Raw genomic sequence first — 56,929 nt, 5'->3', positions numbered from 1 at the left:
GAGCAGGGCAATTTTTTTCGTCAGTTCGGCAGCATGATTTTCACTGTCCGACAGTAACGTCCTCAGTTGTGCGGCTTCTTCACCTTCACCAACATGCGTAACCGTTAATTCTGCTATTCGTTTGTTTGCGCTTGTTAGCTGTTTCGTCACGGTCTGCAATTTTGTTTGCAGGTCAGCCAATTGTTTCTCGTTATCAGTGAACTGTTGCTGCTGCGCTGCAAGTGCCTTAGCACTGGCATCCTGAGTAGAGGCGTACTGTTTCGTTAGCTCGGCGATCTTCTTTTCCTGCTCAGCTTTCAGAGCCGACAGCTGGGCATTCATCGTATCCATTTGCGCCTGCGAGGTCTGCAAGCGATACCCTGCACTTTTGTGCATGGGTTTAAGTTTTGGCTTAGGCGAAGCGACGATCTCAGCATCAGGAAGTGAAATCGGCTTATCAAGCAGTAACGATGGTATTTCGCTGGACTGAGACGTGATCGTATCAAGCGATTTTACCGCTTCAGAAGTGTCGCTTGCTTGGGTTTGCTGAGCCACGATGCAGCTCAGCAAAATGGGAAGTGAGAAAACAAGCGGCTTCGTCTTGAATATTTTCATTGAGAGCCATCCACCCGACTTATCAACGCCTGTCGAACCGTTTGCTCTATGTCGCTACATATTTTTTGCGTTTTAAACTTATAAAACGCATCCATTGTATCTTTAGTTTGCGCAGTAATATCATCACGGACAGCGGTATAAACCGATGCACTTGATATTAACTCATTAAAGGCCGCTTTTTTCTGAGCATAAAGACGCTGGTTAATTTTCGATAACGCGACTAATTCACGCTGACAGGTCGAGGCTGACCCTTCAGCGGAGGCTGTTGATTGCGAAGATGTCATCTTTGATTCTGGCATGGATGAGCCTGGCGTAATCGCAGGAGCAGTATAGGTTGCCTCTGGTTCAGACATCGTCTGAGTATCCCCGGGCTTAGTTTGTTGGCAACCGCCGGTCGTCAACAATGTCGATATAAAAATCAGAGAAAAGAAACACTTTCCTGCACAATTGCGGAATTTATCAGTAACGATCACGAACTTATCCTTTAAATATCCACTATGGTCACGTCAAGAAATTAACGCATCATGCCAGATGGAATAATGAACAAAGCATTATATCCTCATTAAATTCTTAAAAACAATCTCTGGAATTATTATCACATAACTAAATTGTCTATATTTAGACAATAAAACAAGAGACATATTCATGCGTGTTATGAATGAAACAAAACAGCATATTAGCAGAAAGAAAAAAACAAAATCACACCTAAACAAAATCAGAATCTTGCTCGTCATTTAGATTGCCATTTCAGTGCTATATTTCCATGATTTACTTGGATGACCGTTATGCCCACTATCATTACCCACGCAGCCGTACCGATATGCCTCGGCTTAGGTCTTGGCACCAAAACGATCCCTCCACGCCTGCTGTTTGCAGGCGTTATCCTGGCTATGCTGCCTGATGCCGACGTTCTGGCCTTTAAGTTCGGTGTCGCCTACGGCAATATTTTCGGCCATCGGGGGTTTACTCACTCCCTGCTGTTTGCGTTTGTCGTGCCCTTGCTCTGCGTACTGATTGGGCGGCGAAGGTTCCGCGCGGGATTGATCCGCTGCTGGCTTTTTTTGACCGTTTCATTGCTGTCGCACAGCCTGTTAGATTCCGTCACTACGGGCGGGAAAGGTGTTGGCTGGCTGTGGCCGTGGTCGGACGAACGGTTCTTCGCCCCCTGGCAGGTGATTAAGGTCGCGCCATTTGCTCTGTCACGTTACACCACGCCCTACGGACATCAGGTGATCATGTCGGAGCTACTGTGGGTTTGGTTGCCGGGCGTGGTATTGATGGGATTACTGTGGTGGCGACGCCGCTGAGAACAGGCGGTATGCCACGCTAACCCTCGCCAGTGGGGAGAGTTAGCGCGGTGGGGAAATTACTTACGACGCCAGGTGGTTCCCTGCGGGCCATCTTCCAGAATGATACCCATTTCTGTCAGGCGATTACGCGCCGCGTCTGCTGCAGCCCAGTCTTTCGCCTGACGCGCTTCCAGACGCGCCTTGATCAGCGCCTCAATCTCCGCAACCTCACCGTCATCCGCCTGCGCGCTGCTTTGCAGGAATACTTCTGGTTCCTGCTCAAGCAGGCCCAGCACGGCTGAGAGTTTACGCAGATGAGAGGCCAGCGCGTTCGCCGCCGTCATGTCTTCAGATTTCAGGCGATTCACTTCGCGTGCCATATCAAACAGCACGGAATAGGCTTCCGGAGTGTTGAAATCGTCGTTCATCACCTCAATAAAGCGCGCTTCGAAAGCTTCGCCACCGGCTGGTGCCACAGATTTATCGGTGCCACGCAGCGCGGTATACAGGCGCTCCAGCGCAGAACGAGCCTGCTTCAGGTTCTCTTCGCTGTAGTTGAGCTGGCTGCGGTAGTGGCCGGACATCAGGAAGTAGCGCACGGTTTCCGCATCGTAATATTTCAGCACGTCGCGCACGGTAAAGAAGTTGCCCAGTGATTTGGACATCTTCTCGCGATCAACCATCACCATGCCGGAGTGCATCCAGTAGTTAACGTACTCGCCGCCGTGCGCGCAGGTGGACTGGGCAATTTCGTTTTCGTGGTGCGGGAACATCAGATCTGAACCGCCGCCGTGAATATCGAAATGCTTGCCAAGCTGTTTGCAGTTCATCGCGGAGCACTCGATATGCCAGCCTGGACGCCCTTCGCCCCACGGGGATGGCCAGCTCGGCTCACCGACTTTGGACATTTTCCACAGTACGAAGTCCATCGGGTTACGCTTCACGTCAACGACGTCAACGCGCGCACCGGCCTGCAGCTGGTCCAAATCCTGGCGGGAAAGTTGGCCATAGGACGGGTCGGTCGGCACGGAGAACATCACGTCGCCATTCTCCGCGACATAAGCGTGACCGCGCGCGATCAGCTTTTCGGTGATCTCAATGATTTCGTGAATATGGTGAGTGGCTCGCGGCTCGCTGTCCGGGCGCAGAATATTCAGGGCATCAAAATCTTTGTGCATTTCAACGATCATGCGATCCACCAGCGCGACGAAGCTTTCGCCATTTTCATTAGCGCGCTTGATGATTTTGTCATCTATATCGGTGATGTTACGCACATACTTGAGGGTATATCCCAGGAAACGCAGATATCGGGACACCACATCAAAAGAGACGAAAGTCCGCCCGTGACCGATATGACAGAGATCGTAAACAGTGATACCACACACGTACATGCCGACTTCCCCGGCATGGATAGGTTTAAATTCCTCTTTTTGGCGCGTCAGAGTATTAAAGATTTTTAACATCGAAGGTTCCGTGTAGACGTGTGTGGATAATAAAGTCTGTATGATACCCATAATTCAGACCGGAATCAGCACACAATGCAAGATGATCCCGTCTTACGGTTATGCTATAACACCCCTCTATCTGTGACCCTCACAGGGGTCGACGCACTACAATACCGGAACAGGATGCAAAAATGGTTACTTTCCACACTAATCATGGCGATATCGTAATCAAAACGTTTGACGATAAAGCGCCTGAAACAGTCAAAAACTTCCTGGACTACTGCCGCGAAGGTTTCTACAACAACACCATTTTCCACCGCGTGATCAATGGTTTTATGATTCAGGGCGGCGGTTTTGAACCTGGCATGAACCAGAAAGAGACCAAAGCGGCGATCAAAAACGAAGCGAACAATGGTCTGAAAAACACCCGTGGCACGCTGGCGATGGCGCGTACTCAGGCGCCACACTCTGCAACGGCTCAGTTCTTCATCAACGTAGCGGACAACGACTTCCTGAACTTCTCTGGCGAAAGCATGCAGGGCTGGGGCTACTGCGTATTCGCAGAAGTGGTTGAAGGCATGGACGTTGTTGAGAAAATCAAAGGTGTTTCTACTGGCCGCAGCGGTATGCACCAGGACGTTCCTAAAGAAGACGTTATCATTACCAGCGTGACCGTCAGCGAGTAATTGGTGGCGACACTCTTTATTGCAGATCTGCATCTGCAAACAGAAGAACCGGCGATCACCGCCGGTTTTCTGCGTTTTTTACAGGGCGAAGCGCGAACTGCCGACGCGCTCTACATTCTGGGCGACCTGTTTGAAGCCTGGATTGGCGACGACGATCCCAACCCTCTGCACCATGAAATAGCCGCCGCCATCAAAGCGCTGGTTGATTCCGGCGTCCCCTGCTTCTTCATCCACGGCAATCGCGATTTTCTGATTGGCAAACGCTTCGCCCGTGAAAGCGGCATGACGCTGCTGCCGGAAGAACAGGCTCTCGATCTCTACGGTCGCAGCGTACTCATCATGCATGGCGATACACTCTGCACCGACGATACCGGCTATCTGGCGTTTCGTGCCAAAGTTCATACGCCGTGGATCCAGACGCTCTTCCTCGCCCTACCGCTGTTTATCCGCAATCGCATCGCTGCCAAAATGCGCGCAGGCAGTAAAGCCGCCAACAGCAGCAAATCAATGACCATCATGGATGTGAACCCGCAGGCGGTTATCAACGTGATGGAAAAACACCGCGTACAATGGCTGATTCACGGTCATACTCATCGCCCGGACGTACACACTCTGACGGCCAACGGCGAGCCCGCGCAGCGCGTGGTATTAGGCGCCTGGCATACGGAAGGTTCGATGGTAAAAGTGACGCCGGATAACGTTGAGTTAATCGCCTTCCCGTTTTAATTTTTCTCACGAGTTTGCCCTTTCCACAGCCACGCAACCGTTTTCCTTGCCGTTTTTACATGCTATTCTCTGTGCCCTCAAAGCAGTGTGTTTCGCACCACAGGAGTTTTAAGACGCATGTCTTCCCGCAATAATCCGGCGCGTGTCGCCATCGTGATGGGGTCCAAAAGCGACTGGGCTACCATGCAGTTTGCCGCCGAAATCTTTGAAATCCTGGATGTTCCTCACCATGTTGAAGTGGTCTCCGCACATCGCACACCCGATAAGCTCTTTAGCTTCGCCGAAGGCGCAGAAGACAATGGCTATCAGGTGATCATTGCCGGTGCGGGCGGTGCAGCACATTTGCCCGGAATGATTGCCGCTAAAACGCTGGTGCCGGTGCTCGGTGTACCGGTACAAAGCGCAGCATTAAGCGGTGTCGACAGCCTGTACTCCATCGTTCAGATGCCGCGCGGTATTCCGGTCGGTACGCTGGCGATTGGCAAAGCGGGCGCCGCGAACGCCGCGCTGCTGGCGGCACAAATTCTGGCAACACACGATAAAGAACTGCATCAGCGTCTTATCGACTGGCGTAACGCCCAGACCGACGAGGTGTTGGAGAATCCGGATCCGCGAGGTGCGGCATGAAGCAAGTTTGCGTTCTCGGTAACGGTCAGCTGGGTCGTATGTTGCGCCAGGCGGGTGAACCGCTGGGCATCACCGTCTGGCCCGTTGGTCTGGATGCCGAGCCGGAAGCGGTGCCCTTTCAGCAAAGTGTTATCACCGCCGAAATCGAACGCTGGCCGGAAACCGCCTTAACCCGCGAGCTGGCCCGTCATAACGCCTTCGTCAATCGCGACATCTTTCCGGTTATTGCCGATCGCCTGACGCAAAAACAGCTGTTCGACAAACTCAATCTCGCCACCGCGCCGTGGCAACTGCTTGCGGATAAAGGCGAATGGCCAGCGGTATTCGACAGGCTCGGTTCTTTAGCGATCGTGAAGCGTCGCACCGGCGGCTACGATGGTCGCGGCCAGTGGCGTTTACGCGCGGATGAAACCGCAGAGCTACCGGACGACTGTTACGGTGAATGCATCGTTGAGCAGGGAATCAACTTTAGCGGTGAAGTCTCGCTGGTTGGCGCACGCGCCCATGACGGCAGCACCGTGTTTTATCCGCTGACCCATAATCTGCATCAGGATGGCATTCTGCGCACCAGCGTGGCCTTCCCGCAGGCTCATGCCGGACAACAGGCGCAGGCCGAAGAGATGCTTTCTGCCATCATGCAGGAGCTGGGCTACGTGGGCGTCATGGCGATGGAGTGCTTTATCACGCCAGCCGGTCTGCTGATTAACGAACTCGCTCCGCGCGTGCATAACAGCGGCCACTGGACGCAAAACGGCGCCTCTATCAGCCAGTTTGAGCTACATCTGCGCGCCATTACCGATCTGCCGCTGCCGCAGCCGGTAGTCAATTGCCCGTCCGTGATGATCAATCTTATCGGAACCGATCTGAACTATGACTGGCTTAAACTGCCGCTGGTCCATCTTCACTGGTACGATAAAGAGGTACGCGAAGGGCGCAAAGTCGGTCATCTGAATCTCAACGATGATGATACCGGACGCCTGGTTGCCACTCTCGAAGCGATCATTCCTCTGTTACCGCCAGAGTACGCCAGCGGTATCTCCTGGGCACAATCGAAGCTCAACTAAGCATTAGATGCCGGGGAGTTGATCTTTTCCTTCCCCGGTATCTTTCAACACGCGTAAAATCCCCGCCTATTGCTGTTTTGTTTCCTTCAGGACTTCTCATGAACGATGGAACGGACTATCGCGCGATCCTTGCCGCCGATACCCCTTTAATCGACGTTCGCGCGCCGATCGAATTCACCCAGGGCGCTATGCCTGCTGCGCTTAATCTGCCGCTGATGACCGACGATGAACGCGCCGCCGTGGGCACGAGCTATAAACGCCAGGGGCCAGAAGCCGCGCTGGCGTTAGGCCATAGTCTGGTCAGCGGCGACACGCGTGCAGAGCGGATTAACGCCTGGCGCGACGCCTGTCTGGCAAACTCTGACGGCTATCTCTGCTGCGCGCGCGGCGGGCAGCGCTCGCACATTGCTCAGGCGTGGTTAAAAGCCGCCGGGATCGATTACCCATTAATTGCGGGTGGCTACAAAGCGTTGCGCCAGGCAGCCATTCAGGCAACGTATGAGCAAGTACAAAAGCCGATGGTGCTGATTGGCGGCTGCACCGGCAGCGGGAAAACGCTGCTGGTTAAACAACACCCGTCGGGCATCGACCTTGAAGGGCTGGCGCGTCATCGCGGCTCATCGTTTGGCCGCACGCTTAACGCCCAGCTGTCGCAGGCCAGTTTTGAAAATCAGCTGGCCGTCGCGCTGCTTAAAAAGGACGCTCCACGCTGGGTGCTGGAAGACGAAGGCCGGATGATTGGCTCTAACCATCTGCCGGAGTGTCTGCGCGAGCGGATGGCGGAATCGCCTATCGTGGTGGTGGACGATCCTTTTGATATTCGTCTTGAACGCCTGCGCGAGGAGTATTTCGCGCACATGTGGCAGGATTTTTCAGCCGCATTCGGCGAAGAAAAAGGCTGGCAGGAGTACACCGACTATCTGCATCACGGCCTGTTCGCCATCCGCCGTCGTCTGGGGTTACAGCGGTTTGCAGAGTTCAGCGCATTACTGGATTCCGCACTCATCGAGCAGCAGCGCACAGGCAGTACCGAGGCGCACTATTCCTGGCTTGCGCCACTGCTCAATGACTATTACGACCCGATGTACCGATATCAGCTGGAGAAAAAAGCCGACAAGATTATCTATCGGGGCGCGTTTAACGAAGTGGCCGCCTGGCTGGCGGCCTGATATTTAGCGGCGGTCGCGCTTATCGGCGCGTTTCGCCAGCCAGTCGCCCAGCACCTGAACAATCTGCACCAGTACGATCAGCGCGATCACGGTGACAACCATCACCTGCGTTTCGTAACGGTAATAACCGTAGCGGATCGCCAGATCCCCGACCCCACCGCCGCCAACGATCCCCGCCATCGCCGAGTAGCCGATCAGGCTCACCAGCGTGATGGTTAACCCGCGCAGCAAACCCGCGCTCGCTTCGGGCAATAATACCGTACAGATGATGCGCATGGGGCTGGCACCAAAAGCTTCTGCCGCTTCGATAATCCCTTTGTCAACTTCTCGCAGCGCGCTGTCCACCAGACGGGCATAAAATGCAATCGCCGCCACGGACAGTGGAACGGAGGCCGCAACAGGCCCGATAGTATTGCCGAGCAGCAGCTGGGTCAGCGGCAACAGCAGTACCAGCAGGATCACAAACGGCACCGAGCGAATGATGTTCACCAGCACGGAGCTCACCAGATAGACAAAGCGGTTTTGCCAGAACAGATGACGGTCAGTAACAAAAATCAAAAAGCCGAGCGGTAAACCGCCGACAATCGCCAGCACCGTTGAAATGCTTAACATCTGGAAGGTTTCGTTAAATGCAAGGCCCAGATCGGCCACTAAATCATCCACGGATCACCTCCACCTGTGCCGTACGCTGGCGAATATGTTCAACCGCTAATTCAACGACCGAGGGGTCATCGGCAGTCAATTGCACGACCAGAATGCCCAGCGCTCGCTCGCCGATATACTCAATTTTTCCGTGCAGAATATTGACCGCCACACCAAATTTGATCGCCACATCCGATAACACAGGCTGCTCGGCGGAATCGCCGATAAACAGGATTTTGAGCAGTTGTCCCGGCAAGTGTTGCTGCAGGCGCTCCGGCAAAGTCAGGTTCAGCATATGGGAGACCAGCTGCTGCGTGAACGGATGCTGCGGGTGAGCAAACACATCAAACACCTCGCCCAGCTCCACCACTTCGCCGCCGGACATCACCGCCACGCGATCGCAAATAGATTTGATCACGTTCATCTCATGGGTGATCAGTACGATCGTGATCCCCATCTGCTCATTGATCTTCTTCAGCAGCGCCAGGATGGTGGCTGATGTTTCCAGATCCAGCGCCGACGTCGGTTCATCGCAGAGTAAAACATCAGGATGGTTGGCAATGGCACGGGCGATGCCCACGCGCTGTTTCTGCCCGCCGCTGAGCTGAACCGGATAGCGACCGGCTTTATCGCTCAACCCCACCAGCGCGAGGATCTCCGCCACGCGCGGCGCGATTTTACTGCGTTCCCAGCCCGCCGCTTTAAGGCTGAACGCCACGTTTTGCGCCACGGTACGGGTATGCATCAGATTGAAATGCTGGAAAATCATGCCAATACGCTGGCGTGCTTGACGAAGATTCACCCCGTCGAGGGCGGAAATCTCCACGCCGTTGACGTTCACGCTCCCGACGCTCGGGCGTTGCAGTGCGTTAAGCGTGCGCAGCAAGGTACTTTTGCCAGCGCCGCTGGTACCGACAATGCCAAAAATCTCACCCGCCGCAATCGTCAGACTCACATCTGAAACCGCGCGAGTTGAAGGTCCGCGTCCTGTCCGGAAATCAACGCACACCTTATCTAACTTAATCATGACTACCTCAGAAATGCGAAAAGGGCAGACCTGTCTGCCCCGTCGATCGTGTACGCCATTACGGTTTTGCAGCTGTCATCCAGTCTGGTTTCTGGAACGCGGTATACACATTTTTTGGATCGTCGATCACCGCGCGATAGACCGGTGACTGCACGACGGCCACAATATCTTTGGCAAACGGTTTATCCGCATCTTCTGTACGTACCGCGATGATATTTTTCAGATTTTCGTCAAGATGTTCCTGGGCCAGGGCGCTGGAGAGATCCAGCCCGGCGGCAATGGCAAAATTACCATTCACCAGCGAGGCCGTCACACTGTCCAGCGTACGCGGCAGCTGGGCTGCTTCCAGCGGTTTAAACACCAGCCCTTTCGGATTGCTGGCGATGTCACGCTCGGAGGCTTTCGTCGGGTCGATGTTATCTTTGATAGTGATCAGATTCAGCGATTGCAGGAAACGCAGGCCGCGCGCCAGATTCGTTGGATCGTTCGACAGTGTCACGATATCGCCCTTTTTCAGCTCATCCAGGCTTTTTACCTGGCGCGAATAAAAGCCCATTCCGGCAGTCGGCACGGTGAGCAATTTCGTCAGTTTAAGCCCTTTATCGGCGGTGAATTTGCTGAAGTAGAGCGAGTGCTGGAACAGGTTGGCGTCAATGCTGCCGTTAGACAGGGCCATATTGGGTTGTACGTAGTCGCTGAATTCACGCACCACCACTTTATACCCTTTCTCCTTCAGTGAAGGGGCGATCGCCTGCTTAACCATATCGCCATACGGACCCGGCGCAACGCCAAACACAATGGTGTGCGGATCGCTGTTAGCGTGAGCAGCCTGCAAACCGCAGACCAACAATAACGCACCGGCTGCGGCGCGAAGCGTGTGACGAAATCCCATAACATCTCCATTTCAAAGCGGTGTGGCTGTGTAGTGCGTCGTACGATGCGACGCAGATAATCTTTAACATGACACAGATCACAAGCCGCTGTCCTTGAAATTATTTCATGATGTTGCTGAATATGTCTTTGAATGTACTGAAGATGGGTTATGCCGATTCTGGCTATGGATAGTCCGGGAAGGAGAATAACCGGGCGACAGAACGCCACCCGGTGAGACGACTCAGAAGTCGTAACGCAGACGCACCAGGTTCATATCACCCAGATTGTCGGTGCTGGAGGTAAACACGTGTTCGTAATCAACACGGAAACCGTAATCCAGCTGGAAGCTCACACCCACGCCATTGTCGGTGCGCTGGTAGTTACGACCATTCACATATTCAATGCGATCGCCCATAACATAAGGCTGAACGGATTTCAGCGCATACTGGCCGACCGGGATTTTATAGCCTGCGAAGTACTCAATGCCCCATGCATCACCGGCAAAGTAATCGTTAACAGACACTTTTTTGGTGGTCATGAAGTTCTGATACCAGCCGCCGCCTGCGGAGAAGGTCCAGTTGTCCGGAGTCCAGCTCAGCGCCGTACCGAGGATATTCTGATCGTAGGATTTGCTGTCGCCATTGTCCGGATCGCGCATATCCGCACGGGTGTAGTTCCATGCCGTGCCCCAGGTCAGGTCGGTGGTCAGGTGATAATCCAGACCGAGTGAACCGCCGCCTTTACGCTTATAACGCAGGCCGTTACCCGGCAGGTATTCACCGTCTTCGAACAGCCAGGATGCGTAGATATCGGCATCGCCCACCGTTTTCTTATATTTCAGCATCTTGCGTGAACGATAAGAGCCATCGTAGTCGCCGTTGATGCCGTTACCAGGGGCCTGGCCGATCATGTCGTAGTCCCAGATATCGGTCTTCGCGCCCACCACATCGTAATAGACACTGTTCTGTTGACCGAAGGTCAGCGTACCCCAGGTGTCGCTTTTCAGGCCGGTGTAAAGCATACGACGAGAGGTATCGTTCGCGCCTTCTGCGTGGTGATTATCCCAGTCGAACAGCGCCGGAATATTCACGCCCAGCTCGTAATAACTCACCCAGCTGATGTCATCAAACAGATAGTAATCCGCGGCGAAACGGAAACGCGTCCCGCCGTCGAAGCCGTTACGCTTATAGCTATTTTTACCATCGTCGCCGGTCATATTCTGGAACTGCGGACGGATACTGCCGCCAACGGTAAAGTTAAGACGGCTCAGGGGGTTGCCCGCCTGCGGATCTTGCTTGAGTACGGTGATTTCCGCTTGTGCTGCGAAAGACGCCAATGCCACTGCCGCGCCGATCGTTGTCGCCAGCGCTGTTTTTTTTATGGTCATTATTATTCCTTGATAGACACGCTGCTAATTATTTAGCAAACGAATAATATCCGGAATTAAACGGCTCGTGTGGTTGGGTTTTTAATGTTTTGTGCTGCTAAATGTGAGGGTATTACCAATTTGTGCTACTAAATGATTACGCGCCAGTATATAAACCGGCGCGTAATCATCACGTAATGGAATTAACTGGCAAACTGACGGAATAGCGCTTTGCCTTTTAACAGCCGCGTGCCAAGCCAGCCGCCGCACAAGGACAGTAGCACAGCGCCGGAGACAGGCAGGATCAGCCACAGCCGCCAGTCCGGCTCCCACGGGAAGTCAAATACCCGCGTTTGCAGCACGGCCAGCGCGGTTTCAGCGCCAATGGCCGCCACCAGTCCCGACACCAGCCCCAGCAGCGCAAACTCACACCATAGCGTAGTGCGCAGCAGGGATTTACTCGCGCCGAGCGTGCGGTACACCACCAGCTCCTGATGGCGCTGTCGCATTCCCACCTGCACCTGGGCCAGTAACAGCAATACGCCACAGGCGGTGACCAGCACCACCATCACCTCCAGCGCGCGGCTGACCTGCTCCAGCACCTGGCCGACCTGTTTCAGGATCGCGCCAATATCCAGCAGGCTCACCGTCGGGAACTCACGGTTCAACTGCGTCAGCATGCCGTTGCCGTTTTCCCAGCGGAAACTGGTGAGCCAGCTTTGCGGCTGCCCGTCCAGCGCGCCGGTCGGGAAGATAAAGAAGAAGTTCGGACGCAGGCTTTCCCAGTCGACTTTGCGCAGACTGGTCACTTTAGCGCTGAAGTCCTGGGTATCGCCGGTGAAGGTCACCGTATCGCCTAAACCGACTTTCAGCCGCGCTGCCAGCCCCTCTTCCATCGACACCTCACCCGCTTTTGGCGGCCAGCTGCCGGCGGTGATCGGGTTATGATCCGGCCGTTTCTCCTGCCAGGTTAAATTCAGCTCACGGTTGAGTGATTCGTCCTGGTTTCCCTCCGTCGACTTGCCGTTAATTTGCGTCAGTCGCGCCCGCACGATCGGATAGAACGATTCGGGCACAATCTGATGCTCAGAGAGGAAGCCCTTCAGCGGCGTGACCTGTTCCGGCGCAATGTTGATCAGGAAATAGTTCGGGCTTTCCGCTGGAAGCTGCTGCTGCCAACGGTCGAGCAAATCGCCGCGCAACACCAGCAGCATCGCCAGCAGCATAAAGGAGAGTGAAAAAGCCGACAGCTGACTCAGCGTCGACCACGGCTGGCGCAGCAGGCGATTCACCGCCAGGCGCACGGGCAGCGATTTCAGCGTCAGTCCTTTCAGCACGTTCAGCAGCATCCAGCCCAGCACGCCGCACAGCAGCGCCAGCACGACGGCTCCGGCCAGCACCGCCCACAGCAACATGCTGCCGCCCATCAGCCAGGCGAGCAACATCACGACCACCGCCACCACAACCGGCAGATAGAATTTCAGCGGCCAGACGCTGGCGACCACATCCCTGCGCAGCACCCGCAGCGGCTGCGTGGCCAGCAGCAGGCGATAGGGACGCAGCCCCACCAGCAGCGAAATCACCACCATCGCCCCCATGGCCCACAGCCATGGCCACAGGCTCGCGGGCGGAAGCGCCGCCGGGAGTACTGGTTTGAGCAACACCATCAGCACTTTTTCGAACAGCAGCCCAATCGCCCCGCCGGTAATGGCAGACAGCGCCAGCACCATCAACCACTGCCCGACGATCAGCTTGCGCAGCTGCGCGCGGCCCGCGCCGAGGGTTTTCAGGATCGCCACCAGATCGTAGCGACTGCGGCAATAGTGCCCCATCGCCACCGCTACGGCGGCAACCGCCAGCAGCATGGTCAGCAGCGCTGAAAGCAGTAAAAACTGCTGCGAACGCTCCAGCGATTTACCCAACGCGCCGTCGTCCTGTTCCATGCCGATCCAGCGATGTTCCGGTTTCAGCTGCGGTTTCAGCCACTGTTCGTAGGCCTCCAGCTGGGCTGGCGTTCCGCCAAATTTATACCGCCAGGTGACGCGGCTGCCCGGCTGAACGGCTGCGGTTTTTTCGACGTCCGCCGTGTTCATCAGCAGACGCGGCGCCATCTGGAACGGGTTAAAGCCGGAATCCGGCTCCTGGACCACTTCGCCGGCGATTTTCAGCGTGGCGTCGCCCACGTCGATGCTGTCGCCGGTTTTCAGATTCAGCAGCGCCATCAGCCGCGGCGCCAGTAGCACTGAGCCGGCCGTGGGTTTTAAACCGGGAGGGCTGGTTTGCAATTCGCCGTACATCGGATAGATATCGTCTACCGCCTTCACGCTTGCCAGCTGGGGCGTGTCAGCGGCAAAGGTCATGGTCTGGAAACTCAGCTGTTTCCCGACCTTGAGCCCCTGTTGACGCGCCTCGTCGATCCACGCCTGCGGCACATCGCGTGAGCTGGTCAGGGTACGGTCGCCCGCCATAAACTCGCGGCTTTGCTGACTTAAGCCCTTTTCCATTCGATCGCTGACGCTGCCGAGCGCCAGCACACAGGCCACCGCCAGACTCAGCGCCAGCCAGACAATCAACAGCGAGGGCGAGCGCCATTCGCGCCAGAACCAGCGTGCGATCATGCTTCCTCCTGCAATAACCCGTTCACCAGACGCAGACGGCGGTCGCAGCGTGCCGCCAGCTGCGGATCGTGGGTCACCAGAATCAGCGTTGTGCCATGTTCGCGGTTCAGCGTAAACAGCAGATCCGCGATTTTATCCCCCGTTTGACGATCCAGATTTCCGGTGGGTTCATCGGCAAAAAGTACGTCCGGGCGGCCATTGAACGCCCGCGCCAACGCCACGCGCTGCTGTTCGCCGCCGGAGAGCTGCGCCGGAAGATGATCGAGACGTTTCCCCAGCCCGAGCTGTTCCAGCAGCGCCTTCGCGCCGTGGCGACTTTGACTGGCGTTCTCGCCGCGCAGCAGGCCGGGCAACTCGACGTTTTCCAGCGCATTCAGGGTAGGAATGAGCATAAAAGACTGGAAGACAAAACCGATGTGTTTCGCGCGAAGCGCCGCGCGAGCCTCTTCATCCAGCTGATGCAGCGGCTGCCCGACGAGATTAACTTCGCCGCTGGTGCCGTCATCCAGCCCGGCCAGAATCGCCAGCAGCGTGGACTTACCGGAACCGGATTCACCAATCAGCGCAATGGTTTCAGCGCGTTTGACAACGAGTTCAACTCCGGTGAGGATGGACAGCTCGTGCTCCCCCTGACCGACGGACTTCTTAAGATGATGAACTGCAACAATGTTTTCCGCTGGCATTTGCCCTTCCTGTTTCTGATTCTGATGACCTTCCGCGCCGCTGCTGCGGACACGTTATTAGTTCTGGGTGACAGCCTGAGCGCGGGCTATCGGATGGCGGCCACTGCCGCCTGGCCTGCGCTGCTCAACGATAAATGGCAGACAAAAACGCCGGTACTGAATGCCAGCATCAGCGGCGATACCTCCCAGCAGGGACTTGCCCGTCTGCCTGCCCTGCTTAAACAACATCAACCGCGCTGGGTGCTGGTCGAACTGGGCGGTAACGACGGTCTGCGGGGATTCCAGCCGCAACAGACAGAACAAACTTTGCGCAAAATTATTACGGATATTCAGGCCGCCAACGCGCAACCGCTTTTAATGCAAATTCGTCTGCCTGCGAACTACGGACGCCGTTATAATGAGGCCTTTAGCGCCATCTATCCGAAGCTTGCCAAAGAATTCGATATTCCGCTGCTGCCATTTTTCATGGAAGAGGTCTATCTGAAACCACAATGGATGCAGGATGACGGTATTCACCCCAATCGCGACGCCCAGCCCTTTATTGCTGACTGGATGGCGACTCGACTGGCTCCTCTAGTTAAACATGACTCTTAATTCAGCGGAGATCCTGACAGGTAAAGTTATGCAAAAATCGGTCTTAATAACAGGATGTTCCAGTGGGATTGGCCTTGAAAGCGCATTTGAACTGAAGCGCCAGGGATTTTGGGTTCTGGCCGCTTGTCGAAAACCTGATGATGTCGAACGGATGAACAGCAAGGGCTTTAAGGGCATTTTGCTGGATCTTGACTCGCCAGAAAGCATCGAACGCGCCGCCGCCGAGGTGATTGCGCTGACCAACAACCGTTTGTACGGGCTGTTTAATAACGCCGGTTTCGGCGTGTACGGCCCCCTGCAAACCGTCTCCCGTGAGCAGCTCGAACAGCAGTTTTCTGCCAACTTTTTTGGCGTACATCAGCTCACGATGGCCCTGCTGCCCGCCATGCTGCCGCACGGTGAAGGCCGCATCGTGATGACATCGTCCGTCATGGGGCTTATCTCGACTCCGGGTCGCGGGGCTTATGCCGCCAGTAAATATGCGCTGGAAGCGTGGTCCGATGCCTTACGCATGGAGCTGCGCCACAGCGGTATCAAAGTCAGCCTGATCGAACCGGGCCCCATCCGCACCCGATTTACCGATAACGTCAATCAAACCCAGTCCGACAAACCGGTTGAAAATCCGGGCATCGCAGCGCGATTCACGCTTGGACCAGAGGCAGTTGTCGCTAAAGTGCGCCATGCTTTTGAAAGCGATCGTCCCAAAATGCGCTATCCGGTCACGCTGGTGACTCACGCCGTTGGCTGGCTTAAGCGCCTGCTGCCGGGCCGCGTGATGGATAAAATTTTACACGGTTGAGTTGAAGCGTTGCTCCTCACCCCCATGTCTATATCAAACTGATTAACTGAGAATGCCGTATGTCCGCACAGAATATTGTCAACATTACCGAAGCTAACCTGCACCAGACGCTGGAATTGTCGATGACAAAACCGGTGCTGTTCTATTTCTGGTCCGAGCGCAGCCAGCACTGTCTTGAGCTAACCCCGGTTCTGGAAAGCCTTGCCGCCCAGTACAACGGTCAGTTCCTGCTGGCAAAACTGGATTGCGATGCCGAGCAGATGGTGGCCTCTCAGTTTGGCCTGCGCGCTATTCCTACCGTCTACCTGTTCCAGAATGGTCAGCCGGTGGACGGTTTCCAGGGCCCGCAGCCTGAAGAGGCCGTTCGCGCGCTGCTCGATAAAGTGCTGCCGCGTGAAGAAGAGTTAAAAGCCCAGCAGGCGCTGGCGCTGATTCAGGAAGGGAAACACGACGAAGCGCTGCCGCTGCTGAAAGAGGCGTGGCAATTGTCGAATCAGGACAGTCAGATTGGGCTTCTGTTGGCACAAACCCAGATTGAACTGAACCGTTCAGAAGACGCCGAAGCGGTGCTGAAAACCATTCCATTGCAGGATCAAGATACCCGCTATCAGGGCCTGGTGGCGCAAATCGATCTGCTGAAACAGGCCGCCGACACACCGGAGATTCAGCAGCTTCAGCAGCAGGTAACCGAGAACCCGGACGATGCCGCGCTGGCCAGCCAGCTGGCTTTGCAGCTGCATCAGGTTGGCCGTAATGAAGAGGCGCTTGAGTTACTCTTCAGCCATCTGAAAAAGGATCTGGCAGCGGCTGACGGCCAGGCACGTAAGATGTTCCAGGAGATTCTGGCGGCGCTGGGGACCGGTGATGCGCTGGCGTCGAAGTATCGTCGCCAGCTTTACGCATTGTTGTACTGATTCCATTCTTTCCACTCCCCTCTTCGACGAAGAGGGGATTCAGCCCGCTTTCTTCAGCTACGTAATCACCCGCTTCATCGACGAACGTATACTGTCGCGGATTAACCGCGCCGATGCGGTTTTCCTCCACGCAACAACCCGCACGCCTGAGTTCCAGCCGTGTTTTATACTCCTTCATCTTATTTCCCGCACCGCATTCACTCCGCCCTTTTCGGCAAATAATTTCAAACTGCCGCCAGGATGCCTTAAAAAATAAAAACCACTATTTTATCATGGTTAATATTAGCATCCTTAAACAGCATTAAATCTGTGGATTTCATACTTAAGACACAACACTACTGACGTTCCAGACAAAACACTTCACAAAAACATAATGTAAACATGCATACTTAATAAGGATATGACTTCACCGGTCATGAATATCCAAACATCATTATAAATATCACACTTATATATTTAACACTTCGTTATCAGTGGTGCATATTCCATAACACCAAAAACACTCTATACACCTGATAATACTAATGAAAATTAAATATTATAAAAAATAAGTTCAAACCAATCATCAAGATAACAAATCGCTCTTATGAATGTGTTCAACGAGACTTGAATATGTTTATCGTGAGAGTAGACTCGCCACACATCAGTAATGGCAACAGACAACACTGTCAAGCCACGCGAATTTTAAAACTTACCTTAATCTTTCTGGGAAAATTAATGTGAAAACTTTCACCAAAACTTTGCTCGCTTCAGTGGTTGTCATGTCTTCCTCGGCTGCTTTTGCTGCAACTGTCAATTCTGACGATGTCTCCATGTCGTATGGCGACTTTCAGGGCCAGCCGATTACCGGGGTAATCAACGGCGCACGTAATCAGGCAAACTATGCCACTGATGAGGCACATGCCGCCCAGCTTCAGGCCGGTGAAAATAAAAGCGATATCCAGATTTTAGAAAAAGTGGTAATTGCGCAGGATTCAGCCATTTCGACCAATACGCAAAACATCGATCGTAATAAAAGCGCAATCGAGAGTGTCCAGGATGAGGTACAGACGAACCGCCAGAACATCACGCAGACCCAAGCAAATGTGGATGCGCTGAAAGCTGACACGGCTAATCAATTCAAAAGCGTCAACGACGCCAGCGCCCAGCGTGCGAAGATCGTTGACGACAAGATTGCTGATGAAGCGGCCGCCCGCCGGGCCGGTGACGATAACCTGCAGACCCAGGTTACCCAGAATAAAGCAGACACTGACAAGAGTATCAATGCTATCAACGACGCCAGCGCCCAGCGTGCGAAGATCGTTGACCGTAAGATTGCTGATGAAACGGCCGCCCGCCAGGCCGGGGACGATAATCTGCAGACCCAGGTTACCCAGAATAAAGCAGACACTGACAAAAGTATCGATGCTATCAACGACGCCAGCGCCCAGCGTGCGAAGATCGTCGATGCCGAATTAGACCAGAAAGTGGAAACATCAACTTACGCTGCAGACCAGGCAGTGCAGGAACAAACTGACTCAGCCCAGGATAGCTCCATTGATGCTAATGCCGCTAAGATTCGGGGCGATGAGATGGCACAGGCTAACCGTCAACGCACTGCGGGCGAGCACGTTACCCCTATGAATGGTGCTGCGGGTAAAGATGGTAAAGATGCAGATATGACCAAGGTGGAGGCTAACTCTAAAGCCGTCCGCGCCAATCAAACTGAAATTAGCCATGTTGAGACACTGCAGGCCGTGCAAGGTGATTACATTCAGCACAATGCCGCCAGCGTCGCTCATAACTCAGCGCGTATCGACCACAACAGCGCAGCGATTCAGCAGAACTCCAGAGATATTCAGCGCAACCGTAATGATATCGAAGAGACTCGTGAAGAGATGCACCAGATCGGTAATAACGCTGCTGCAATGTCTTCCCTGCACTTTAACGCCAACGCCGATTCATGGGCGCTGTCTACGGGTACTGCGGGTCACGGTGGCGCGCTGGCAGCAGGTATCCAGAAAAACGTCACTGAAAGAGCAGCAATGACCTTCCAGGCTTCATCTTCTATGGACAGCGGTTATATGGTTGGCGCGGGTATCCACGGCGATTTCTAATCACTCCGCTGACGATTTTCAGCAGCTCTGTAGGCTGGCCTCCGGGCCGGCCTTTTTTTAAGGCTTTCAAACCTTAACCCGACGCATTCTAAGCAGTTTAAGAGACGCTCACTAACACTCACACTATGCAGGTTTCGTAGCGCGTCATATTCAGTCTGCCAACAGGAGTTTTATCGTTATGAATAACATCAGTCAGATTCTGGCAATTATCGTCGTTGCATTATTTGCAGCACAGGCATCAGCGGAGACCTGTCGCACCGATAGCTTTGGAACAACACGCTGTGATAATGGCAACACCTACCGTACCGATAGCTTTGGTACGACCCGCGATAATCATGGCAATTCATGGCGCACTGATTCCTTTGGGACTACCCGTGGCTCCGATGGATCAACTTACCGGACGGACTCTTTCGGGACGACGCGAGATAATCACGGAAACTCATGGCGCACCGATAGCTTCGGCACTACGCGCGGTTCGGACGGTTCAACGTGCCGCAAAGATTCCTTTGGCACCGTGCGTTGTAACTGAGAAAGCATCAGGTGAGAAATCCTGGTGTTGATTAGCCGGTCACATTATACGAAATGGATATCTTTGCAGAGGCTTGCGATAAAACAGTAAGAGTTGGTCAAGTCTCATACAATGTTTACACATCGGCAACAACTCGTAGTTTAGAGAGCGAAGATACTTATGCTTAAGTTTCTTCGAATTATGCCGCTAATGTTGACATTCAGCACACTTTGCATCACTGGTTAAGATCTCATTGATATAACATACATAACAATATGATAGATTCAATTGCATAATTTTGGAGAGTTAACACAATGGCAAAGCGTTTCGTATACTATGGCAATTCTTTCCGACGAAAAATCCCTGACATCAAGTCTTTAATCGATTGCGTTAACAATGAAGATGATTTCACCTATCTAATGGCGGGTGAAGTAGAAGACTGGATCAAACAAGGCGCTCAGGTTGACATAAACCCGCTGGTGCCCGGCTGTCAGTTCCAGTTTTCTGACGGTTCCTCAATTGAATACGACACTGATGGAAAGATCACCCGCCATCCGAAAGACAAGCCTCCGGTCTGGTTTATTCCTGAAGCTGAATACTGGTCTTACTGGCTCAAAAACTACGCCTATAAGTCTAAAGACATAACAAAATTAGTGACTGAAATCAGAGGAATGGAACTTATACAGCGTGTTGAACTGTGTAACCTGCTCTTTGGACTTGAACTCAAGAAAGCCCAGCCTGCAGCAAAAACGGTTGTTGATAACGTCAGGCGCGGTGTAGGCAATACCCAGGGAGTCAGCACTAAACCGAAGGTCTCTGATATGTTGAGCGTTGAATTCTTCAAACAGTTCCTGACCAGACTAAATGACGCTGTGCAGAACAATCAGATCCCAACCCTGCAGGTACTGACAGGTGAGGAGAATATGAAAGCAGTCAGTGCGAATGTTAAAGGCTCAGTGCGTACCTATTTCCAGGCTATCACAAGCGATTCAATCCCTAACGCAAACCGCGCCGCCAGCCTGAAGCCAGAAATTTACTGCGATCGTCTCAAACCACTGGTTGACGCTGTTTATTCTGCAGGCGTTGATGAGTATTACAATGAGTTACAGCGTGCTATCCAGGAAGCGGGCGATACATACGTTAAAGATTTCAAGTTCACTTTCGCTGACTGAAAAGGATCAACTTTACAGAATCTGATTAACAGGCAAGTTATGTCTCATTTAGCAGCAGTGATTGCAAAAGTTGAAGAAGCCCTTTCGGTGAATAACATCCGCGGTATGAATGAATTACTGTGTGAATTAAGTCACGATCCTCAGCTTTCTACAGCAGAATGCGATGAACAGCAGATGCGTTTGCGTCATGCAATCTTCAAACATACTGAAGAGAAAGCTGAACTGAAAGAGCAACGCAGAGTGTTCCTTGAGACGGGGGGCCGTATCTTATGATCCAGAATGAAATGAAAAGAAGGGTTTAATCAATGAGCCATTGTGATCCTGAATGCCCTTGCAGGAATCCTGACGCGCCTAAGTATCCCGCTGGTAAAATATTTAAAAATCAACACGGTGCGTTACTGATGGTGGTGGATAAAAATGGCAAATTTCCTGATGCTCGCTACACCTTGCTTGAGGTCGGTACTGGCAAACGTCGCCAGTACTCCTATCCCGCGCTTGTTCGTAAAGAAATGGGCAAGTAGCCAACACTTTTGGTGAAGACACAGGGTCGTCGTCATCGCGGTAGAGGGCATAACCCTTCGCGTGAAAGCCTGTTAAACATTCGCCTTACGATGGCAGCAGCCGGAAAGGTTATCAATAATCGGGCAGTCGGCGCTGTCATCGCCAGGGCAGGATTCTGCCAGCACCAGCAGCTGTTCGCGCATCGTCTGTAGCTCCACAATATGGCGCTCGATTTCCGCCACCTTTTCCAGCGTTCTTTTTTTCACGTCTGCGCTGTGTCGCTTTGGATCGTTAAAGAGCTGAACCAGTTCACCGCACTCTTCGAGATTAAAGCCCACCTGCCGGGCCTGACGCAGCAGCGTGAGTTCATCAAGATGCAGCTGCGTGTAGCTCCGATAGCCATTTTCACTGCGCAGCGGTGGCGTCACCAGCCCTTTCTCTTCATAAAAGCGAATCGCTTTGCTGGTTAAGCCGGTTTTTTTCGCAACGTCACTGATATTCACATTTCCCCCTTGACCTTCCCCTTGATGGAAGGTTTAACCTTCATAACAGTCAGGTAAAAACAGTCTGTCGGTCAATAGCTGGCCAGATAATTATACGGGAGTTTTATTATGTCTCACACCATAGATCTGACGCTGGATGGCCTCTCCTGCGGTCACTGCGTCAAACGCGTAAAAGAAAGTCTGGAACAACGTCCTGACGTTGAACGTGCTGAAGTGACGGTCGATCACGCCGAAGTCGTTGGCAGCGCCAGCGCCGAGGCCCTGATCGATACGATCAAACAGGCCGGTTATGGGGCGGAGTTAAGCCACCCAAAGGCTGATCCGCTGACAGAGTCATTAACCCCGTCGGAAGCACTGACAGCGGAACCCCCTCAGCTTCCGGCAGCCAGTGACATTGATGATAGCCAGCAGTTACTGATCAATGGCATGAGCTGCGCCAGCTGCGTCTCGCACGTACAAAATGCATTGCAGAGCGTATCGGGCGTCACCCAGGCACGGGTCAATCTGGCGGAGCGCACGGCGCTGGTTATGGGCAGTGCCTCCGCCGCAGAATTAGTGCAGGCGGTCGAAAAAGCGGGCTATGGTGCAGAAGCCATCGAAGATGATGCCGAACGCCGCGAACGCCAGCAAGAAACCGCTATCGCCACCATGAAACGCTTCCGCTGGCAGGCGATTGTCGCGCTGCTGGTCGGTATACCGGTCATGGTCTGGGGGATGCTCGGTGACAATATGATGGTCACCGCTGACAACCGCACTCTGTGGCTGGTGATAGGTGTCGTCACGCTTGGGGTCATGGTCTTCGCAGGCGGACATTTCTACACCAGCGCCTGGAAGAGCCTCAGAAATCGCACAGCCACCATGGATACGCTGGTTGCGTTGGGCACTGGTGCGGCGTGGCTCTACTCGATGAGCGTAAACGTCTGGCCGCAGTGGTTCCCGATGGAAGCCCGGCATCTTTATTACGAAGCAAGCGCGATGATTATTGGTCTTATCAACTTAGGCCATATGCTCGAAGCCCGCGCACGCCAGCGTTCGTCAAAAGCGCTGGAGCGGCTGCTCGATTTAACGCCGCCGTCAGCCAGGGTAGTGACGGACGAAGGCGAAAAAACGTTGCCGCTTGCCGAGGTGCAGCCCGGAATGACGCTGCGATTAACGACCGGCGATCGGGTTCCCGTCGACGGCGAAATCACGCAGGGTGAAGCCTGGCTTGATGAAGCGATGCTAACCGGCGAGCCCGTTCCACAGCAAAAATCCGCAGGCGATATGGTGCATGCCGGGACGATAGTGCAGGACGGCAGCGTGCTGTTCCGGGCCAGCGCCGTCGGCAACCATACCACGCTGTCGCGCATCATTCGCATGGTGCGGCAGGCGCAAAGCAGTAAGCCGGAGATTGGTCAGCTCGCCGACAAAATCTCCGCTATTTTTGTGCCGGTGGTGGTGGGGATTGCGCTGTTCAGCGCCGCCATCTGGTACTTCTTCGGCCCCGCGCCGCAGATCGTTTATACGCTGGTTATCGCCACCACGGTGCTGATCATCGCCTGTCCGTGTGCGCTGGGCCTGGCGACGCCAATGTCGATCATCTCAGGCGTAGGGCGCGCCGCAGAGTTTGGCGTACTGGTTCGCGACGCCGATGCGCTACAGCGCGCCAGCACGCTTGATACGCTGGTATTTGATAAAACCGGGACCCTGACCGAAGGCAAACCGCAGGTTGTGGCGGTGAAAACCACAGGGCTTACCGAAGACGAGGCGCTGCGTCTTGCTGCTGCGCTGGAACAAGGCTCCAGCCATCCGCTGGCCAGGGCGATTATCGAGAAAGCAGACAGCGCGACATTACCGGAGGTGCATCACTTCCGCACCCTGCGCGGTCTGGGCGTAAGCGGCGAGGCGGAAAACCATACGCTGCTTCTCGGTAATCAGGCCTTGTTGAATGAAAACGGCATTGATACTGCCGGGCTGGACGACGAGCTGAACGCTCAGGCCTCTCTGGGAGCGACGCCGGTATTGCTGGCGGTTGACGGCAAAGCGGCAGCGCTGTTCGCCATCCGCGACCCGCTGCGCGCAGACAGCGTGCAGGCGCTCAAACGCTTGCACCGCGCAGGCTATCGCCTGGTCATGCTAACCGGCGATAATGCCACGACGGCGCAGGCCATCGCCAAAGAAGCCGGCATTGATGAGGTGATCGCGGGCGTGCTGCCCGACGGTAAAGCCGAGGCTATCAAAAAATTGCAAAGCCAGGGCCGACAGGTGGCAATGGTGGGTGACGGCATTAACGATGCCCCCGCACTGGCGCAGGCGGAAGTCGGGATTGCGATGGGCGGCGGAAGCGATGTCGCTATCGAGACGGCGGCTATTACGCTCATGCGTCACAGTCTGATGGGCGTGGCCGATGCGCTGGCAATCTCAAAGGCGACGCTGCGCAATATGAAGCAAAATCTGCTCGGGGCCTTTGTCTACAACGCCCTGGGGATACCTGTTGCCGCGGGGATTCTGTGGCCGCTCACCGGCACGTTGCTGAACCCGGTAGTGGCAGGGGCAGCGATGGCGCTCTCCTCGATCACCGTCGTCAGTAACGCTAACCGTCTGCTGCGGTTTAAGCCGAAGGACTAAGCCCGTTCCCCTCGCGCCAACGGGCCGAGGGGAATATTTGCACCTTGCCCCCATGCGCGCTAGCATAAACCTTTCCATTCAGGGAGCGCGTATGAGTCTGTTTAATCGTATAAAAACCACCCTCCGCGCTCTGTTTCCCCGCCGCTATCCCTGGCCGGGGCTGGATATCGCACTGCCAGGCGGGCAGCATCTGCATCTCGTCGGCAGCATCCATATGGGCACGCGCGATATGTCACCGCTGCCGCCCGCGCTGATCAATTTACTGCGCACCGCCGATGCTTTGATCGTCGAAGCGGATATTTCTGGCAGCGAGTCTCCCTTCGCGAATCTCGATATTCCCCCGCCGCTGAGCGAACGTCTTAACAGCACTAAACTGGCGGAACTGGCGCGCATCGCTGATGAAGTGGGTCTTTCCGTTTCGATGCTGGAGACCCAACCGCTGTGGCAAATCGCGATGGTACTGCAGGCGACGCAGGCTCAGCGTCTGGGCTTGCGCGGTGAATATGGTATCGACTATCAGCTGTTGAACGCCGCGCGCGCCAGAAATCTGCCGGTTATCGAACTCGAAGGCGCAGCAAGCCAGATTGCCCTTTTGCGCCAGCTTCCTGACGACGGGCTTCCGCTGCTGGATGATACGCTCACGCACTGGCATACCAACGCGCGACTTTTACAGATGATGATTAGCTGGTGGCTGGAGACGCCGCCTGCCAACAGCAGGCTGGAATTGCCCTCAACCTTTAGCGAATCGTTGTACGATGTGTTGATGCATGAGCGCAATCAGGCGTGGCGAAACGCACTACACGCCCTGCCTGCCGGCCGTTATGTTGTTGCCGTTGGCGCGCTGCATTTGTATGGTGAAGGGAATCTGCCGTCACTGTTGCAATAAAAAAATGGCCAATATTTCTATTGGCCCGTCAAAGAGGAATTTCATCGTTATTATTATGCCGAAGGAGACCTTCGGGTGAGCCGATTGTCGCTTAAAGTGACCATCACTGCCAACACTATTGCGCAAGATGGTGCTATTTTTTAGACAAATGTCAGACGTATGCTTTACGCATAAATTGTCTGTGGTAAGAAGGATCGCTATGACTCCCGCCGTTAAATTACTCGAAAAAAACAATATTCCTTTCAGGATCCATACTTACGATCACGATCCCAGTGAGACCAACTTCGGTGACGAAGTGGTACGCAAGCTGGGCCTCAATGCCGATCAGGTTTATAAAACGCTGCTGGTGGCCGTGAACGGCGATATGAAACATCTGGCGGTGGCGGTGACACCCGTCGCGGGCCAGCTGGATTTGAAAAAAGTGGCTAAAGCGTTAGGGGCAAAAAAGGTCGATATGGCGGACCCAATGGTCGCGCAACGGACCACCGGCTATCTGGTTGGCGGGATCAGCCCTCTTGGGCAGAAAAAACGCCTGCCGACGCTGATTGATGCGCCGTCGCAGACCTTTGACACAATCTATATTTCTGGCGGCAAGCGCGGGCTGGATATTGAACTGTCGGCGAACGATCTGGCAAAAATGCTGGACGCCAAATTTGCAGATATCGCGCGCCGGGATTAAGAGCCCGATGGCGCGACACCCGTTAGAGCGTTGATACGGGTGTGATTGTTAAAGAGAGTGTGGACACAGACAGCGCGCAGGAACCGCAGCGTACATCGCGTACGAGAGGATCCCGGGCGCTGCCCGGGTTCAAAACGGCAAAGCAAACAGCCCGTTACTGCCAGTTCACCTCACCTTTAGGCTCATACGCATTCGCATCCAGCGGTGAATTCTGCTGGATAAACTGCTTCAGCACTTCGGCGTCGATAAAGCCGGTGTTCACATAGCCCGGTTTGTTGTCGATATGCGGATAGCCATCGCCGCCGGTCGCGTTAAAGCTTAGCGTTGCCATGCGGTACGTTTTGGCAGGATCAATCGGCTCGCCTTTGATCGTCAGATCGTTAAGCTTGCCGTCTTTGGCATTAAAGCTGACGTTAGCAAATTGCGGGTACGCCCCAGAATCCGGCTTCATTTGCGCCACGGCAGTCAAATAGTCAATGACCTCTTTTCCGCTCATGTCCGCATAGACCACAATGTTGCCAAACGGCTGCACCTTCAGCACATCTTTATAGGTGATATCGCCACCTTCGATAGAATCACGAATACCGCCGCCGCTCATGACCGCGAAATCAGCGCCGGTACGCGCCATTTGCGCCGCGAGCAACAAGTGCCCCATGTTGGTTTGGACAAAGCGGACTTTACTGCGATCGCCTTCCAGTCGGCCGTTAACATGACCGATTTTCACGTCCAGCTGCGCTTTGCCTTTATTCTGGAAAGGCGTCAGCAGGGAAAGCATTTGCGCGTTTTCGGCGATTTCAGGTGTGTAGAGCACGCGCTCACTTTTGCCATCGTCGTAGGTGACTTTCTTCTTCAGGTTCACCGGAATCAGCTGGTAGCGCACCATCTTCATCTCGCCGTTACGGAATTCGAAGTCGGCGCGGCCCACATATTTGCCCCACTCATGCGCCTGAACAATCCAGATCCCGTCCTGACGGTCTGGGGCGCAAGGTGTGCCCGGCACGTAATCCACTTGCTTTTTATTCTCGGAGGCCATGCAAACCGGATCTTGTGAGTGACCACCCACAATCATCGCCAGAGAGCCTTCCGGCAGGCTGCGCGCCATTTCGACATCGCCAGGCGCATTCGAACCGTGTGCGCCATTATCGTAATGGCCCATGTGGGTGGTGGCGATAATCACATCCGGTTTTTCGTTTTGATTCAGCTCCTGAATCACCAGCTTCGCTTCGTCAGCCGGTTTACGGAATTCAATATCGGTAAAATATTCCGGGTTACCGATTTTGGCCGTGTCGTCGGTGGTCAGGCCGATCACCGCAATTTTCAGATCTTCACGTTTAAACAGTGCCCAGGGTTTAAACAGGCGCTCGCCGGTGCTTTTCTGATAAATATTGGCGGAGAGGAACGGGAATTTGGACCACTTCTCCTGCTGACGCAGTACGGTTAGCGGGTTATCAAACTCATGGTTGCCGACGGCCATCGCGTCATAGCCAATTAAATTCATACCGCGGAAATCCGGCTCGGCGTCCTGCAAATCGGATTCCGGCACGCCGGTGTTGATATCCCCCCCTGAGAGCAGCAGAACGCTGCCACCCTGAGCTGCCACCTCTTTACGAATACCGTCTACCAGCGTTTTTTGCGCCGAAAGGCCGTACTCGCCGTATTCGCTACGCCAGAAATGACCGTGGTGATCGTTGGTATGCAAAATGGTTATTTTGTAGGTTTTATCTTTTTCGTATGCTTGCGCAGGCTGGCTTGCCAGCGCCCAAATCGCTGTCAGCGCCAACGCGACGCCACGCTTCATTAACTTCATATTCTCGCTCCCTGACCAAAAGACAAACGCTGAAATTACAGCGAGTAACAAGAATAGACAAATATGTTTTCAGAATTGCGACTTTCCTCAAAAGTCACGGAAAGGTATGTTAGCAACATAATAATGACACCCTGCACTTCTTATAACTCAACACGTGGTATTTATGGCAATCAGTGAATCGACTCCGCCTGTTACGGGCACTCCGGCGTCCGCGCCAAAATCGCGCACTGCATTTGGTATTTTAGGCGCAATCAGTCTGTCGCACCTGCTTAACGATATGATTCAGTCGCTGATTCTGGCGATCTATCCGCTGCTACAGTCCGAATTTTCATTAACCTTCGTGCAGATCGGGATGATCACCCTGACCTTCCAGATGGCGTCGTCTTTGCTCCAGCCGGTGGTCGGTTACTGGACGGATAAATATCCGATGCCGTGGTCGCTGCCGATAGGTATGTGCTTTACGTTGAGCGGCCTGGTGCTGCTGGCGCTGGCGGGAAGCTTTGAGATGGTGCTACTGGCCGCCGCGCTGGTCGGGACCGGCTCGTCAGTCTTCCATCCTGAGTCTTCACGAGTGGCGAGAATGGCGTCCGGCGGCCGTCATGGTCTGGCACAGTCCCTGTTCCAGGTTGGCGGTAACTTTGGCAGCTCGCTGGGTCCCCTGCTGGCAGCGGTGGTCATTGCGCCATACGGAAAAGGTAACGTCGCGTGGTTCGTCCTCGCGGCACTGCTGGCCATTGTGGTGCTGATTCAGATTAGCCGCTGGTATGCCGCTCAGCATCGGGTAAACAAAGGGAAACCAAAAGCCCAGGTTATCAATCCATTGCCGCGTGATAAGGTCATACTGGCAGTTTCGATACTGTTAGTGCTGATTTTCTCAAAATACTTCTATATGGCGAGCATCAGCAGCTATTACACCTTTTATCTGATGGAGAAATTCGGATTATCGGTGCAAAACGCTCAGTTCCACCTCTTTGCCTTCTTGTTTGCTGTTGCAGCTGGAACGGTTATTGGCGGCCCTGTCGGCGATAAAATTGGGCGTAAATATGTCATTTGGGGCTCTATCCTCGGCGTAGCGCCATTTACCCTTATTTTACCGTACGCAAGCCTTGAATGGACGGGGATTTTAACCGTGATCATTGGTTTTATCCTCGCATCGGCCTTTTCAGCTATTCTGGTCTACGCCCAGGAGCTGATGCCGGGGCGTATCGGCATGGTTTCCGGCCTCTTTTTCGGCTTCGCTTTTGGGATGGGTGGGCTTGGAGCTGCTGTCCTGGGGCTGGTTGCTGACCATACCAGTATCTTCCTGGTCTACAAAATCTGCGCTTTCCTCCCTCTTTTGGGGATATTGACTATATTCCTGCCTGATTACAGGCATAAGCCATAGTTTCTTCGCGGTCAAAGTAAACTTTGGCCGCACTTCCCACCTAGTGCCATAAGGCTTTACACTTCATCCTCGCGGTAATTTGTCCTAATCTGCTTTTTTTAACGCTTATTGCTGTTTTATTCAAATTTCAACAATTATTCATAAACATAATGGCCGAAATTGTCATAAACTATTAATCGGCTTTTTGGTTTTACGCCAAAAATGGAACACCCCACGACGAAAGGAGACGGAATGCATCACGCCACACCGCTTATCACCACCATTGTAGGTGGACTTGTGCTCGCTTTTATCCTTGGCATGATTGCCAATAAGTTACGTATTTCTCCTCTCGTGGGTTATTTACTGGCGGGTGTGCTGGCAGGACCGTTTACCCCGGGTTTTGTGGCAGATACCAAACTTGCACCTGAGCTGGCGGAATTGGGCGTGATTCTGCTGATGTTCGGCGTAGGACTGCATTTCTCTCTGAAGGACCTGATGGCGGTAAAGCATATCGCCATACCCGGCGCGATCGCCCAGATAGGCGTGGCGACGTTACTGGGGATGGCGCTTTCAGCGATGCTTGGCTGGTCACTGATGACCGGTATTGTATTTGGACTGTGTCTCTCCACCGCCAGCACCGTGGTGCTGCTGCGCGCGCTTGAAGAGAGGCAGTTAATCGACAGCCAGCGAGGGCAAATCGCCATCGGCTGGTTGATAGTTGAAGATCTGGTGATGGTATTAACGCTGGTCTTACTGCCTGCCGTCGCCGGTATGATTGAAAAAGACAACGTCGGCTTTGCCACGCTGGCGCTGGATATGAGCATCACGATCGGCAAAGTCGTCGCCTTTATCGCCATTATGATGCTGGTTGGCCGTCGTCTGGTGCCGTGGATTATGTCGCGCAGCGCGGCAACCGGTTCACGCGAGCTGTTCACACTCTCTGTTCTGGCGCTGGCGCTGGGTATCGCGTTTGGTGCCGTGGAGCTGTTTGATGTCTCATTCGCGCTGGGTGCGTTCTTCGCCGGTATGGTGCTCAACGAATCGGAGCTGAGCCATCGTGCCGCGCACGATACACTCCCGCTGCGTGATGCTTTTGCGGTGCTGTTCTTTGTCTCCGTCGGCATGCTGTTCGACCCGCTGATTTTGATTGACCAGCCGCTGGCCGTGCTGGGCACGCTGGCGATTATTATCTTCGGTAAATCCGTCGTGGCGTTTGGCCTGGTACGGATGTTCGGCCACTCGCCGCGTACGGCGTTAACTATCGCCGCCAGCCTGGCGCAAATTGGTGAATTTGCCTTTATCCTTGCCGGACTGGGCATGGCACTGAATCTGCTGCCGCAGGCGGGGCAAAACCTGGTGCTCGCGGGGGCCATTCTCTCGATCATGCTGAACCCGGTTCTGTTTGCTCTGCTGGAAAAATACCTCGATAAAACCGAGACGCTGGAAGAACAAACTCTGGAAGAAGCGATCGAAGAAGAAAAACAGATCCCGGTGGATATCTGCAACCACGCTCTGCTGGTCGGCTTTGGCCGCGTCGGCAGCCTGTTGGGCGAAAAATTACTGGCCCAGGGGATCCCGCTGGTGGTGATTGAAACGTCACGCTCCCGCGTGGATGAGCTACGCGAGCGGGGTATTCGGGCGGTGCTGGGTAACGCCGCCAACGAAGAGATCATGAATCTGGCCCATCTCGACTGCGCACGCTGGCTGCTGTTGACCATCCCGAATGGCTACGAGGCGGGCGAAATTGTCACCACAGCGCGTGAGAAATGCCCGAATATCGAAATCATTGCCCGTGCCCACTATGACGATGAAGTGGAATATATTACCGAACGAGGCGCAAACCAGGTGGTGATGGGTGAGCGTGAAATCGCGAATACGATGCTGACGCTGATTGAGAAACCGCCGGTAGAAGAGGCGGTGACGGGTTAATATTCTGCGGCCTGATGCCCTCACCCCGGCCCTCTCCCACAGGGAGAGGGTGTCTACTCTCCTCAAAGGAGCGAAGGTGAAAAGACGGCTCCAGACCATCCGCGCTCTCATCGGGTGAGGGTAAAAAGACGACTCCGGACGATCCCCTCTCCCATTGGGTGGGTGTAAAAAGACGGCGCCGGACGATCCCCTCTCCCATTGGGTGAGGGTAAAAAGACGGATCCGGGCAATCCCCTCTCCCATTGGGTGAGGGTAAAAAGACGACTCAGGACGATCCCCTCTCCCATTGGGTGAGTGTAAAAAGACGGCGCCGGACGATCCCCTCTCCCATTGGGAGAGGGTTAGGGTGAGGGGTAAAACCTCAACGATCCCAGTAAGACTCTTCCAGGCTGTCTTCCCGCTCCGGCAAACCACGCGTCAGGCGCGGTGAATGCTGATTCAGCACCTGATAACTCACGCGGTTTGCGTATTTACACACCTGCGCCAGTGACGAATAGGTCAGCCAGTTAAACTTGTGCTTGCTGGAATTAGGCACGTTGGTTTTGTGGTAGGCATTAGCGGTAATGTCGTGCAGCAGAGCCGCCAGCGCGCCGTCGCCTGCGCCGTTGGTGTTCATGATCTTCTCCGGGCCGCCCATATAGGGCGCGATGTGGGAGAAAATACGCAGCGGCGTCTGGCAATCTTTATGGCGCATCGCGCGGCTGAACTCGTACTGGTTAAACTCGGCAATCGCGCCCGGCAATAACGGATGCTGAGTTTTACGTTTGCTCTCTTCTTCCGTAAAGCCAGCCATATACAGCCCTACCGGACCCGCGGTGCAAAGCACCAGGTCAACCCAGTCCAGCGCTTTATCGGATGCCAGCAGCGGATCGCTTTCGCCGGTCAGCGCTTCGGCTTCCTCTTCGTTCATCGCCAGAATCGACACGTGTTCTTTCAGAAACGCCTGCCACCATTCCGGATTGTCGGCGATCACAAACTTGGTTCCCAGCGTCAGTACCACCGGCACATTGTACTTTTTCGCATATTCTACCGCCTTCATGGTGGCTTCCGGCATCGGTTCACCGGGCTTACAGCGCACCAGGTAGGAGGTCAGCACCAGCGCCGATGCACCGGCGATCACCGCTTCCGGAATGCTCTCGGCGCGCAGTTTATTCATATGACCAGGGCTGATGGCAAACGTACGCTCACCGGAGTCGCTAATCAGCGTGAAGCAGCGACCAATCGCCCCCTCGACCCCTTGCAGGTAATTTAAATCGGTTCTGCTGGAGGTATTGCACAGATAACGATAGGCGTAGCCGCCAATTTCAATGTTGCTGCACATCACGCCCAGCAGGACAGAGCGGTCGTCAGCCAGAACAGAATAGTTGTGCATGGTATTGCCGATGGTGCCACCGGCAAACTGATGGGTGATGAGATTTTCACGCACCAGCTCCTGATACAGCGCCTCGGCGACATCGTCTTCGATAACCAGCGAATGCCCGGAACTTAGCCCATAACGTGCGACAAACGCATCATCCACTTTGGCTTCAATATCCACCAGCGTCTGATCGATACCCACTACCCACGCAGCGTTGGTTTCATTGACGGGCTGAATTTGTTGCAGCAGTGGATCGCGGGCGTTGACGGGAAAGTAGTGCTTGGATTTACGTTTACCGGGAAATTTCATGGTCTGGGCTATGAGTGGCTATTGGGCCGGAAATGGTAGCACAAACCCGGCCCTGTGCGCGATTAGCGGCTTGTTGTCACTAACGATGCCATCATCTCAATATGATCCGCAGAATCATTAAGCGCAGGAATGTATTCATACTTTGTGCCACCCGCTTCAAGGAAAAACTCCCGGTTCTGCACCGCGATCTCCTCCAGCGTCTCCAGACAGTCCGCTGAAAAGCCCGGCGACATAACCTGAACATGCCTGACGCCCTTTTCACCCAGCATTTTCAGCGTTTCATCGGTGTACGGTGTCAGCCAGGGTTCGCGTCCAAAGCGCGACTGGAAAGTCATCATCACTTTTTCCGGCGGCAGTCCGAGGGCTGAAACCAGCTCACGCGTGGTGTCGCGGCAGCGCTGAGGATAATCATCGCCCTGATCGGCATAGCGCTGTGGAATACCATGATAAGAGAGCAACAGCAGATCCGGCTCACCATGTTTTTCGAACGATGCGCGCGCACTGTTCACCAGCGCGGCGATATACCGTTCGTTGTCGGCGTAGTCGCGAATAAAAGTCACGCCCGGAATACGCCGACGCGTCGCGAGGATACGCGCCAGTTCGTCCCAGACCGCCGCGACGGTCGAGCAGGAGTATTGCGGATACAGCGCCAGGACCACGATATGATCAACGCCCTGCGACAAAAGATTGTCTACGGCACTTTCCAGCGAAGGTTTACCGTAGCTCATCCCCAGCGCAACGGGCATATCGGGTAAACGGGCCGCCAGTGCCTTCTCCTGACGGCGGCTATACACCATCAGCGGAGAGCCTTCTTCCATCCATACCGACTGATAAAGTTTCGCCACGCGAGGAGAACGAATCGGCAGAATGACACCGCGCAGCAGCGGCCACCACAGCAATTTTGGGGTATCCACCACGCGGGAGTCGCTTAAAAACTGTCGCAGGTAACGTTTTACTGCCGCGGGGGTGGGTGCTTCTGGAGTGCCCAGATTGGCAAGCAAGATGCCGGTTTTTGCCTGACTCATTCACGCCTCTTAACCATTTGAATAGTTGCTAATTGTAGCGGAAAAGCGGGTAGACGGAACCAATTACAGTGAAAGGTGGGATGAGAATTTTTCTCACCCGGAGGGCTCCGGGTGAGAGAGATGCGATTAGCCGAGGATTTTTTCCAGCTCAGCACGCACATCAGCGACGGCTTTGGTGCCGTCGACTTTAGCGTATTGGGTGTTACCCGCCTGCGCTTCTTTCGAGTAGTAGCCAATCAGCGGTGCCGTCATCTGATGGTATTCCACCAGGCGCTTACGCACGGTCTCTTCCTGATCGTCTTTACGGGTGGTCAGCTCTTCGCCGGTCACGTCGTCTTTGCCTTCCACTTTTGGTGGATTGAATTTGATGTGGTAAACGCGGCCAGAGGCAGCGTGTACGCGACGACCAATGATACGGTCAACGATCAGCTCGTCCGGTACGTCAAACTCCAGCACGAAATCAACCTTGATACCCGCTTCTTTCATGGCGTCAGCCTGAGGGATGGTGCGCGGGAAGCCGTCCAGCAAGAAACCATTACGGCAATCTTCCTGAGAGATGCGTTCTTTGACCAGCGCGATAACCAGCTCGTCAGTCACCAGCTTGCCTGCATCCATAATGTCTTTCGCTTGTTTGCCCAGCTCGGAGCCAGATTTAACAGCGGCACGCAGCATGTCACCGGTAGAGATTTGCGGAATACCGTATTTCTCCATGATGAACTGAGCCTGAGTTCCTTTACCCGCGCCCGGAGCGCCAAGCAGAATAATACGCATTGCGAAAATCCCCTCAAAAGTTGGTTCAATATTTCAAAAAGCGCTAAACAATACCATCAGAATGGGTATGGCTCAAGGAAGGCGGGACGGCTGAAACGGTTAACGGGGGAGATTATTTGGGTTAGTGCGGTGTGAAGTCCCCTCACCCTGCCCTCTCCCCAAAGGGGAGAGGGTGAAAACCGTACCGGGCGATCCCCTCACCTGACGAGGAAGAGGGGGAAAACCGCACCGGGCGGTCCCCTAACCTGACGAGGGAGAAGGTGAAAACCGCACCGGGCGGTCCCCTAACCTGACAAGGAAGAGGGTGAAAACCGCACCGGGCGATCCCCTAACCTGACAAGGAAGAGGGTGAAAACCGCACCGGGCGATCCCCTAACCTGACAAGGAAGAGGGTGAAACCGCACCGGGCGGTCCCCTAACCTGACGAGGAAGAGGGTGAAACCGCACCGGGCGGTCCCCTAACCTGACAAGGAAGAGGGTGAAAACCGCACCGGGCGATCCCCTAACCTGACAAGGAAGAGGGTGAAACCGCACCGGGCGGTCCCCTAACCTGACGAGGAAGAGGGTGAAACCGCACCGGGCGGTCCCCTAACCTGACGAGGAAGAGGGGGAAAACCGCACCGGGCGGTCCCCTAACCTGACGAGGGAGAAGGTGAAAACCGCACCGGGCGATCCCCTAACCTGACGAGGGAGAAGGTGAAAACCGCACCGGGCGATCCCCTCTCCCCTTTGGGGAGAGGGTTAGGGTGAGGGGTGAGGGGTGAGGCTAATTACGCCATTAACAGCGCATTCACACGTTTGATGAACAGGTTTGGATCTTCCAGCGTGCCGCGCTCGGCCAGCAGGGATTGATCCAGCAGCAGCTCAACCCACTCGTTAAACTGCGTTTCGTCCTGGGTGTCCGCCGCGCGTTTGACCAGAGGATGATCCGGGTTCAGTTCAAAAATGTATTTCACTTCAGGAATGGCCTGGCCCGCCGCGGCGAACAGTTTCGCCATCTGAGTCCCCATTTCATCCGCATCGGTGGTGACAATCGCCGGAGTATCGGTCAGACGATGCGTGAAGCGCACCTCTTTCACGCGATCGCCCAGCAGAGTTTTCACACGCTCAACGAAGGGTTCCAGCGCCTTTTCCGCTTCTTTCGCCGTTTCGTCTACTTCATCAGCCAACTTGTCGATAGATTCGTCAGCTTTCGCCACGGACTGGAATGATTTACCGTCGAACTCGGTCAGGTAGTTCATCATCCACTCATCAATGCGGTCGGAGAGCAGCAGGACTTCGATGCCCTTCTTGCGCAGCAGTTCCAGATGTGGGCTGCTCTTCGCTGCAGCGTAGCTATCAGCGGTGATGTAGTAGATCTTCTCCTGGCCCTCTTTCATGCGGGACACATACTCTTCGAGAGACACCGTCTGTTCGGAAGAGTCGGTGTGCGTAGAGGCGAAGCGCAGCAGTTTGGCAATCGCTTCCACGTTGGAAGAATCTTCCGCCGGGCCTTCTTTCAGCACCAGGCCGAACTGTTTCCAGAAGGTCTGGTATTTCTCCGCGTCGTCTTTCGCCAGTTTTTCCAGCATCTGCAGAGAGCGTTTGGTCAGCGCGTTACGCAGGTTACGCGTCACGGTGCTGTCCTGCAGGATTTCACGGGAGACGTTCAGCGGCAGATCGTTGGAATCTATCAGGCCACGCACAAAGCGCAGGTAGTTCGGCATGAACTGCTCGGCGTCATCCATGATGAACACGCGCTGCACATACAGCTTCAGGCCGTGCTTGTGATCGCGGTTCCACATGTCCCACGGAGCCTGCGCCGGGATATACAGCAGGCTGGTGTACTCCTGCTTACCTTCCACACGGTTGTGGCTCCAGGTCAGCGGATCGGTAAAGTCGTGGGCGATATGCTTGTAGAATTCGTTGTATTCGTCGTCTTTGATTTCAGACTTGTTACGCGTCCACAGGGCCTGGGCTTTGTTGATCTTTTCCCAGGAAACAACGGTTTCGCCGTCCACTTCTTCGGTTTTTTCGATCTCAACCGGCAGGGCGATGTGGTCGGAGTATTTGCCGATGATGGAACGCACGCGCCAGTCGTTGAGGAAATCGTCTTCCCCTTCGCGCAGATGCAGGGTGATCTCGGTCCCGCGATCGGCTTTGGTAATATCATCAACGGTGTATTCGCCTTCGCCGTGAGATTCCCAGAACACGCCATTTTCGGCGCTGTCGCCTGCCGCACGCGTACGCACAGTCACTTTGTCAGCCACGATAAAGGCGGAATAGAAGCCTACGCCAAACTGACCAATCAGTTGACTGTCTTTCGCCTGATCGGAACCCATAGATTCGAGGAAGGATTTGGTGCCTGATTTCGCAATCGTACCGAGGTGGTCGATAACGTCATCACGGTTCATACCAATACCGTTATCGGCAATGGTCAGGGTGCGGTTTTCTTTGTCAAAAGAGACGCGCACGCGCAGCTCGCCGTCGCCTTCATACAGATCCGGGTTGGACAGCGCGCGAAAACGCAGTTTGTCCGCCGCATCCGAGGCGTTCGAGATTAACTCGCGCAGGAAGATTTCTTTATTGGAATACAGGGAATGGATCATCAGGTGCAGAAGCTGTTTTACTTCTGACTGGAAACCACGGGTTTCTTGTCCTTTCATCTAGATCGACCTCAACAATGCCATTTAATGGGGTTTATACACGTTGAGAGTGAAATGGGGATAGAGGGAGAGAATTTCAAGCGGAGGCCACGATTGCAGCCTCCGACTGGTCAGAAAATAAGCTTGTGACGTCCCGCCAGAGAATGCGACAGCGTAGTGCCGTCCACCATCTCCAGCTCACCGCCAACCGGTACGCCGTGGGCGATTCGACTGGCCTGCACGCCATACTGCGCGCACAGTTCACCGATATAGTTTGCGGTCGCTTCGCCTTCCACCGTTGGGTTGGTGGCAAGGATCACTTCATTGAGCGTCTCAGACTCCAGACGCTGTTCGAGGCGATCAAGGCCGATATCATCCGGACCAATACCGTCCAGCGGAGAGAGATGCCCCATCAGCACGAAATAGCGGCCTGAAAATTGCCCGGTTTGCTCAATGGCGTAGATGTCCGCCGGACTCTCCACCACGCAAATCTGGCCGTTTTCCTGGCGACGCGGATTCGAGCAGATGTTGCACACGTCTTGCTCGGTAAATGTGCGGCAATCCGCACAGTGACCAATTTCTGACATGGCGCGGGTGAGTGCCTGCGCCAGGCGCATCCCGCCGCTGCGGTCGCGCTGTAACAGCGTAAACGCCATGCGCTGTGCTGATTTCGGGCCAACGCCCGGTAAACAGCGCAGCGCTTCCATTAACTGCGTGAGCAGCGGACTGGTTTGCATCAGAATGGCATCTTAAAGCCTGGCGGCAGTTGCATGCCGCTGGAGACTGACGCCATTTTTTCTTTCTGGGTTTCGTCGATACGGCGCGCTGCGTCGTTAAACGCCGCCGCAACCAGATCTTCCAGCATGTCTTTGTCGTCTTCGAGCAGGCTTGGGTCGATTTCCACGCGACGGCAGTTATGCGCGCCGTTAATGGTCACTTTAACCAGACCCGCACCGGATTCGCCAGTGACTTCCAGCTGTGCGATCTCTTCCTGCATTTTCTGCATTTTGTCTTGCATCTGCTGGGCCTGTTTCATCAGGTTACCCAGACCGCCTTTACCACCAAACATAGGCTTCTCTCTTAAGTAGTCACGTTAAGGACAACGACCATGAGTCAGACTCACGGTCAAATGGGACGGATACTCTCTTCATCCAGATCGGCGTCGAAGAATCGGCGCAAGGTCTGAATGTTGTTATCCGCAATAATCGACTCGCGCGCCTGCGCAAGTTTCTCTTCATAAATAGCCTGACGCCACTCCAGCGGCGTGCGCATCGCCGGATTATCATCTTCAATGATAGTCAATTCAACCGGTACGCCGCGCAAGGTCGTCAGCGCTTCCGTCAGCGCTTTTTGCGCCGCCGGGGAGTTCAGATGACGCTGCCCCGGACGCAGATGCAGGCGGACAAGATGACCTTCCTGCTCTTTCCACGCGTTAAGGGCAACCTGTTCGACCAGCTTTGGCAACCGCAGCTGGCTGACCTCAGCGGCCCAGGCGTCACGTTCAAGAGACTCTTCAGCCAGCTTCGCCGACAGCTCCGGCGTTTTCTCGTGCTCAAGCGCTTTCTTCAGCGCCTTAGGCGTTGCCACCTCCACCTTAACCTCTTCGGTGACGGCAGTGGTTTTCCAGCGATAAGCCTCTTTTTTCGCCGGGGCTTTTTGTTCGAGCGCCGACGGCGATGGACGCGCCTGAACGCGCTCCGTTACCGATGCCAGTCGTTCGAGTGCGGCGTTGTTAACCGGCCGCGCTCTTGCTGGCGCTGCCGGTTCACTCTTTTTTGGTTTGGTTGCTCCCTGCGCACGCTGTAGCTGACTACGGGCGGCGAGCACCGAACTGGTGGCATCCGGCAGCGGTACATCCGGTCCAGGCGGCGGTGCGGCGTGTTGCGGCACCGGAGGCGGCGTCATGACCGCCGTCGGTGCAACAGGAGCAAAAGATTGCCGTGGCACTTCGGGCTCTGGCAACGGCATCCGGGGATGGAACGCCAGCGCGCGCAGTAGCGTCATCTCGACGCCCATACGACGGTCTGGCGCGAACGGTAACTCTTTGCGGCCAATCAGCAGCGTCTGGTAATAGAGCTGTACATCCGCGGGCGGAACGGTGCGGGCAAGCTCACGCATCCGCTGCTCGATGGCGGCCATATCGGCGCCGATAGCTGAAGGCGAGAGCTGCAACATCGCGACACGATGCAGCAGAGCCAGCATCTCCACCAGCAGCGCTTCCCACTCAACGCCGCGAGATGCCGCGACATTCAGCAACGACATCGCGCGCTCACCGTTGGCGTCGATGATCGCTTCGATCAACGACAAAGCCTGGTCGTCATCCAGCGTTCCCAGCATCGTGCTGACCGCTTCGGTCGACAGTTTACCGTCACCGCTGGCAATCGCCTGATCGGTCAGGCTTAACGCGTCACGCAGGCTGCCGTCCGCAGCGCGGGCCAACAATTGCAGCGCGCGTGCTTCGTGGGTGATCTGCTCTTCATCGAGAATATGTTCAAGCTGTGCCCGGATCTGCTCAACGTCCAGCGCCTTCAAATGGAACTGGAGACAGCGTGACAGAATCGTCACCGGCAGCTTTTGCGGATCGGTGGTCGCCAACAGGAATTTAACGTGCGATGGCGGTTCTTCCAGCGTTTTCAACAGCGCATTGAAGCTGTGGCGCGAGAGCATGTGAACTTCATCGATCAGATAGACCTTGAAGCGGCCACGCGCCGGGGCATATTGCACGTTATCCAGCAGATCGCGAGTGTCTTCGACCTTGGTGCGCGATGCGGCGTCGATTTCAATCAGATCGACAAAACGCCCCTGCTCGATTTCACGACAGTTATCACAAACGCCGCACGGGGTGGCGGTGATGCCGGTTTCGCAGTTGAGGCCTTTTGCCAGCAAACGGGCAATAGAGGTTTTACCGACGCCGCGCGTGCCGGAGAAAAGATACGCGTGATGGATGCGTCCTAGCGATAAACCGTTCGCCAGGGCGGTCAGCACATGTTCCTGGCCGACTACGTCAGCAAAGGTTTGGGGTCGCCACTTTCGGGCTAACACCTGATAACTCATGGGCAGGCTCTGCAACGCTGGAAGGTGGATATTCAGGGGGGTAATGCTAACACAACCTCACCCTTTGGGCGAGGTTGCGGGAAGAGGGATTAATGACCCGGGAAAGGCACCAGGCTATAGCTGGTGATGCCCTGTTTTTCCAGGCGCTGTTCGCCACCGAGATCGAACAGATTGATGATGAAGGCCGCGTCGGTCACTTCGCCACCGAGGCGACGAATCAGCTTAACCGTCGCTTCAATCGTGCCGCCGGTCGCCAGCAGATCGTCTACCACCAGCACTTTGTCGCCGGGTTGAATCGCATCAACGTGAATTTCCAGCTGATCGGTGCCGTACTCCAGCTCATAGCTCTCAGCAATGGTTTCACGCGGGAGTTTGCGCGGCTTACGCACGGGCACAAAACCGACGCCCATCGCCAGCGCAACCGGTGCGCCAAACAAGAAGCCACGCGCTTCGGTGCCTACTACTTTGGTGATCCCGGCGTTTTTATAGCGCTCGACCAGCAATTCAATGCTGAGAGCGTACGCTTTCGGGTCTTCCAGCAAGCTGGTGACATCACGGAAAAGAATGCCAGGTTTTGGATAATCCTGGATGCTTTTGATGCTGTTTTTCAGATATTCAAGCTGCTGCGCAGTCGCGGTCATAAATGTATGCCTGGTTAAAAACGGTGTTACTCACGGCGCGCAAAAAAGGATAGTCAAGGTAACAACTGATTAACCTTTGACCAGGCGCACCTGTGCTCGAAAACGGTCGAATTTACTGGCTGCCGGGGATAATTGCAACCACCATCATTGCACATCAGTGCTTTTGTTGCTTTTCATCAACGACGGGAATTCGCCACATAAAGAAAAGCAGACAACAGAGGATAACCAGCAGCAGGATGCGCACCCACATCATTTTCACCAGCCATAATGAAATAGCGAAGGTCGCAAGTGTCAGGACAATGGCGCGAGGCTTTGCCCCAGGCGGCATCGCCCGGTATTGTTGCCAGTGGCGCAGATAGCCGCCAAACCATGAGCGATGGAGCAGCCAGTGGTGAAAGCGCGGCGATGAGCGGGCAAAGCACCAGGCAGCCAGCAAAATAAAAGGCGTGGTAGGCAGTAAAGGCAAAATAACCCCGAGGGTGCCAAGCACTACCGCGAGCCAGCCAATGATGATTAAAATAGTACGCTGCATAATGCGAATCGTTATCAAACTGAACGGCTACTTTACCACTGGAGAGCGTATTGAAAACAGCCTTGCTTTTAGAGACCCTGCAAAATCAGCTGATAGCACTGCGTTCGCAGGCGTCGCCGTTGATGCAGCATGCGACGCTGAAACCGCGCTTTGACCGGCAGTTATTTCGTACCCGCAGTACGCTGATTAAAGATTACCTCGATGAAGCTCAACGCAATCTTGATGAACTGAACCACGCCGTGAAGCAAAGCAGGCAGGAGCAGGTCGCCTGGCTGGCTGAACATTTGATCGAGCAGATGACCGCACTGCACCGTGAAATCACCGCATGGCCGCTGCGCGCCTGGGACAGCCCATCGGCGGGCATGGAAAAATGGCAGCGTAAACGTCTGGAGCATCAGGAATTTGAACGTCGTCTCTTTGAGATGAAACAGGCGCGCGAACAGCAACTCAGCACCAGCGAAACGCTGGAAGAGCAGCAACGTTTACTGCGCGAAGTTTCTGCCCTGGAAGGACGACTCACCCGCTGCCGTCAGGCGCTGGATAAGATAGAGCGAGTGATTGCGCGCATCACTCGCTAAAAGGAGAACAACATGTCGCTGGAAAATGCCCCCGACGAGGTCAAGCTGGCCGTCGATCTGATTATGCTGCTGGAAAACCATGATCTGCCGGCGGAGACGGTTTTGAAAGCACTGGAGATTGTCAGACGAGATTTTGAAGGGAAACGACCCTCACCCCTGCCCTCTCCCTGAAAGGGAGAGGGGGGAGCTTGCTCCCGTGCGGTCCTCTTCCCATAGGGGAGACGGTTTGAAAGCGCTGGAGATTGTCAGACGAAATTTTGAAGGGTAACGACCCTCACCCCTGCCCTCTCCCTGAAAGGGAGAGGGGGAGCTTGCTCCAGCGCGGTCCCCCTCCCCATAGGGAAGATGGTGCTGATAGCGCTGGTGCTAAAAGCGCTGGAGATTGTCAGGCGGGATTTTGAAGGGAAACGACCCTCACCCCTGCCCTCTCCCTGAAAGGGAGAGGGGGAGCTTGCTCCAGCGCGGCCCCCTCCCTAAAAGGCAGAGGGGGAGCTTGCTCCTGTGCGGTCACTTCCCCATAGGGAAGACGGGGAAAATCGTCACTTCGCTCCAGTACAGTCCCCTCTCCCCGTTGGGGAGAGGGTTAGGGTGAGGGGAAAATCACGCAGGTGTTGGATCGTCACCTTTAATCTCGCGCTTCACTTCAGTATGCTCATCACCCTTTTCATTGCGCAGGTGAACTTCAAGCTGATTGAAGGCGATATTGATATTGTTTTCCCGGCACAGACGGTCGATGGTGCGGTTCAGTTCGTCTACCGCATAGCTGCGATCGCGCAGTTCACGCACATATAAACGCAGTTCATGATCCAGCGTGCTGGCACCAAAGGTGGTGAAGAACACCGATGGCGCCGGATCGTGCATCACTTTTGGATGTTCCGTTGCCGCCCGCAGCAGCACCTCTTTCACTTTGTCCAGATCAGAGCCATACGCCACGCCGAGACGGATCACCACGCGGGTGATGGTATCGGAGAGCGACCAGTTGATCAGGCGCTCGGTGACAAACGCTTTGTTCGGAATGATCACCTCTTTACGGTCAAAGTCGGTGATCGTCGTCGCACGAATACGGATCTTGCTGACCGTCCCGGAGAACGTACCGATGGTGACGGTATCGCCGATACGTACCGGGCGTTCGAACAGAATGATCAGACCAGAGACGAAGTTACCGAAAATTTCCTGCAACCCAAAGCCCAGACCAACCGAGAGTGCCGCTGCCAGCCATTGGAGTTTATCCCACGAGACTCCCAGCGAACCGAAGACAGTCATCGCCCCCGCCACCAGAATCACATAGTTAAGAATAGTAGTGATGGCGTAAGACGAGCCCTGGCGCATATTGAGGCGCGAAAGGACCAGCACTTCCAGCAGGCCCGGTAAGTTGCGAATCAGCGCCCAGGCCACAATTGACGAGACCAGCGCAAACAGCAGGCTGCCCATGGTCACGCTTTTCATTACCGCCGCACCGGCCTCAGTGCCGTTGTATTGCCACAACGTAATGCTGTCGAGATAGGCAAACACGGTGATCAAATCTGACCAAATCGCCCAGAACATCACCCCAAACAGGGCGATCATTACCAGCATGGTGATACGCAGCGTTTGCTGGTTGACCTGCTCCAGCGCGATAGTCGGTTCTTCCTGCGGCTCCGCCCCTTCAGCCCCCTCTTTCACCATATTCTGACGACGCGCCAGTGCGCGGCGATAGGCAATACGGCGCGCCGCAACGCTCAGACCGCGCAGCACCGTCTGATACAGCAGGTTCCAGAGGATCACCAGGTAGACGGTTTCAATCCAGCGGCCCGACAGGCGCAGCGTGGTATAGAAGTAGCCCGTTGCGGTAAGCACCATCAGCGCCAGCGGGATAATCGCCAGTACCGTGACGGTGATCAGACGGATATTGTGCGACTCTTTGTCGCGCCAGCTGTCCCGGCACATCGGCCACATCAGAATGGCGATCAGCAACAGGTTGAGGAAAATCGCCAGTTGCCCCAGTACATCGTCCATCAGATGCAGCGGAGAAAGCTCTGCCACCACCGACCAGAAATGTAAAGGCAGCAACGCCAGGCTGACGCGAACAATTTGCCGACGCCAGTGGCTGGTCAGCTGCTCGGGCATGTTGAAGTGACGAACCGCAACGCCGTCTTTTTCGAGCACTTTCCAGCATAGGCCGAACACCAGCCAGAACAACGCCAGTTTTTTGCTGAACGCCCACAACAGATCGCTGATATTAAGCTGCATCGTGAGCAAAATCAGACCCGCCGCGAGAATCAACAAACACACCGGCAACGCGCGGATCAGATCGATAAGAATCGCTTTTGGCGTATGGAGCTGGCTGTCGTTACGCAGTTGGCCCACTTCCTGGGCGAGCTTCGCCTGATACTTTTTAAGCCAGCCCAGACGCCAGCGAATCAGCCCCGCTATCAGCAGCAGCGGCAGACCCGCAAGAAACGCAATCATCACCGCAGGCCAGGCTTTTTCCCAGTTCACGGTAATTTTCATTCCCTGAATCTGAGACTTCAGCGTTTCAGGGAAAGATTTAATCCAGTCCCAGTCCATTGGTTTGTTGCTGTTTACCCAGAAGATTTGCTGAGTCAGGATCTCCTGCAGGCTTTTCGACACGCTGACCAGCTGTTGCTGGTTGATTTGCAGATTGATCGCCATCATCAGCTGATTGCCGAGCTGTTTATTCAGCTGATCCAGCAGTTCGCGGCGCATATCGACAACCTGCAGCAGCGCATCGTGTACTTCATCATTCACTTCACTGGAATGCCCCTCTTCCACTTTGGCGACAAAAGCATCGCTCTGGAAAAGCGCATCGCGCTGCTGGTTGATTTCAAACTGTTCCAGACGCAAATCCGCGATGCGGTTAGTCATGTCTTCCAGTTCGTCGGCAGAGGGCAGCGTCTGCTGTTGCTGATACAGAATGCGTGACAACAACAGGCTTCCCTTCAGCACCGCAATCTGTTCTTTAATATTACGCTCCGCCTGCAGGGCGCGATCCAGCCAGTTTTTCACTTTAATATTTTGCTGAACCAGCGAGTTACCGCTTTCTGTCGCCTGAATCAGACGCTGACTGAGCCGATGATTGACGTCCAGCTCCTGCTTGACCAGCGGATTGGCCTGGATGCGGGTCGTTTCATCCGGCGATACCGCTTCCTGCGCCGTTTTCTCGGTCAAGGTCAGGCGCTTGCTGTTGACCGCTTCCTGTAACAGCTGGAGCTGATGCTCCAGGCGATTAATATTGGCGGTGACATAATCTCGTTGCTTTTGCAGGGTATCCTGCAAAACGGTGTTACCTTCGAGACTCTTACGCTGCTGGTCGATCTGCGCGTTAAGCAGCATTTGCTGAGCCAGCAGCAGCGTTTGCTGAGACGGACGTAACGCCCCCTCTCCCAGCGTCGTGCCATTCAGGCGGTTACGGATCTGCTGAAGCTGTTGAGAGGCCGTATACATCGCATTCTGGACGCGCTCCGGCTGCGTTTGCAGGGAGACCAACTGGCTGTTGTAAGTGGAGAGATCGCTCTGCCCGGTTTGCAGATCGTCGAGCACCTGCGTCATCCGGGACTCAAGCTGGCGCAGTGAGAGCGTGGCCAGAGTTTTACGCGTTTCGTCATCGTTATCGAGATCGCTCAGGGCACTGAGCGCGGCGGTCGCCTGACGCATTTTCTCCGGAGCTTCGGCGACTTTCTGCCGAAGCTGGGTGGTTTCGGTCTTTACACGCTCAATTTTATCCAGCGTTTCGAGCGTTTCCGTCAGATCGCCCAGAACCAGCTTATCTTGCGGCGTGGGATTTTTTTGTTTGTTCAGGCTGTCGAGCTGAGACTGAACATCCGCCCGTGTCGGCACATCGCTGCCATTATCAGCACGGGCATAGACGGTCGGGGCCGTAGCAAACAAAAAAATCACGGCGAAAAACAAGACAAAAACAGAGTATTGCGAGCGAATGTAGTGCAGCATAGTGATGAATGTGATGTGAGAGATGAGCGGAAATAACCTGGCGCGAAGAATATCACGCCAGACAATGGCAGAATAGCGCGAAGGCGAGCCTCGAGGATAATTCTCGGTGCGATCAGGCCGGAAGGGAGTGAGGGTCACCGCGCAGCGTCGGGCAGAGCTGGCACATCTCCAGCAAAATGGCGACATAACTGCGCGCCTCCTGCTTCAGGTCGAAAGACTGCGGAGCAAAAAGCCAGTTTTCCATCAGGCCAGAAATGTAGCTGCGCATCAAAATGGCTGTCCGGCGAGTCAGCAGATTAGCCGGCAACATCTGCGCCTGGATACATTGATTAAGGGTTTGTTCGATGCGGTCATAGCTTTCGACGCAAAGACTTCTTTGCGCCTGTTGCACAATCGCCATTTCACCGACAAACTCACATTTATGGAAGATGATTTCCATCATCAGGCGGCGCCGTTCTTCAAGGACTATCGCCTCAAGCACATGCACCAAAATTTCTCTCAAAACTGAGAGTGGATCGTCAGGGAATTTTGCCCGATACTCAGTCTCAAGATCGGTAATACTGGATTCTGACAACTCCCAGATTTCGCTGAACAAGTCTGACTTATTTTTGAAATGCCAGTAAATCGCTCCCCGCGTGACGCCTGCGGCCTGAGCAATCTGCGCCAGAGAGGTTGAGGAAACCCCCTGCTGCGAGAAAAGTCGCATCGCAACATCCAGAATGTGTTGACGTGTTTCAAGCGCTTGTTGTTTGGTTTTTCGTGCCATACGTCAATGAATTTACAGGAGTCAGATTTACATACATTTATGAATGTATGTACCATAGCACGACGATAATATAAACGCAGCAATGGGTTTGCGGACTTTTGATCCATTGATCAATTTGAAATCGGACACTCGAGGTTTACATATGAACAAAAACAGAGGGTTAACGCCTCTGGCGATCGTTCTGATGCTCTCAGGCGGCATAGCGCTTACAGGATGTGATGAGAAACAGGCTCAGCAAGGAGCACAGCAGATGCCAGAAGTTGGTGTCGTCACGCTGAAAACTGAACCTCTCCAAATCACCACAGAATTACCAGGCCGTACAAGTGCTTACCGCATTGCGGAAGTTCGTCCTCAGGTGAGCGGTATTATCCTGAAACGTAACTTCAAAGAGGGTGGTGATGTTGAAGCGGGTGTTTCTCTGTATCAGATTGATCCGGCAACCTATCAGGCCGCTTACGAAAGTGCGAAAGGGGATCTGGCTAAAGCCGAAGCGGCAGCCAAAATCTCTCAGCTGACACTGAACCGCTATAAAAAACTGCTCGGTACGCAATACATCAGCCAACAGGATTACGACACGGCGCTGGCCGATTCTCAACAGAGCAACGCTGCGGTTGTCGCTGCGAAAGCCGCCGTTGAGACAGCACGTATCAATCTGGCGTATACCAAAGTGACCTCTCCTATTAGCGGTCGCATTGGTAAATCAAGCGTTACCGAAGGGGCGCTGGTCCAGAACGGGCAAGCCAATGCGCTGGCAACCGTGCAGCAGCTTGATCCGATCTACGTGGATGTCACGCAGTCCAGCAACGATTTCTTGCGTCTGAAGCAAGAGCTGGCGAGCGGTGCGCTGAAGCAAGAAAACGGTAAAGCAAAAGTGGAACTGGTGACCAGCGATGGTATTAAGTTCCCGCAAGCTGGCGCGCTGGAATTCTCTGACGTGACCGTCGATCAAACCACCGGTTCTATCACCTTACGTGCCATCTTCCCTAACCCGGATCATACGCTGTTGCCAGGTATGTTCGTGCGTGCTCGTCTGGAAGAAGGGACGAACCCAACCGCGCTTCTGGTTCCGCAGCAGGGCGTAACGCGTACGCCGCGCGGTGATGCCAGCGCGCTGGTTGTGGGTGCGGATGACAAAGTCGAGACGCGTCAAATCACTGCATCGCAGGCGATTGGCGACAAATGGCTGGTGACCGAAGGGTTGAAAGATGGCGATCGCGTGATTGTCACTGGTTTGCAAAAAGTACGTCCTGGCGCGCAGGTGAAAGCCCAGGAAGTCAAATCTGACGATAAACAACAAGCCGCAGCCGGTGGCCAGTCAGAACAAACCAAGTCTTAACTTAAACAGGAGCCGTTAAGACATGCCTAATTTCTTTATCGATCGCCCCATATTTGCATGGGTGATCGCCATCATCATCATGCTTGCAGGGGGACTGGCGATCCTGAAGCTGCCTGTTGCGCAATATCCAACGATTGCGCCACCAGCCGTTTCGATCACCGCAACCTACCCCGGCGCTGATGCCAAAACGGTGCAGGACACCGTGACGCAGGTTATCGAACAGAACATGAACGGTATCGATAACCTGATGTACATGTCCTCCAACAGTGACTCAACCGGTACGGTTCAGATCACGCTGACCTTCGAGTCTGGTACGGATGCGGATATCGCGCAGGTACAGGTGCAGAACAAACTGCAGCTGGCGATGCCGTTACTGCCGCAAGAAGTACAGCAGCAGGGTGTGAGCGTGGAGAAATCCTCCAGTAGCTTCCTGATGGTTGTCGGCGTCATCAACACCAATGGCACCATGACGCAGGAGGATATTTCCGACTACGTGGGCGCTAACATGAAGGACGCCATCAGTCGTACTTCAGGTGTGGGTGATGTGCAGCTGTTTGGTTCTCAGTATGCGATGCGTATCTGGATGGACCCGAACAAACTGAACAACTTCCAGCTGACGCCTGTTGACGTGATTAGCGCCATTAAAGCGCAGAACGCCCAGGTCGCAGCCGGTCAGCTAGGCGGTACACCGCCGGTGAAAGGGCAGCAGTTGAACGCCTCTATCATCGCGCAAACCCGTCTGACCTCCGCCGATGAGTTCAGTAAAATTCTGCTGAAAGTGAATCAGGATGGTTCACAGGTTCGCCTGCGCGACGTGGCGAAGGTTGAACTGGGCGGTGAAAACTACGACATCGTGGCGAAGTTTAACGGTCAGCCAGCTTCCGGTCTGGGGATTAAACTGGCAACCGGTGCGAACGCGCTGGATACCGCTACGGCCATTCGTGCTGAACTGAAGAAAATGGAGCCGTTCTTCCCGTCAGGCCTGAAAATTGTTTACCCGTATGACACCACGCCGTTCGTGAAAATCTCGATTCACGAAGTGGTAAAAACGCTGGTTGAAGCCATCATCCTGGTGTTCCTGGTCATGTACCTGTTCCTGCAAAACTTCCGCGCGACGTTGATTCCGACTATCGCCGTACCGGTTGTTCTGTTAGGGACCTTTGCCATCCTTGCGATATTCGGCTTCTCGATAAACACCCTGACGATGTTCGGTATGGTGCTTGCGATAGGCCTTCTCGTGGATGATGCCATCGTGGTGGTCGAAAACGTCGAACGTGTGATGGCCGAAGAAGGGCTACCGCCGAAAGAAGCGACGCGTAAATCCATGGGCCAGATCCAGGGCGCGTTGGTGGGTATCGCGATGGTTCTGTCTGCGGTATTTATTCCGATGGCCTTCTTCGGTGGCTCTACCGGTGCGATTTACCGTCAGTTCTCAATAACGATCGTTTCCGCTATGGCCCTGTCGGTCCTTGTGGCATTGATCCTGACGCCAGCGCTGTGCGCCACCATGCTGAAACCGGTGGCAAAAGGCGATCACGGTGAGAACAAGAAAGGGTTCTTCGGCTGGTTCAACCGCATGTTTGATAAGAGCACGCACCACTACACCGACAGCGTAGGCAACATCCTGCGCAGCACCGGCCGTTACCTGCTGCTGTATATCATCATCGTTGTTGGGATGGCGTTCCTGTTCATTCGCCTGCCAAGTTCGTTCCTGCCAGATGAAGATCAGGGCGTGTTCCTGACGATGGCTCAGCTTCCTGCTGGTGCATCGCAAGAACGTACCCAGAAAGTGCTGGATGAAGTGACGGATTACTACCTCACCAAAGAGAAAGCGAACGTTGAATCGGTGTTTGCGGTTAACGGCTTTGGCTTTGCGGGTCGTGGTCAGAACACCGGTATCGCCTTCGTCTCGTTGAAAGACTGGGCCGATCGTCCAGGCGATGAGAACAAGGTTGAAGCCATCACTGGCCGTGCGATGGGAACCTTCTCGCAGATTAAAGATGCGATGGTCTTCGCCTTTAACCTGCCAGCGATCGTCGAACTGGGTACCGCAACCGGCTTTGACTTCCAGCTGATCGACCAGGGCGGTTTGGGTCACGAAAAACTGACTCAGGCGCGTAACCAGCTGTTTGGTGAAGTGGCTAAACACCCCGATCTTCTGGTGGGTGTGCGTCCTAACGGTCTGGAAGATACGCCACAGTACAAGATCGATATTGATCAGGAAAAAGCACAGGCGCTGGGCGTTTCTATTAGTGACATCAATACCACACTGGGCGCAGCCTGGGGCGGTAGTTACGTCAACGACTTCATCGACCGCGGTCGCGTGAAGAAAGTGTACGTGATGTCTGAAGCGCAATACCGTATGTTGCCGAACGATATCAATAACTGGTATGTGCGCGGTAGCGATGGTCAGATGGTGCCGTTCTCCGCCTTCTCAACGTCACGCTGGGAATACGGTTCGCCGCGTCTGGAACGTTACAACGGCCTGCCATCAATGGAAATTCTCGGTCAGGCGGCTCCAGGCAGAAGTACCGGTGAAGCCATGAATCTGATGGAAGAGCTGGCGGCTAAACTGCCATCGGGAATCGGCTATGACTGGACGGGGATGTCCTATCAGGAACGTCTGTCCGGTAACCAGGCTCCTGCCCTGTACGCCATTTCGTTAATCGTGGTGTTCCTGTGTCTGGCGGCATTGTATGAGAGCTGGTCAATTCCGTTCTCGGTTATGCTGGTTGTTCCGTTGGGTGTTATCGGCGCGCTGCTTGCGGCGACGTTCCGAGGTCTGACGAACGACGTTTACTTCCAGGTGGGCCTGCTGACAACCATTGGCTTGTCGGCGAAGAACGCGATACTTATCGTGGAATTCGCCAAAGATCTGATGGATAAAGAAGGCAAAGGGCTGATTGAGGCGACGCTGGAAGCGGTCCGTATGCGTCTGCGTCCAATCCTGATGACCTCCCTGGCGTTTATCCTCGGGGTTATGCCACTGGTTATCAGTACCGGTGCAGGCTCTGGCGCGCAAAACGCCGTCGGTACAGGTGTAATGGGCGGGATGGTGACCGCAACCGTACTGGCGATCTTCTTCGTTCCGGTGTTCTTCGTGGTGGTTCGCCGCCGCTTCAGCCGTAAGAATGAAGATGTGGAGCATAACCACTCAGTTGAACATCACTGATACCGGTTATCCCTTTAAAAAGGCCGCGACAGCGGCCTTTTTCTTTATCTGAAAAAAGTCATAAATTACGCTTATTGTCGGTTCATTTATTTCTGTCAGGGTATTAAGGCGTATCCTATTTATCATGTCCGTTAAACAATGAGTCGACTCTTTTTTATTTCGTCTCTGTGATGACTTTATTAAGATTATTCCTGGCGATTGGCACCACAATGAACGAAGGGCTATCTGGATTTCATTCGCAAGATTATCGGGTAAGCTGATGAATCTTAAGGTAGCGGCAAAATGCCAGTCTTGAAAAAGACAAAAATATCTTCGCTATTGTTCGACAATGCCATCAGGTGTGTAACCGGGCTTTTTAATTGTAATTTTTCGTAATAGCGCGGTGAAATCTTGATCAGAGTGGATTATAGTTAAAGACATCAGGAAAACAGCACGCGTTACGGCTAAGTAAGTTGTATCCATCCCGACATTGATGCTCGGTGAGTAAAAAATCACTCAAAAGGGGATGCGCTATGGACGAGTACTCGCCAAAAAGGCATGATATTGCGCAGTTGAAATTTCTCTGCGAATCCTTGTACCATGACTGCCTTGCCAATCTTGATGAAAGCAACCATGGCTGGGTAAATGATCCGACCTCTGCAATCAATTTACAGCTAAATGAACTCATTGAGCATATAGCGACCTTCGCACTTAATTATAAAATTAAGTACAATGAAGATAATAAACTGATTGAGCAACTTGATGAATATCTGGATGACACCTTTATGTTGTTCAGCAGCTACGGCATTAACACACAGGACTTGCAAAAATGGCGTAAATCGGGAAACCGGCTATTCCGTTGTTTCGTCAACGTGAGTCGAGCTAACCCGGTCAGTCATTCGTGTTAAAATTATTACAATTACTAGGGTGAATTTATGTCTGATAAACCATTAACCAAAACAGATTATTTGATGCGCTTGAGACGCTGCCAGTCACTGGACACACTGGAGCGTGTTATTGAGAAAAATAAATACGAGCTACCGGATCATGAATTGGCTGTATTTTATTCAGCGGCCGACCATCGTCTTGCCGAGCTAACAATGAATAAGCTTTACGACAAAATCCCAACGTCTGTGTGGAAATTTGTCCGTTAATTCTTAGCAATTTGTATTAAAAGTTGTCACGCCACGTTCTTACGCTGAATTCATCTTTCAATACACGATTCCTGTATGAAAACAGGCCCGCCGTTTATACGTGCATTCGACGACATTGTTGTGATTATGATCACATCAGCAAATCGGGAACGTTCCCTTTCCGGGTGAGGTTCTTTACGCTATTGCGCAGAATCTATACCAGAGAGGCATCCTATGAGTGAAGAAAAGCAGAAAATGATTGCGGGTGAACTTTACCGCCCATCAGACGAGACCTTGCGGGCAGACCGCCTGCGCGCACGTCATCTTGTTCACCGCTATAACCACACAGAACCCGATGCAAAAGCCGAACGGCGCACTATTCTGACCGAACTACTGGGCCATGCCGGCGACGCGTACATCGAACCCAGCTTCCGCTGTGATTACGGCTATAACATCTTTCTCGGGAAAGGGTTTTACGCCAATTTCGACTGCGTCGTGCTGGACGTGTGCCCTGTCCATATCGGCGATAACTGTATGCTGGCACCGGGCGTTCATATTTATACCGCGACGCATCCTTTAGATGCGACAGAACGCAACAGCGGCGCCGAACTGGGTAAACCGGTGACTATCGGTCATAATGTCTGGATTGGTGGCCGTGCGGTGATAAACCCTGGGGTGACGATTGGAGACAACGTCGTCGTGGCCTCCGGAGCCGTTGTCACCAAAGATGTGCCAGCGAACGTTGTTGTTGGCGGAAACCCGGCAAAGATCATTAAAACGCTCTGAACTGAAAATGAGTAACTGTTATGGTTTTTCAGCGCATAACTGTTACTTCTTTCAACCAAAGCGCTCCCCTAAAATAGGCAGATCCCCTGTATTTTGCATAATTCATGAAGGTTATAAATGACAGAGATACAGCGCCTGCTTACTGAAACCATCGACGATCTTAATTCCCGCGAAAAGCGCGACAATCGCCCGCGCTTCAGCATCAGCTTTATTCGTAAACATCCCGGCTTATTTTTAGCGATGTATGCCGCACTGCTGGCGACGCTTACCGTCATGCTGCTGTCAGAAACGCTGATTGACTCGGTCTGGTTACTGGTCGTTTTATTTGTCGTGTTTAACGGCTTCTTCTTCTTCGACGTGAATCCGCGTTATCGCTACGAAGATATTGATGTGCTCGATTTCCGCGTTTGCTATAACGGCGAGTGGTATAACACGCGCTATGTTCCACCGGAGCTTATCGACAACATTTTGCGCTCACCCGCCGTGGAAGAAGAGCAGAAAGCCAAACTGCAGAAAATGGTCTCCACCAAGGGCGAACTGTCGTTCTACGACGTCTTTACCCTTTCCCGCCCTGCCACTGCGTAATAAGACTCTGCAAGCGCCTGATGCCGGGCGCAAATTGCGACGCTGGGGTATTTCCATACCCCAGCACCAGACCGGTTTGCCCCTGCTGCTCATCCAGGTAATATCCGCTTAGCGCCGCGGGGGCAAGATGATATTGCCTTGCCTGCTGCGCCACCCACTTATCATCAATGCCATCAATCGCTACGGTCAGGTGCATCCCCCCTTCTCCGGCCAGCACCCGATGCGCGACATGCAGTTCGGCATGAAGTGCGTCACGCAACTCTCTGTAGCGCTTGCGATACAGTCGTCGCATGGCGGCCAGGTGCCGCGCATAGTGTCCCTCTTCAATAAACAACGCCAGCGTGCGCTGCTCCGCGCGATGTCCACCTCGCAGAAGCGCCCCCATCACCGGCTGTGCAGCGCGGGCGAGCGCCTGCGGCAGCACCATAAATCCGGTTCGCAGCGAGGGGAACAGCGTTTTACTGAACGTACCTAAATAGACCACGGGCGCATTTTTCTGCATCCCCATCATGGCGGGCACAAGTTCGCCGCTATAGCGAAACTCACTGTCATAATCATCTTCAATAATCCACGCATTATGCTGACGAGCAAACTCCAGCAACGCCAGCCGCCGGTTGATACTTAACACGCTCCCGTAGGGAAACTGATGCGAAGGCGAGGTGAAAATAAGCGCTGGTGAGTGCTCACCGTTTATCTCCAGACGCAGGCCTTCTTCATCGACAGGCATGCCGACCATCCTCAGTCCGGATTTCATAAACGCGCTTTTCGCCCCCGCGTAACCCGGATTCTCAATCCAGACGGTATCCCCGGTTTCACTCAGTAGCTGGGTACATAAGCTCACACCTTCCAGCGCCCCTTCGGTGATCACAATCTGGCTGGCGTCGCAGTGAATACCACGGGAGAGCGCCAGGTGACGGGCAATCGCTTTGCGCAGCGACAACTCCCCCGCCGGGGAGCCATAACCCAGCAACGCGCTGCCCTCTTCGCGCAACACCCTGTCGTATAGACGCCTCCACAGCGGCAACGGGAAATAATTAATCGCAGGCGTTCCGGGGGTGAACGCGGGCACCGGCGTTTCTCGCGCGGTGGGGGGAGGAAGTTGCGACACACGCTGCGCTAACCTCACCTCCAGCGCGTGAGACGACGGCCCGGGTTCGCCTTTTTCCTGGAGGGCAACACGCGTGCCCTGTCGGTTACGGTGCAAATAACCTTCCAGCGTCAGCTGTTCCAGCGCGGCATTGACCGTATTGCGGGAGATCGCCAGTTGTCCGGCAATGATACGGGAACCGGGTAAACGACTCTCCGCCTGCAATCGGCCATCGAGAATGGCGGCTCGCAAAGCGAGATAAAGCGAGCGCTGCAGCGTCTGCGCCCCGCGTCGTTGCAGCCCATCACTGATTAATGCGTAAAAATCATCGCCAGGAATATTCATCTTCACCTCCGTGGTACCACCATAACACGCCCTGGTGGACCTTTTTAAGGGTCCACTTATTTCCTAAGCTGAATCTCTACTCAAACCAGGGAGATCAACATGAATCAATGCAATCAGTTTGGCCAGCCGGTCGGCGAGGCACTTATCGACTGGCAGCCGCGACAGCACCCCGCGCGCGTGGAGCTTAAAGGGGAGTATTGCTCGCTGACGCCTTTACGCACAGAGCACGCCGCCGCGCTTTTTGCCGCCTACGCGCTGGCACCGGATACCCGCAGCTGGACGTGGTTGCTGCGCGAGCCGGACGCCAGCGTGGAGGATTTCACAAACTGGGTCGCCAGCGTCTGCGAATTATCAGATCCCATTCACTTCACCGTTATCGACAACCAAACGAACGCGCCGGTCGGCACGCTGGCGCTGATGCGCATTGACGCTAAAAATGGGGTGGTGGAAGTGGGGCATGTCCATTTTTCCCCGCTGCTGAGCCGCACGCCGATGTCCACAGAGGCACAGTATCTGCTGATGCGCTACGTGTTTGAAACGCTTGGCTATCGTCGCTACGAGTGGAAATGTAATAGTCTGAATGCGCCTTCGCGCCGGGCGGCGCTGCGTTTAGGATTTCAGTATGAAGGGCAATTTCGCCAGGCGCTGGTGATTAAAGGCCACAACCGCGACACCGACTGGTTTTCCATTATTGATAACGAGTGGGAAGCCGTTTCCCGTGCATTCCAGAACTGGCTCGCCGCCGACAATTTTACCGCCGACGGCGAGCAGAAAAGATCCCTGGAAAACTGGCGAGAATCACTGCGTTAACGTCTTTTCTTACGTCCCTGTACCGCTTTAAAGCGCGGGTTTGATTTGCAAATCACGTACAGGCGTCCTTTGCGTTTTACAATCTGACAGTCCGGATGGCGCTGTTTTGCACTGCGGAGCGAGTTGACAACCTGCATGGTTAACCTCGCTTCGCATTAATAAAACCGCCAAAACGCTGGCGGAAGCGCGCAGCGCTGCCTTCTGTCGAGAAGGTTTTCTGCTTGCCGGTGTAGTACGGATGCGATTTCGACGATACCTCAATGGTGATGTAGGGGTACGTCTCGCCGTCGAGTTCGATTTCGCGGTCGGTTTTAATTGTCGATCCGACTTTGAAATATTCGTTGGCACTGGTGTCGTGAAAAACGACCGTGCGGTAGTACGGATGGATATCAGGTTTCATCTTACGCTCACCATGTTTTGTTATAACATAACAAAAGTCTATCCGAGTCGCAGCGCAAAAACAACCCCCACCCAGGCGGGTGAGGGAATCCGCTTAATTTTCTGAAGACGGTTCTTTGCCCACCAGCATGGTGGTTAACACAAAGGAGATCACCAGCGCCATCACGACCCCTGACACCGCAAAGATAAAGTACGGGCCGATATAGGCTGGCAAACTGAAAATGCTCGACAGGATGTAGCCGTAAAGGCGAACGCCAAAAAAGGCGATAAACGCCGAGGCCAACGAACTGGCAATTGTTGCGGCAATAAACGCTTTTTTGTAGCGCGTCAGCACACCAAACAGAGCCGGTTCAGTAATCCCCAGCAGCGCAGAAATGGCGGCCGAGAGCGTTACCGTTCTCTCCTGGCGATCTTTGCTCAGACGCCAGATCGCAAACGTCGCGCCCGCAATCGCCATGTTGGCCATAAACATCATCGGCATCAGCATGTCATAACCGCGATCGCTGAAGTTCTGCAGTGCAATAG

The 56,929-nt window shown here is 54.2% G+C and carries 55 protein-coding genes and 1 other annotated feature (2 of these 56 cut by a window edge); of the genes, 29 read left to right on the top strand and 26 right to left on the bottom strand.

What is annotated here, in order from left to right; genetic code table 11:
• Positions 1–534, bottom strand: partial view of an FKBP-type peptidyl-prolyl cis-trans isomerase gene (locus tag SOM82_RS05335; protein ID WP_320460129.1) — the 5' portion only. It extends 2,112 nt beyond the left edge of the window; the window shows 534 of its 2,646 coding nt (coding positions 1–534); the start codon lies at positions 532–534; its stop codon lies beyond the left edge, outside the window.
• A gap of 56 nt (positions 535–590) precedes the next feature.
• Complete coding sequence (locus tag SOM82_RS05330) at positions 591–1,067, bottom strand: YuaE family lipoprotein (RefSeq protein WP_320460130.1); 477 nt, start codon at positions 1,065–1,067, stop codon at positions 591–593.
• Positions 1,068–1,379: 312 nt separating this feature from the next.
• On the opposite strand from SOM82_RS05330, the gene SOM82_RS05325 reads away from it, so the two are divergent.
• Positions 1,380–1,901 carry a metal-dependent hydrolase gene (locus tag SOM82_RS05325; RefSeq protein WP_320460131.1) on the top strand — a complete coding sequence of 174 codons (522 nt, stop codon included), beginning with the start codon at positions 1,380–1,382 and terminating at the stop codon, positions 1,899–1,901.
• 59 nt (positions 1,902–1,960) lie between these two features.
• Here SOM82_RS05325 and cysS read toward each other — a convergent pair whose 3' ends face one another.
• On the bottom strand, positions 1,961–3,346 hold the full coding sequence (gene cysS / locus SOM82_RS05320) for a cysteine--tRNA ligase (protein WP_320460132.1): 1,386 nt from the start codon (positions 3,344–3,346) through the stop codon (positions 1,961–1,963).
• A 173-nt stretch (positions 3,347–3,519) separates the two neighbouring features.
• Between cysS and ppiB the strand changes: the two genes are divergently transcribed.
• From ppiB to mnmH, 5 genes are all read left to right on the top strand, one after another.
• Positions 3,520–4,014 carry a peptidylprolyl isomerase B gene (gene ppiB, locus SOM82_RS05315; protein ID WP_154126546.1) on the top strand — a complete coding sequence of 165 codons (495 nt, stop codon included), beginning with the start codon at positions 3,520–3,522 and terminating at the stop codon, positions 4,012–4,014.
• A gap of 3 nt (positions 4,015–4,017) precedes the next feature.
• Positions 4,018–4,740, top strand: coding sequence for a UDP-2,3-diacylglucosamine diphosphatase (gene lpxH / locus SOM82_RS05310; RefSeq protein WP_320460133.1), 723 nt, complete (start codon positions 4,018–4,020; stop codon positions 4,738–4,740).
• Between the two features lie 117 nt (positions 4,741–4,857).
• Complete coding sequence (gene purE / locus SOM82_RS05305) at positions 4,858–5,367, top strand: 5-(carboxyamino)imidazole ribonucleotide mutase (protein ID WP_154126544.1); 510 nt, start codon at positions 4,858–4,860, stop codon at positions 5,365–5,367.
• Complete coding sequence (gene purK, locus SOM82_RS05300) at positions 5,364–6,431, top strand: 5-(carboxyamino)imidazole ribonucleotide synthase (protein WP_320460134.1); 1,068 nt, start codon at positions 5,364–5,366, stop codon at positions 6,429–6,431. Before purE ends, purK begins: the two co-directional genes overlap by 4 nt.
• Before the next feature lie 98 nt (positions 6,432–6,529).
• Positions 6,530–7,600 (top strand): tRNA 2-selenouridine(34) synthase MnmH, encoded by a 1,071-nt coding sequence (mnmH, locus tag SOM82_RS05295; protein ID WP_320460135.1) that lies wholly within the window; start codon positions 6,530–6,532, stop codon positions 7,598–7,600.
• Positions 7,601–7,603: 3 nt separating this feature from the next.
• Here the strand turns inward: mnmH and SOM82_RS05290 are convergent, their stop codons facing one another.
• From SOM82_RS05290 to ybbA, 6 genes are all read right to left on the bottom strand, one after another.
• On the bottom strand, positions 7,604–8,263 hold the full coding sequence (locus SOM82_RS05290; protein ID WP_320460136.1) for a methionine ABC transporter permease: 660 nt from the start codon (positions 8,261–8,263) through the stop codon (positions 7,604–7,606).
• Positions 8,256–9,269 carry a virulence-associated ABC transporter ATP-binding protein SfbB gene (gene sfbB / locus SOM82_RS05285; protein ID WP_320460137.1) on the bottom strand — a complete coding sequence of 338 codons (1,014 nt, stop codon included), beginning with the start codon at positions 9,267–9,269 and terminating at the stop codon, positions 8,256–8,258. The genes SOM82_RS05290 and sfbB overlap by 8 nt, the downstream gene beginning before the upstream one ends.
• Before the next feature lie 58 nt (positions 9,270–9,327).
• A complete protein-coding gene (locus SOM82_RS05280) occupies positions 9,328–10,161 on the bottom strand; it encodes a MetQ/NlpA family ABC transporter substrate-binding protein (protein ID WP_320460138.1) in 834 nt (277 codons plus the stop codon).
• Positions 10,162–10,383: 222 nt separating this feature from the next.
• Positions 10,384–11,529 carry a porin gene (locus SOM82_RS05275; protein WP_320460139.1) on the bottom strand — a complete coding sequence of 382 codons (1,146 nt, stop codon included), beginning with the start codon at positions 11,527–11,529 and terminating at the stop codon, positions 10,384–10,386.
• Between the two features lie 182 nt (positions 11,530–11,711).
• Positions 11,712–14,126 (bottom strand): putative ABC transporter permease subunit YbbP, encoded by a 2,415-nt coding sequence (gene ybbP / locus SOM82_RS05270; protein ID WP_320460140.1) that lies wholly within the window; start codon positions 14,124–14,126, stop codon positions 11,712–11,714.
• On the bottom strand, positions 14,123–14,809 hold the full coding sequence (gene ybbA, locus SOM82_RS05265) for a putative ABC transporter ATP-binding protein YbbA (protein ID WP_320460141.1): 687 nt from the start codon (positions 14,807–14,809) through the stop codon (positions 14,123–14,125). Before ybbA ends, ybbP begins: the two co-directional genes overlap by 4 nt.
• Between ybbA and tesA the strand changes: the two genes are divergently transcribed.
• From tesA to SOM82_RS05220, 9 genes are all read left to right on the top strand, one after another.
• Positions 14,780–15,403 carry a multifunctional acyl-CoA thioesterase I/protease I/lysophospholipase L1 gene (gene tesA / locus SOM82_RS05260; protein WP_503421176.1) on the top strand — a complete coding sequence of 208 codons (624 nt, stop codon included), beginning with the start codon at positions 14,780–14,782 and terminating at the stop codon, positions 15,401–15,403. The genes ybbA and tesA overlap by 30 nt on opposite strands.
• Positions 15,393–16,202 (top strand): SDR family oxidoreductase, encoded by an 810-nt coding sequence (locus SOM82_RS05255; protein WP_320460142.1) that lies wholly within the window; start codon positions 15,393–15,395, stop codon positions 16,200–16,202. The genes tesA and SOM82_RS05255 overlap by 11 nt, the downstream gene beginning before the upstream one ends.
• A gap of 59 nt (positions 16,203–16,261) precedes the next feature.
• Complete coding sequence (locus SOM82_RS05250; RefSeq protein WP_154126534.1) at positions 16,262–17,116, top strand: co-chaperone YbbN; 855 nt, start codon at positions 16,262–16,264, stop codon at positions 17,114–17,116.
• Positions 17,067–17,372, top strand: a complete 306-nt coding sequence (locus tag SOM82_RS05245; RefSeq protein ID WP_501083571.1) for a hypothetical protein — start codon at positions 17,067–17,069, stop codon at positions 17,370–17,372. Before SOM82_RS05250 ends, SOM82_RS05245 begins: the two co-directional genes overlap by 50 nt.
• A 505-nt stretch (positions 17,373–17,877) precedes the next feature.
• Complete coding sequence (locus tag SOM82_RS05240; RefSeq protein WP_320460143.1) at positions 17,878–19,212, top strand: coiled-coil domain-containing protein; 1,335 nt, start codon at positions 17,878–17,880, stop codon at positions 19,210–19,212.
• A gap of 178 nt (positions 19,213–19,390) precedes the next feature.
• Entirely contained in the window at positions 19,391–19,741 is a 351-nt protein-coding gene (locus SOM82_RS05235; protein ID WP_320460144.1) for a hypothetical protein, read from the top strand.
• A 293-nt stretch (positions 19,742–20,034) separates the two neighbouring features.
• Positions 20,035–20,892: a hypothetical protein gene (locus SOM82_RS05230; protein WP_320460145.1), complete on the top strand. Its 858-nt coding sequence runs from the start codon at positions 20,035–20,037 to the stop codon at positions 20,890–20,892.
• 39 nt (positions 20,893–20,931) lie between these two features.
• The gene (locus SOM82_RS05225) at positions 20,932–21,165 is read left to right on the top strand and encodes a DUF2526 family protein (protein ID WP_320460146.1); all 234 of its coding nucleotides are present in this window, start codon (positions 20,932–20,934) and stop codon (positions 21,163–21,165) included.
• Positions 21,166–21,197: 32 nt separating this feature from the next.
• Positions 21,198–21,413 (top strand): hypothetical protein, encoded by a 216-nt coding sequence (locus SOM82_RS05220; RefSeq protein ID WP_320460147.1) that lies wholly within the window; start codon positions 21,198–21,200, stop codon positions 21,411–21,413.
• Between the two features lie 72 nt (positions 21,414–21,485).
• Here SOM82_RS05220 and cueR read toward each other — a convergent pair whose 3' ends face one another.
• Positions 21,486–21,896, bottom strand: coding sequence for a Cu(I)-responsive transcriptional regulator (gene cueR / locus SOM82_RS05215; protein WP_320460148.1), 411 nt, complete (start codon positions 21,894–21,896; stop codon positions 21,486–21,488).
• Between the two features lie 108 nt (positions 21,897–22,004).
• Between cueR and copA the strand changes: the two genes are divergently transcribed.
• The 3 genes from copA (at position 22,005) to ybaK (ending at position 26,068) form a co-directional block, all read left to right on the top strand.
• Entirely contained in the window at positions 22,005–24,503 is a 2,499-nt protein-coding gene (copA, locus tag SOM82_RS05210) for a copper-exporting P-type ATPase CopA (protein ID WP_320460149.1), read from the top strand.
• Positions 24,504–24,594: 91 nt separating this feature from the next.
• The gene (locus SOM82_RS05205) at positions 24,595–25,389 is read left to right on the top strand and encodes a TraB/GumN family protein (RefSeq protein WP_154127689.1); all 795 of its coding nucleotides are present in this window, start codon (positions 24,595–24,597) and stop codon (positions 25,387–25,389) included.
• A gap of 199 nt (positions 25,390–25,588) precedes the next feature.
• Positions 25,589–26,068, top strand: a complete 480-nt coding sequence (gene ybaK, locus SOM82_RS05200; protein ID WP_320460150.1) for a Cys-tRNA(Pro)/Cys-tRNA(Cys) deacylase YbaK — start codon at positions 25,589–25,591, stop codon at positions 26,066–26,068.
• A 154-nt stretch (positions 26,069–26,222) separates the two neighbouring features.
• On the opposite strand, the gene ushA is transcribed toward ybaK, so the two are convergent.
• Positions 26,223–27,875, bottom strand: a complete 1,653-nt coding sequence (ushA, locus tag SOM82_RS05195; RefSeq protein WP_320460151.1) for a bifunctional UDP-sugar hydrolase/5'-nucleotidase UshA — start codon at positions 27,873–27,875, stop codon at positions 26,223–26,225.
• A gap of 163 nt (positions 27,876–28,038) precedes the next feature.
• Between ushA and SOM82_RS05190 the strand changes: the two genes are divergently transcribed.
• Positions 28,039–29,259: an MFS transporter gene (locus tag SOM82_RS05190; protein WP_154127686.1), complete on the top strand. Its 1,221-nt coding sequence runs from the start codon at positions 28,039–28,041 to the stop codon at positions 29,257–29,259.
• A gap of 231 nt (positions 29,260–29,490) precedes the next feature.
• Entirely contained in the window at positions 29,491–31,167 is a 1,677-nt protein-coding gene (gene ybaL, locus SOM82_RS05185) for a YbaL family putative K(+) efflux transporter (RefSeq protein WP_154127685.1), read from the top strand.
• Between the two features lie 361 nt (positions 31,168–31,528).
• Here the strand turns inward: ybaL and SOM82_RS05180 are convergent, their stop codons facing one another.
• From SOM82_RS05180 to SOM82_RS05140, 9 genes are all read right to left on the bottom strand, one after another.
• Positions 31,529–32,833 carry an inosine/guanosine kinase gene (locus tag SOM82_RS05180; RefSeq protein WP_154127684.1) on the bottom strand — a complete coding sequence of 435 codons (1,305 nt, stop codon included), beginning with the start codon at positions 32,831–32,833 and terminating at the stop codon, positions 31,529–31,531.
• Between the two features lie 62 nt (positions 32,834–32,895).
• A complete protein-coding gene (gene hemH / locus SOM82_RS05175) occupies positions 32,896–33,858 on the bottom strand; it encodes a ferrochelatase (RefSeq protein WP_154127683.1) in 963 nt (320 codons plus the stop codon).
• A gap of 126 nt (positions 33,859–33,984) precedes the next feature.
• Positions 33,985–34,629 (bottom strand): adenylate kinase, encoded by a 645-nt coding sequence (adk, locus tag SOM82_RS05170; RefSeq protein ID WP_154127682.1) that lies wholly within the window; start codon positions 34,627–34,629, stop codon positions 33,985–33,987.
• A gap of 770 nt (positions 34,630–35,399) precedes the next feature.
• Complete coding sequence (gene htpG / locus SOM82_RS05165) at positions 35,400–37,274, bottom strand: molecular chaperone HtpG (protein WP_154127681.1); 1,875 nt, start codon at positions 37,272–37,274, stop codon at positions 35,400–35,402.
• 110 nt (positions 37,275–37,384) lie between these two features.
• Positions 37,385–37,990, bottom strand: a complete 606-nt coding sequence (recR, locus tag SOM82_RS05160) for a recombination mediator RecR (RefSeq protein WP_154127680.1) — start codon at positions 37,988–37,990, stop codon at positions 37,385–37,387.
• On the bottom strand, positions 37,990–38,322 hold the full coding sequence (locus SOM82_RS05155; RefSeq protein WP_052283815.1) for a YbaB/EbfC family nucleoid-associated protein: 333 nt from the start codon (positions 38,320–38,322) through the stop codon (positions 37,990–37,992). The genes recR and SOM82_RS05155 overlap by 1 nt, the downstream gene beginning before the upstream one ends.
• Before the next feature lie 56 nt (positions 38,323–38,378).
• Positions 38,379–40,307 (bottom strand): DNA polymerase III subunit gamma/tau, encoded by a 1,929-nt coding sequence (dnaX, locus tag SOM82_RS05150; protein WP_320460152.1) that lies wholly within the window; start codon positions 40,305–40,307, stop codon positions 38,379–38,381.
• Positions 38,985–39,049: a sequence feature (DnaX frameshifting element), on the bottom strand. (Overlaps the previous gene by 65 nt.)
• A gap of 89 nt (positions 40,308–40,396) precedes the next feature.
• Positions 40,397–40,948: an adenine phosphoribosyltransferase gene (gene apt, locus SOM82_RS05145; protein WP_154127678.1), complete on the bottom strand. Its 552-nt coding sequence runs from the start codon at positions 40,946–40,948 to the stop codon at positions 40,397–40,399.
• A gap of 154 nt (positions 40,949–41,102) precedes the next feature.
• Positions 41,103–41,480 carry a DUF454 family protein gene (locus tag SOM82_RS05140; RefSeq protein WP_320460153.1) on the bottom strand — a complete coding sequence of 126 codons (378 nt, stop codon included), beginning with the start codon at positions 41,478–41,480 and terminating at the stop codon, positions 41,103–41,105.
• Positions 41,481–41,530: 50 nt separating this feature from the next.
• Here SOM82_RS05140 and priC point away from each other — a divergent pair, with 50 nt between their 5' ends.
• The gene (priC, locus tag SOM82_RS05135) at positions 41,531–42,058 is read left to right on the top strand and encodes a primosomal replication protein N'' (RefSeq protein WP_320460154.1); all 528 of its coding nucleotides are present in this window, start codon (positions 41,531–41,533) and stop codon (positions 42,056–42,058) included.
• A 12-nt stretch (positions 42,059–42,070) separates the two neighbouring features.
• Entirely contained in the window at positions 42,071–42,229 is a 159-nt protein-coding gene (gene rsmS, locus SOM82_RS05130; protein WP_154127675.1) for a pleiotropic regulatory protein RsmS, read from the top strand.
• Between the two features lie 429 nt (positions 42,230–42,658).
• On the opposite strand, the gene mscK is transcribed toward rsmS, so the two are convergent.
• Complete coding sequence (mscK, locus tag SOM82_RS05125) at positions 42,659–46,006, bottom strand: mechanosensitive channel MscK (protein WP_414672114.1); 3,348 nt, start codon at positions 46,004–46,006, stop codon at positions 42,659–42,661.
• 112 nt (positions 46,007–46,118) lie between these two features.
• The gene (gene acrR / locus SOM82_RS05120) at positions 46,119–46,772 is read right to left on the bottom strand and encodes a multidrug efflux transporter transcriptional repressor AcrR (RefSeq protein WP_154127674.1); all 654 of its coding nucleotides are present in this window, start codon (positions 46,770–46,772) and stop codon (positions 46,119–46,121) included.
• 142 nt (positions 46,773–46,914) lie between these two features.
• Between acrR and acrA the strand changes: the two genes are divergently transcribed.
• The 6 genes from acrA (at position 46,915) to SOM82_RS05090 (ending at position 53,763) form a co-directional block, all read left to right on the top strand.
• Positions 46,915–48,108 (top strand): multidrug efflux RND transporter periplasmic adaptor subunit AcrA, encoded by a 1,194-nt coding sequence (acrA, locus tag SOM82_RS05115; protein ID WP_320460155.1) that lies wholly within the window; start codon positions 46,915–46,917, stop codon positions 48,106–48,108.
• 22 nt (positions 48,109–48,130) lie between these two features.
• Entirely contained in the window at positions 48,131–51,280 is a 3,150-nt protein-coding gene (acrB, locus tag SOM82_RS05110) for a multidrug efflux RND transporter permease subunit AcrB (protein WP_154127672.1), read from the top strand.
• 512 nt (positions 51,281–51,792) lie between these two features.
• Positions 51,793–52,167 (top strand): Hha toxicity modulator TomB, encoded by a 375-nt coding sequence (tomB, locus tag SOM82_RS05105; RefSeq protein ID WP_154127671.1) that lies wholly within the window; start codon positions 51,793–51,795, stop codon positions 52,165–52,167.
• Between the two features lie 27 nt (positions 52,168–52,194).
• The gene (gene hha / locus SOM82_RS05100; protein WP_154127670.1) at positions 52,195–52,413 is read left to right on the top strand and encodes a hemolysin expression-modulating protein Hha; all 219 of its coding nucleotides are present in this window, start codon (positions 52,195–52,197) and stop codon (positions 52,411–52,413) included.
• Between the two features lie 213 nt (positions 52,414–52,626).
• A complete protein-coding gene (maa, locus tag SOM82_RS05095; protein WP_154127669.1) occupies positions 52,627–53,178 on the top strand; it encodes a maltose O-acetyltransferase in 552 nt (183 codons plus the stop codon).
• Positions 53,179–53,295: 117 nt separating this feature from the next.
• Entirely contained in the window at positions 53,296–53,763 is a 468-nt protein-coding gene (locus SOM82_RS05090; protein ID WP_154127668.1) for a YlaC family protein, read from the top strand.
• Here SOM82_RS05090 and pdxR read toward each other — a convergent pair.
• On the bottom strand, positions 53,735–55,195 hold the full coding sequence (pdxR, locus tag SOM82_RS05085) for a MocR-like pyridoxine biosynthesis transcription factor PdxR (protein WP_320460156.1): 1,461 nt from the start codon (positions 55,193–55,195) through the stop codon (positions 53,735–53,737). The genes SOM82_RS05090 and pdxR overlap by 29 nt on opposite strands.
• A gap of 99 nt (positions 55,196–55,294) precedes the next feature.
• On the opposite strand from pdxR, the gene SOM82_RS05080 reads away from it, so the two are divergent.
• On the top strand, positions 55,295–56,005 hold the full coding sequence (locus SOM82_RS05080; protein WP_320460157.1) for a GNAT family N-acetyltransferase: 711 nt from the start codon (positions 55,295–55,297) through the stop codon (positions 56,003–56,005).
• Here the strand turns inward: SOM82_RS05080 and ykgO are convergent.
• From ykgO to SOM82_RS05065, 3 genes are all read right to left on the bottom strand, one after another.
• Entirely contained in the window at positions 56,002–56,142 is a 141-nt protein-coding gene (gene ykgO, locus SOM82_RS05075) for a type B 50S ribosomal protein L36 (RefSeq protein WP_154127665.1), read from the bottom strand. The two genes, SOM82_RS05080 and ykgO, sit on opposite strands and share 4 nt — an antisense overlap.
• Positions 56,143–56,144: 2 nt before the next feature.
• On the bottom strand, positions 56,145–56,405 hold the full coding sequence (locus SOM82_RS05070) for a type B 50S ribosomal protein L31 (protein ID WP_154127664.1): 261 nt from the start codon (positions 56,403–56,405) through the stop codon (positions 56,145–56,147).
• 93 nt (positions 56,406–56,498) lie between these two features.
• On the bottom strand, positions 56,499–56,929 hold the final stretch of the coding sequence (locus SOM82_RS05065) for a PTS transporter subunit EIIC (RefSeq protein ID WP_320460158.1). It continues 949 nt past the right edge of the window; 431 of the gene's 1,380 nt are visible here — the last part of the coding sequence; the start codon falls outside the window, past its right edge — the gene reads right to left on this strand; the stop codon is at positions 56,499–56,501.

This window comes from Lelliottia sp. CFBP8978, assembly GCF_034046055.2.
Classification (GTDB): Bacteria; Pseudomonadota; Gammaproteobacteria; order Enterobacterales; family Enterobacteriaceae; genus Enterobacter.
Note: the sequence above shows the minus strand (reverse complement) of the source record. Positions and strands in the feature narration are given on the sequence as shown.

What these genes read in the sequence shown, in the direction of transcription:
- SOM82_RS05325 (WP_320460131.1), top strand. Translation starts at nt 1,380, where the DNA reads ATGCCCACTATCATTACCCACGCAGCCGTACCGATATGCCTCGGCTTA.
- cysS (WP_320460132.1), bottom strand. Translation starts at nt 3,346, where the DNA reads ATGTTAAAAATCTTTAATACTCTGACGCGCCAAAAAGAGGAATTTAAA.
- ppiB (WP_154126546.1), top strand. Translation starts at nt 3,520, where the DNA reads ATGGTTACTTTCCACACTAATCATGGCGATATCGTAATCAAAACGTTT.
- purE (WP_154126544.1), top strand. Translation starts at nt 4,858, where the DNA reads ATGTCTTCCCGCAATAATCCGGCGCGTGTCGCCATCGTGATGGGGTCC.
- purK (WP_320460134.1), top strand. Translation starts at nt 5,364, where the DNA reads ATGAAGCAAGTTTGCGTTCTCGGTAACGGTCAGCTGGGTCGTATGTTG.
- mnmH (WP_320460135.1), top strand. Translation starts at nt 6,530, where the DNA reads ATGAACGATGGAACGGACTATCGCGCGATCCTTGCCGCCGATACCCCT.
- sfbB (WP_320460137.1), bottom strand. Translation starts at nt 9,269, where the DNA reads ATGATTAAGTTAGATAAGGTGTGCGTTGATTTCCGGACAGGACGCGGA.
- SOM82_RS05280 (WP_320460138.1), bottom strand. Translation starts at nt 10,161, where the DNA reads ATGGGATTTCGTCACACGCTTCGCGCCGCAGCCGGTGCGTTATTGTTG.
- SOM82_RS05275 (WP_320460139.1), bottom strand. Translation starts at nt 11,529, where the DNA reads ATGACCATAAAAAAAACAGCGCTGGCGACAACGATCGGCGCGGCAGTG.
- ybbP (WP_320460140.1), bottom strand. Translation starts at nt 14,126, where the DNA reads ATGATCGCACGCTGGTTCTGGCGCGAATGGCGCTCGCCCTCGCTGTTG.
- tesA (WP_503421176.1), top strand. Translation starts at nt 14,780, where the DNA reads ATGAACTGCAACAATGTTTTCCGCTGGCATTTGCCCTTCCTGTTTCTG.
- ybbA (WP_320460141.1), bottom strand. Translation starts at nt 14,809, where the DNA reads ATGCCAGCGGAAAACATTGTTGCAGTTCATCATCTTAAGAAGTCCGTC.
- SOM82_RS05255 (WP_320460142.1), top strand. Translation starts at nt 15,393, where the DNA reads ATGACTCTTAATTCAGCGGAGATCCTGACAGGTAAAGTTATGCAAAAA.
- SOM82_RS05250 (WP_154126534.1), top strand. Translation starts at nt 16,262, where the DNA reads ATGTCCGCACAGAATATTGTCAACATTACCGAAGCTAACCTGCACCAG.
- SOM82_RS05245 (WP_501083571.1), top strand. Translation starts at nt 17,067, where the DNA reads ATGCGCTGGCGTCGAAGTATCGTCGCCAGCTTTACGCATTGTTGTACT.
- SOM82_RS05240 (WP_320460143.1), top strand. Translation starts at nt 17,878, where the DNA reads ATGTCTTCCTCGGCTGCTTTTGCTGCAACTGTCAATTCTGACGATGTC.
- SOM82_RS05235 (WP_320460144.1), top strand. Translation starts at nt 19,391, where the DNA reads ATGAATAACATCAGTCAGATTCTGGCAATTATCGTCGTTGCATTATTT.
- SOM82_RS05230 (WP_320460145.1), top strand. Translation starts at nt 20,035, where the DNA reads ATGGCAAAGCGTTTCGTATACTATGGCAATTCTTTCCGACGAAAAATC.
- SOM82_RS05225 (WP_320460146.1), top strand. Translation starts at nt 20,932, where the DNA reads ATGTCTCATTTAGCAGCAGTGATTGCAAAAGTTGAAGAAGCCCTTTCG.
- SOM82_RS05220 (WP_320460147.1), top strand. Translation starts at nt 21,198, where the DNA reads ATGAGCCATTGTGATCCTGAATGCCCTTGCAGGAATCCTGACGCGCCT.
- copA (WP_320460149.1), top strand. Translation starts at nt 22,005, where the DNA reads ATGTCTCACACCATAGATCTGACGCTGGATGGCCTCTCCTGCGGTCAC.
- SOM82_RS05205 (WP_154127689.1), top strand. Translation starts at nt 24,595, where the DNA reads ATGAGTCTGTTTAATCGTATAAAAACCACCCTCCGCGCTCTGTTTCCC.
- ybaK (WP_320460150.1), top strand. Translation starts at nt 25,589, where the DNA reads ATGACTCCCGCCGTTAAATTACTCGAAAAAAACAATATTCCTTTCAGG.
- ushA (WP_320460151.1), bottom strand. Translation starts at nt 27,875, where the DNA reads ATGAAGTTAATGAAGCGTGGCGTCGCGTTGGCGCTGACAGCGATTTGG.
- SOM82_RS05190 (WP_154127686.1), top strand. Translation starts at nt 28,039, where the DNA reads ATGGCAATCAGTGAATCGACTCCGCCTGTTACGGGCACTCCGGCGTCC.
- ybaL (WP_154127685.1), top strand. Translation starts at nt 29,491, where the DNA reads ATGCATCACGCCACACCGCTTATCACCACCATTGTAGGTGGACTTGTG.
- SOM82_RS05180 (WP_154127684.1), bottom strand. Translation starts at nt 32,833, where the DNA reads ATGAAATTTCCCGGTAAACGTAAATCCAAGCACTACTTTCCCGTCAAC.
- hemH (WP_154127683.1), bottom strand. Translation starts at nt 33,858, where the DNA reads ATGAGTCAGGCAAAAACCGGCATCTTGCTTGCCAATCTGGGCACTCCA.
- adk (WP_154127682.1), bottom strand. Translation starts at nt 34,629, where the DNA reads ATGCGTATTATTCTGCTTGGCGCTCCGGGCGCGGGTAAAGGAACTCAG.
- htpG (WP_154127681.1), bottom strand. Translation starts at nt 37,274, where the DNA reads ATGAAAGGACAAGAAACCCGTGGTTTCCAGTCAGAAGTAAAACAGCTT.
- recR (WP_154127680.1), bottom strand. Translation starts at nt 37,990, where the DNA reads ATGCAAACCAGTCCGCTGCTCACGCAGTTAATGGAAGCGCTGCGCTGT.
- SOM82_RS05155 (WP_052283815.1), bottom strand. Translation starts at nt 38,322, where the DNA reads ATGTTTGGTGGTAAAGGCGGTCTGGGTAACCTGATGAAACAGGCCCAG.
- dnaX (WP_320460152.1), bottom strand. Translation starts at nt 40,307, where the DNA reads ATGAGTTATCAGGTGTTAGCCCGAAAGTGGCGACCCCAAACCTTTGCT.
- apt (WP_154127678.1), bottom strand. Translation starts at nt 40,948, where the DNA reads ATGACCGCGACTGCGCAGCAGCTTGAATATCTGAAAAACAGCATCAAA.
- SOM82_RS05140 (WP_320460153.1), bottom strand. Translation starts at nt 41,480, where the DNA reads ATGCAGCGTACTATTTTAATCATCATTGGCTGGCTCGCGGTAGTGCTT.
- rsmS (WP_154127675.1), top strand. Translation starts at nt 42,071, where the DNA reads ATGTCGCTGGAAAATGCCCCCGACGAGGTCAAGCTGGCCGTCGATCTG.
- mscK (WP_414672114.1), bottom strand. Translation starts at nt 46,006, where the DNA reads ATGCTGCACTACATTCGCTCGCAATACTCTGTTTTTGTCTTGTTTTTC.
- acrR (WP_154127674.1), bottom strand. Translation starts at nt 46,772, where the DNA reads ATGGCACGAAAAACCAAACAACAAGCGCTTGAAACACGTCAACACATT.
- acrA (WP_320460155.1), top strand. Translation starts at nt 46,915, where the DNA reads ATGAACAAAAACAGAGGGTTAACGCCTCTGGCGATCGTTCTGATGCTC.
- acrB (WP_154127672.1), top strand. Translation starts at nt 48,131, where the DNA reads ATGCCTAATTTCTTTATCGATCGCCCCATATTTGCATGGGTGATCGCC.
- tomB (WP_154127671.1), top strand. Translation starts at nt 51,793, where the DNA reads ATGGACGAGTACTCGCCAAAAAGGCATGATATTGCGCAGTTGAAATTT.
- hha (WP_154127670.1), top strand. Translation starts at nt 52,195, where the DNA reads ATGTCTGATAAACCATTAACCAAAACAGATTATTTGATGCGCTTGAGA.
- maa (WP_154127669.1), top strand. Translation starts at nt 52,627, where the DNA reads ATGAGTGAAGAAAAGCAGAAAATGATTGCGGGTGAACTTTACCGCCCA.
- SOM82_RS05090 (WP_154127668.1), top strand. Translation starts at nt 53,296, where the DNA reads ATGACAGAGATACAGCGCCTGCTTACTGAAACCATCGACGATCTTAAT.
- pdxR (WP_320460156.1), bottom strand. Translation starts at nt 55,195, where the DNA reads ATGAATATTCCTGGCGATGATTTTTACGCATTAATCAGTGATGGGCTG.
- SOM82_RS05080 (WP_320460157.1), top strand. Translation starts at nt 55,295, where the DNA reads ATGAATCAATGCAATCAGTTTGGCCAGCCGGTCGGCGAGGCACTTATC.
- ykgO (WP_154127665.1), bottom strand. Translation starts at nt 56,142, where the DNA reads ATGCAGGTTGTCAACTCGCTCCGCAGTGCAAAACAGCGCCATCCGGAC.
- SOM82_RS05070 (WP_154127664.1), bottom strand. Translation starts at nt 56,405, where the DNA reads ATGAAACCTGATATCCATCCGTACTACCGCACGGTCGTTTTTCACGAC.